The sequence below is a fragment of the Salinispora cortesiana genome (assembly GCF_000484695.1).
GTDB classification, from domain to species: Bacteria; Actinomycetota; Actinomycetes; order Mycobacteriales; family Micromonosporaceae; genus Micromonospora; species Micromonospora cortesiana.
The window spans coordinates 57672-105524 of the sequence record NZ_AXVR01000012.1; the positions used below are offsets into that span (position 1 = coordinate 57672).

Genomic DNA, 47853 nt, shown 5'->3' on the forward strand with positions numbered 1-47853 from the left:
CGCCGAAGCGCTGTTCCTCGTCCACGATGACCAGCCCCAGGGAGCGGAACCGGGCGGACGCCTGCAGCAGCCGGTGGGTACCGATGACGATGTCGGCGGTGCCGGCGGCGGCCAGCTCCAGGGTCTGCTCGGCCTCCTTCGGCGTCTGGAACCGAGACAGCTGGCGAATCGTCACCGGGAACTGGCTCATTCGCTCGGCAAAGGTGTTGTAGTGCTGCTGCACCAGCAGGGTGGTGGGCACCAGCACCGCCACCTGCCGGCCGTCCTGGATCGCCTTGAACGCCGCCCGGACCGCGATCTCGGTCTTGCCATAGCCGACATCGCCGCAGATCAGCCGATCCATCGGGACGGTCTGCTCCATGTCCCGCTTGACCTCTTCGATCGCGGCGAGCTGGTCCGGCGTCTCCTGCCAGGGGAACGCATCCTCCAGCTCCCGCTGCCATGGGGTGTCCGGGCCGAACGAGTGCCCCTTGGAGGCCTTGCGGGCGGCGTAGAGCTGGATGAGCTGCGCGGCGATCTCGCGGACGGCCTTGCGCGCCCGAGCCTTCGACTTCTGCCAGTCCGAGCCGCCCATCTTGTGCAGGGCCGGCTGTTCACCGCCGACATACCGGGAGAGCTGGTCGAGCTGGTCGGTGGGGACGAAGAGCCGGTCGCCCGGCTGGCCGCGCTTACTCGGGGCGTACTCGATAACCAGGTACTCCCGGCTGGCCCCGTTGACCGTGCGCTGCACCAACTCGACGTAGCGGCCGATGCCGTGCTGCTCGTGCACCACGTGATCGCCGGCCCGCAGCTCCAACGGATCGATGGTGTTGCGCCGGCGGCTCGGCAGCTTGCGCATGTCCCGCGTCGACGCGCCCCGGCCGCCGGTGACGTCGTCCCCGGTTAGCAGGACGAAGCGGGACGCCTCGGCGACGAAGCCACCGGTCAGCGACCCCCGGCTGACCAGGATCTGGCCGGCGGTCGGCGCCGAGGTCACCTCGTCAACCAGGCGGGCGCCGAGCCCGGCGTCGTGCAGCACCTCGACGGCCCGCTGGGCCGGGCCGTGCCCCTCGAAGACCAGTGCGACCGACCAGCCCTCGCCGGCCCAACGCTTCAGTTCGTCCACCACCCGCGCCGTCTCACCGTGGTAGAGCGGCGCGGGCTGGGCCGCCACCGTCACCGCGATCGAGTCGTCCGGGGTGACATCGACCTCGTCCGGCTCGTCCTCCCACGGCTGGCCGGCGGGGGCCGGCTCGGCCAGCCCGAACGGGGAGATCGTCCACCACGGCTGCCGCAGCTCGCGGGCCCGCGCGCGGACGTCGCCGAGCGTCCGGAAGGCGGCCGCGCCGAGGTCGATCGGGGCCGCGCCGCCGACCGCGGCCGCGGCCCAGCTCGCCTGAAGGAACTCCGCCGAGGTACGCACCAGGTCGTGCGCCCGGGTACGAATCCGCTCCGGGTCGCAGAGCAGCACGTGGGTCCCCGCGGACATGGTGTCCAGCAGCAGCTCCATCGAGTCGGCGCCGATCAGCACCGGAGCGAGCGACTCCATTCCCTCGACCGGAATACCTTCGGCCAGCCGGTCGAGGATCTCCGCCAGCTCCGGATGCTCCGCCGCCAGCACGGCGGCCCGCTTCCGGACGGCCGGGGTGAGCAGCAGCTCCCGGCAGGGCGGGGCCCAGAGTTGGTCAACCTGCTCGATGGTGCGCTGGTCGGCCACGGCAAAGGTACGGATCTCCTCCACCTCGTCGCCCCAGAACTCGACCCGGGACGGATGCTCGTCGGTGGGTGGGAAGACATCGAGGATGCCGCCGCGCACCGCGAACTCACCGCGCTTGGTGACCAGGTCCACCCGCGCGTACGCCATGTCGGTGAGCCGGCGCGCCACATCTTCGAGATCAGCTTCGTCGCCGGCGGACAGCCGCACCGGCTCCAGCTCCCCCAACCCCTTGAGCTGGGGTTGCAGCAGGGACCGGACCGGAGCGACGACGACCCGCAGCGGGCCACTGCGCCCCTGCGCGTCGGTCGCCTCGGGGTGGGCGAGACGACGGAGCACCGCCAGTCGGCGACCCACCGTGTCGGAGCGCGGCGAGAGCCGCTCGTGCGGCAGAGTCTCCCAGGACGGAAAGACCGCCACCTGGTCGGTGGGGATCAGGCTGCCCAGCGCGGCGGCGAGGTCGTCCGCCTCCCGGGTGGTCGCGGTGACCGCCAGCACCGGGCGCGCCGCGCCCCCCACCGGCTCGTCGGCCGCCACGGCGGCGACTGCGAACGGACGCAGCGCCGGCGGTGCGGTCAGGTCGAGCCCGTCGACCTGGGCCGCGCCGGATCGCGCCAGGTCCCGGGCCCGGGCCAGGGCCGGGTCGGCGAGGGCGGCGGCGAAGAGTCCGGTGAGCATATGATCACTTCCACGGCGACGGCACGACGAGCGCCCCCCGTCCGGCTGGACGAGGGGTTGACCCGTTGACCCTATCGCTCCAAGAGCGGGTCAACGGCCACGTGACGCGGATCCCCGGCGGGCCGAAGCGGCTCGCCAAGAGTGAACAAGGACACCCCGTGGGTTCCGCCCGGTTCCCGCGGTTACCATCCTGGGAGTCGGACAGCGCTGTCCTTCGTACTCACGTAAGGAGCGCATCGTGACCGACCAGCACGACCACGACGGCCCCGACGCCGCACTCCGCGCCGACATCCGCCGCCTCGGCACCCTGCTCGGCCAGACCCTCGCCCGGCAGGAAGGGCGGCCCCTGCTCGACCTGGTTGAGGAGATCCGCGCCCAGGTTCGCACCGACGCTCCGGCCGCCGCGCAGCGGCTCGCCGGGCTGGATGTCGCCACCGGCACCCGGCTGGCCCGCGCCTTCTCCACCTACTTCCACCTGGCCAACATCACCGAACAGGTCCACCGCGCCCGGGATCTGCGGCGCCGTCGGGCCGTTCAGGGCGGCTGGTTGGACCAGACCGCCAAGATGATCGCCGAGCGCGGCGTTCCCGCCGAGGAGATCGCGGCGGCGGCGCGGCGGCTGGCCATCCGCCCGGTCTTCACCGCCCACCCCACCGAGGCGGCCCGCCGCTCGATCCTGTCCAAGCTGCGCGCGATCGCCGACGAGTTGGACACCGAGACCATCAACGCGGTCCTCTACGGCGCCAGCGACGAGGGCCCGGCCAACCGCCGCCTCGCCGAGTTGCTCGACCTGATGTGGCAGACCGACGAGCTGCGGCTCGACCGGCCGGACCCGACCGACGAGGCGCGCAACGCCATCTACTACCTACGCGACCTCTACGCCGAGGCGGCGCCACAGGTGCTCGACGACCTCGCCGACACGCTCCGCACCCTCGGGGTGGAGACCTCACCCACCGCCCGGCCCCTCACCTTCGGCACCTGGATCGGGGGCGACCGGGACGGAAACCCGTTCGTCACCCCCACGGTGACCCGGGAGGTCCTCGCCATCGCGCACGAGCACGGCCTCGCCGCCACCGAGAAGGCCATGGACCAACTGATCAACGAGGTCTCCGTCTCCCGGCGGTTGCGCGGCGTCTCGCTCGACCTCTCCGCGAGCCTCGCCACCGACCTGGACGCGCTGCCCGAGGTGGCACCCCGGTTCCGTCGGGTGAACGCCGAGGAGCCGTACCGGCTCAAGGCCCGGTGTGTGAAGGCGAAGCTCGCCAACACCCGGCAGCGGCTACGCCAGGGCACGGCACACACGCCGGGACGGGACTACCGCGGGTCGGGTGAGCTGATCGCCGACCTGGAGCTGCTGCGCGCCTCGCTGGCCCGCAACTCCGGTCAGCTCACCGCCGTGGGCCGGCTCGCCTCGACCATCCGTACGGTCTCCGCCTTCGGCCTGCACCTCGCCACCATGGACGTCCGCGAGCACGCCGAGAAGCACCACGAGGTGTTGACCCAGCTCTTCGGTGCGGTGGGCGAGGTGTCCGACTACCCGGCGCTGAGCCGGCTGGAGCGCACCAAGCTCCTCGCCGACGAGCTGGCCGGGCGCCGGCCCCTGTCTACGCTCGACACTCCGCTGACCGAGTCGGCCCGCCGGACCTTCGATGTCTTCGGCACCATCCGGGAGGCCCAGGACCGGTTCGGAACCGAGGTGATCGAGTCGTACATCATCTCGATGACCCTCGGCGTGGACGATGTCCTCGCCGCCGTCGTGCTGGCCCGCGAGGCGGGGCTGGTGGACGTGCACAGCAGCCGGGCCCGGATCGGCTTCGTACCGCTGTTGGAGACCCCCGCCGAGTTGGACGCCGGCGGTGACCTGCTGGACGAGCTGCTCTCGCTGCCCGCCTACCGCGCCCTGGTCAGCGCCCGCGGCGACGTCCAGGAGGTGATGCTCGGCTACTCCGACTCCAACAAGGAGGCCGGCATCACCACCAGTCAGTGGTCCATCCACCGGGCGCAGCGCGCCCTGCGGGACGTGGCCGCCCGGCACGGTGTGCAGCTGCGGCTCTTCCACGGCCGGGGTGGCACCGTCGGCCGAGGTGGTGGGCCGACGCACGATGCGATCCTGGCCCAGCCGTACGGGACCCTCGACGGCGAGATCAAGGTGACCGAACAGGGCGAGGTGATCTCCGACAAGTACAGCCTGCCGGCGCTGGCCCGGGAGAATCTGGAGCTGACGGTGGCCGCGGTGCTCCAGTCGACGCTGCTGCACACCGCGCCCCGGCAGCCGGCCGAGATGCTGGAACGCTGGGACGCGACGATGGACGTGGTGAGCGCGGCGGCCTACCGGTCGTACCGGGACCTGGTCGAGGATCCGGACCTGCCGGCGTACTTCTGGGCGTCCACCCCGACCGAGCTGCTCGGCGCGCTGAACATCGGCTCCCGACCGGCGAAGCGGCCGAACACAGGTGCCGGGCTCGCCGGTCTGCGGGCCATCCCGTGGGTGTTCGGCTGGACCCAGACCCGACAGATCGTTCCCGGCTGGTTCGGCGTCGGCTCCGGGTTGGCGGCGGCCCGCGCCGCTGGCCACGACGTGCTCGCCGAGATGCACCGCAGTTGGCACTTCTTCCGGACGTTCCTGTCGAACGTGGAGATGATGCTGACCAAGACCGACCTGACCATCGCTCGGCGGTACGTGGAGACGCTGGTACCGAAGAAGCTGCACCCGATCTTCCACAAGATCGAGCAGGAGTACGAGCTGACCCGGCGGGAGGTGCTCGCCGTGACCGTCTCCCCGGAGCTGTTGGAGAACGCGCCGGTGCTCCAGCGCACGCTGGCGGTACGGGACACCTATCTGGAACCGCTGCACCACCTCCAGGTGGCGTTGCTGCGGCAGTACCGGGACTCCGGCGCACCAGGCCGGGCGGTGGTGACGGCACCGGGCAGCCGCCGGGCACCCAGCGACGGCACCGCCCTGGAACGTGCCCTGCTCACCACGGTCAACGGCATCGCCGCCGGCATGCGCAACACCGGCTGAACACCATGGACGGGCCGGTGCGCCGGCCCACGGCGGAGGCGGGCCGGCGGCACCTTCGATCCATCCGGCACGGGTCGGTCGTACCCGTTTGCGATGCTCGACGACATGGAGTTTCCGACGCTGGCCGTGGTGCTCGGCTGCCTCGCGGCCGGAGGCGCGGTGGGGTGGTACGCCGCCCGGGCCCGATCCGCCACCGAGCTGGCCCGGCTGGAGGCCACGCTGGCCGCCGCGCAGGCGGGCGAGGGCCGGCTGGAGCAGTCCCTGCGGACGCTGGGCTACGAGGCGACCGCGCAGTCCCAGGAGGCGGTGGCCCGGGCGGTGGCCCCCCTGCACGACACGCTCCACCGCTACGAGCAGCGGGTCGCCGAGCTGGAGCGGGACCGGGTTGACGCCTACGCCGAGCTGCGCGAGCAGGTGCGCGCGATGAGCACGGTCTCCGGTGAGCTGCGCACCGAGACCAAACAGCTCGTCGCGGCGCTGCGGGCACCGCAGGTCCGGGGGCGGTGGGGCGAGCACCAGCTGCGCCGCATCGTCGAGGCGGCCGGCATGCTGGAACACTGCGACTTCGCCGAGCAGGTAACAGCCACGACCGATCAGCAGACGGTCCGCCCCGATCTGGTGGTTCGCCTGCACGGGGGGCGGTCGGTGGTGGTGGACGCGAAGGCGCCCTTCGACGCATACCTGACCGCGATGGAGGCCCGCGACGAACGGGGGCGCGACGCACACCTGGACGCGCACGCGAAGCATCTGCGGGCCCACGTTGACGCGCTGGCCGCGAAGGCGTACTGGACCGCATTCGACCCGGCACCGGAGTTCGTGGTGCTCTTCGTGCCGGCCGACCCGTTCCTCGACGTCGCCCTACAGCGCGACCCGACCCTGCTGGAGCACGCCTTCACCCGCAATGTGGTGCTGGCAACCCCGGCCACCCTCGTCGCGCTGCTGCGTACGGTCGCCTACGCGTGGCGGCAGGCGGCGCTGGCCAGCAACGCGGTGGCGGTGCACTCGCTCGCCCGGGAGCTACACGGCCGGCTTGCCACACTCGGCGAGCACGTGGGCCGGCTGGGGTCCGCGCTCGGTGGGGCGGTAACGGCGTACAACCGGGCGGTCGGTTCGCTGGAGTCGCGGGTACTGGTCAGCGCCCGCAAGCTCGCCGAGCTGGGCGTCTCCGACGAGGAGCTGGCCACGCCGGCTCAGGTGGAGCTCGCCCCCCGCCAGCCGCAGGCCCCGGAGCTGTCCGAGCCGATTCCAGAGTGGATGCGGTTACCCCCGCAAGTGGACGGCGAACGCGCCGATTCGGTGTGACAGCGACAAACCGGCAAGTCACGAGATGGTCACAACGCTCCCGTCGATGGTGACAACGGGCATCGATAGCCGAAGGATTTCGCTCACGCGTGCCCTGGAACTGAGGGGCCCTGTTCTCCGGAGGAGAGAACGTGAGCAAACCCCGAAAGCTGAGCCGGCGCACCTCCGCCGGACTCTTCGCCTCGGTCATGGCCGCCAGCGCCGTGACCGTCGCGGGCGGCGGCGCCACAGCGAGCGCCGCGCCCGACACGCCATCCACCCCCGTCGAGGTACTGGGTTCGCACGACGCCAAGCTCCTGGCCGAGGCGGAAGCGAAGAAGGCCGACACCGTAACCCTGATCGTCGCGACCGAGAAGGACGAGGCGAAAGAGGTCGCTGGTGACCTGAGCGAGCTCGGTGCGGCCGTCACCGACCGATACGACACCATCGGATATGTCCTGGCCACTGTCCCGACCAACAAGGTCATTGAGGCCGCCACCCTGCCCGGGGTCGCCGCGGTCGACCTGGACGAGACGATTCAGCTCTCCGACCCGCGGCCGGTGACCAACGGCCAGCAGGCGGCAAAGCAGGGTCGCACGCTCAGCGGTCCCGGTGACGACACCCGCGCGGACAACCCCTACCTGCCGGCCGGCGAAACCGGCGCCGTCAAGTTCGTTGACCAGAATCCCGAGTGGGACGGCCGGGGGATCACCATCGGCATCATGGACTCCGGCGTGGACCTGGACCACCCGGCGCTCCAGCACACCACCACGGGCGGACGAAAGATCGTCGACTGGGTCACCGCGACGCACCCGTTCGAGGACGCCACCTGGCGCCCGATGATCACCGAGGTCACCGGCCCGTCGTTCGAGTCGGCCGGCGGGACCTGGACGGCACCGGCGGGCAGCTACCGCTTCAACATCTTCCGGGAGGCGATCACCGCCGGCAGCGACCTGCTCGGCGACGTCAACCGCGACGGCGACACCACCGACGAGTGGGGCGTGCTCTACGACCCCGCCACGAACGACATCCTGATCGACGCTGACCTCGACGGAGACTTCACCGACGAGACCGTCATGCGGCCGTACCAGGAGAAGTTCGACATCGGGCACTTCGGCACGGACGACCCGGCAACCGCCGTCCGCGAGCAGATGCCCTTCGTGGTCGAGTTCCGGGAGGACGTCGACACCACCCCGGTCGGCGGCCCCGGCCTGGTCGACTACGTCAACATCGGCATCGTCTCGGACGCGCACGGCAGTCACGTCGCCGGCATCACCGCCGCCAACGACATGTTCGGCAACGAGGTCTTCGACGGAGCCGCGCCCGGCGCCCAGCTCGTGTCGTCCCGCGCCTGCTCCTGGGGCGGTGGCTGCACCGCCTCGGCGCTCACCAGCGGCATGGCCGACCTGGTCATCAACCGGAATGTCGACGTGGTCAACATGTCGATCGGTGGTCTGCCAGCGCTCAACGACGGCGACAACGCGCGCACCGAGCTGTACAACAACCTCATCACCACCTACGGCGTCCAGCTGGTCATCTCCGCCGGTAACTCCGGCCCCGGCCTGAACACCGTCGGCGACCCCTCAGTCGCCCAGCACGTCATCAGCGTCGCGGCCAGCGTCAGCAAGGACACCTGGCTGGCCAACTACGGCTCGGTGGTGCGGACCAAGAACGCACTGTTCAACTTCTCCTCCCGGGGCCCCCGCGAAGACGGCGGCACCAAGCCGAACGTCGCCGCACCCGGCGCGGCGATCTCCACCATCCCGCTCTGGCAGGCGGGCAGCCCGGTCCCCGAGGCCGGCTACTCGCTGCCGCCCGGCTACGCCATGTTCAACGGCACCTCGATGGCCTCTCCCCAGGCCGCTGGTGCCGCCGCGCTGTTACTCTCGGCCGCCCGGGCGACCGACCGCGGGGTCACGCCGCAGATGCTGCGCCGCGCGCTGTACAGCTCGGCGAAGCCGATCAAGGACGTGCCCACGTACGGCCAGGGCTACGGCATGGTGAACGTGTCCAGCGCGTGGAAGCTGCTGCGTAAGGGCGTACAGACCCGCTCGTACACCTCGGTGGCACCGGTCTGCACCGTCCTCTCCGACCAGCTGGGGACGCCGCACCGCGGTACCGGCGTCTACAACCGGTGCGCCGCCGGCGAGGGGGGTCACCGGATCGGCCAGAAGAAGACCTACCGGGTCAAGATCACCCGTACCAGCGGGCCGACCGGCACCGTCAAGCACGACATCGCGCTGCACGGCAATGATGGCACCTTCCAGGCGCCGAAGTCCGTCGCGTTGCCGCTGAACCGGACCGTCACCGTCCCCGTCGTCGCTCGGCCGGACGCGGGCGCGCACGGCGCGATCATGACGGTGGATGACCCGGCGACCAACACGATCGACTTCGAGGTCTCCCTCGTGGTCGTGGCCAGCAACGACACCCGCAAGCCGGACTTCTCCTTCTCGGCCGAGGGCTCGGTCGACCGGAACGGCTTCGAGTCCTACTTCGTGACCGTTCCGCCGGGTACCGAGGCCCTCCAGGTCAACCTCGACGGCATCGCCACCGGCTCGCAGACCCGGTTCATCGCGTTCAACCCGTACGGCGTACCGACGGAGAGCACCTCCAGCCGGGTCTGCTTCACCAACTACTCCGACCCCGACACTTGCAAACCGCAGGAGCGGGACTACCAGAACCCGCTCCCCGGGGTCTGGCAGATCGAGGTGGAGTCGCGTCGCACCTCACCGTCGCTGAACAACCCGTACCAGCTGACGGCGCGGATCCAGGGCGTGGCGTTCGAGCCGGCCGTGGTCGAACTACCGGCGGTTGACGCCGGTGCGCCGACCCCGGTCGAGTGGAGCCTGACCAACACCTACGGCCCGGTCACCGTCACCGGCCAGGGTGGCCCGCTCGCCAGCGTCCACACCGACCGCCCGACCATCGCCGAGGGCGCCGCGCAGGAGTTCCTCGTGGAGGTGCCGGCCGACGCAGCCGAGTTCGCGGCCCGGATCGGTAACCCGGCGAACGCCGGGGCCGACCTGGACCTGTACGTCTACCGGGGCGCCGCTCTGCTCGGCTTCTCCGCGGACGGGGACTCGGAGGAGGCGGTGACGCTGTCGCAGCCGGCTGCGGGCACCTACCGGATCGTGGTCGAGGGGTACTCGGTGGACGGCCTCGGTGGCAGCACGGCGTACGACTACCGAGACTCCTTCTCCGCCCCGGTGCTCGGCACCCTGTCGGCACCGTCAACCTCACTCGCCCTGGGGCACGGTGACACCGATGCCTTCGCCGGCACGGTGACCGCCCTGGCTGGCCCGGCCGCTGGCCGGGAGTTGCAGGGTGAGCTGACCATGGTGACGGCGGAGGGCGCGGTCGTCGGCCGCGGTGCCGTCGCCATCGGCTCGGTGAACTGACCCGTACGAAACCAGCAGGAGCCCGTCCCCAGTGACCGGGGGCGGGCTCCGCCTGTTTCGACGGGCCGGTCAGCCTTGCCGGGACGCCGTCTCCACCAGGAACGGGATGCCCTGCTGGCAGCTGGTAACCAGGTCCGGCTGGATCTTCCCGGTCACCAGCACCGAGGCGCCGGGGGTCAACACCGCACGGGGCCCACCCACCAGCAGGTATCCATCCAGCAGCAGACATCCGGACTCCACCCCGGCCTGCACGGTGCCGGTCAGGGTGGCGGCACCGACCGGTGGCGGCTTGCTCGGTCCCGCCGGCACCTTGGGGGTACGCGTCGGCACGGAGGACGGCGTTGACCTCGGGGCGGCGGGGGCGGCGGACTCGGGGTCGGCGGCCGTTGGTTCCGGATCGGTGGGGGTCGTCACGGGCGTCGCTCCCATCTCGGTCGGGGGATCAGCACCCGCGCCCTGGCCGCTGCCGCAGGCACTGAGCGCCAGGCAGACGGCCAACGCCGGGGTGGCGAGCCAAGGGCTTCTCATACAGTTTCGGACGCTCCGGCCCGTCGATTCGTTCCCGCCCCGCCGTTCCCGCCCCGCCGCTGCCCCGAATCCCGCCCCGGTCGAAGCGGGATCCCACCGCTCAACCGCGGGCCGCCGCGGCCCGCATGTCCCGCTTCAGCTCCTGCGGCAGCGAGAAGGTCAGCCGCTCGTCCGCGGTCACCACCTCCTCGACATCGGTGAAGCCCCGCGCCGCGAGGTGGGCGAGAACCTCCTGGACGAGCTCCTCGGGGACGCTGGCCCCCGAGGTCAGGCCGACGGTGCGGGCGCCCTCGAGCCACGCGTCGTCGATCTCGCGAGCGAAGTCGACGAGATGGCCGGCCCGCGCACCCGCGTCCAGGGCCACCTCGACCAGCCGCACCGAGTTCGACGAGTTCGTGGAGCCAACCACGATCATGACGTCGCAGTCCGACGCGATCTGCTTGACCACGTGCTGACGGTTGCTGGTGGCGTAGCAGATGTCGTCGCTCGGCGGCGACTGGAGCATCGGCAGCCGCTTCTTCAGCCGGGCCACCGTCTCCAGCGTCTCGTCCACCGACAGCGTGGTCTGGGACAGCCACACCACCTTGTTCGGGTCCCGGACGGTGACCCGCTCGGCGTCCTGGGGACCATCGACGAGCTGGATATGCTCGGGTGCCTCGCCGGCGGTGCCGATGACCTCCTCATGCCCCTCGTGACCGATCAGCAGGATGTCGTAGTCCTCGGCGGCGAACCGCTTCGCCTCCTGGTGCACCTTGGTGACCAGTGGGCAGGTTGCGTCGATCGCCTTCAGCGAGCGGCTCCGCGCCTGCTCGTGGACCTCGGGAGCGACGCCGTGCGCGGAGAAGACCACGGTCGCGCCCTCCGGCACCTCCTCGTTCTCCTCCACGAAGATCGCGCCCTTGGCCTCCAGGGTCCGCACCACGTGCCGGTTGTGCACGATCTGCTTGCGGACGTAGATCGGCGCGCCGTAGAGCTTGAGCGCCTCCTCGACGGTCTGCACCGCCCGGTCGACGCCCGCGCAGTAGCCGCGCGGCTTCGCCAGGATCACACGCTTACCGGTCCGGGTCGCTTCAGCCTCACTCACCCGCCCATCGTACGTGCCGACCCACCACCCGCCAGCGGCTGCGACCCGCAGGGACGGTCCGTAGGGTGAGCGGGTGAGTTCGGATGGCAGGGTTACCCGCAGCACGCCCGAGGAGCCATGGCCGGTCCGGGTGGTCAGCCAGAAGATCGGTGCCTGGATCGCCCGGCTGGGCTGGGTGTGGGTGGACGGGCAGGTCGCGCAGGTCAGTCGCCGGCCCGGCGCGAGCACGGTGTTTCTCACCCTCCGGGACCCGTCGGCCGACCTCAGCCTGACCGTGACCACCAACCGCGACGTGCTCGACTCCGGCGCACCGCAGCTTCGCGAGGGCGCCCGGGTGGTGCTGCACGCCAAGCCCGACTTCTATGCCGCCCGGGGCACGTTGAGCCTGCGCGCCGACGAGATCCGCCAGGTGGGGCTGGGCGAGTTGCTGGCCCGGCTGGAGAAGCTGAAGAAGCTGCTGGCTGCCGAGGGGCTCTTCGACCCCCGGCGGAAGCGACGCCCGCCCTTCCTCCCGCGCCGGATCGGGCTGATCACCGGCCGGGCCAGCGCCGCCGAGCGGGACGTGCGCACCAACGCCCGCCGGCGCTGGCCGGCGGTGGCGTTCCGGACGGTCAACGTGGCCGTGCAGGGGCCGTCGGCCGTGCCGCAGATCGTGGACGCGCTGCGGGTGCTGGACGCCGATCCCACCATCGAGGTGATCGTGATCGCTCGGGGCGGCGGCAGCATCGAGGACCTGCTGCCCTTCTCCGACGAGGCGCTGTGCCGGGCGGTGTTCGGCGCCCGCACACCGGTGGTCAGCGCCATCGGCCACGAGACCGACGCGCCGCTGCTCGACTACGTCGCGGACATCCGCGCCTCCACCCCGACCGACGCGGCCAAGCGAGTCGTCCCGGACCTCGCCGAGGAGGTACGCCTGATCGGACAGGCCCGGTCCCGACTCGAACGCGCGGTGCGCAACCTGGTTGACCGCGAGGCGCACCGACTGGAGCTGCTGGGTTCGCGGCCGGTGCTGGCCCGACCAGAGGTGATGATCGAGCAACGGGCTACCGACGTCTCCGGTCTGCGCCATCGGGCCGACCGCTGTCTCGCACACCGGTTGACCGCCGCCGAGGACGACCTTCGGCACACCCGGGCTCGGCTCCGGGCCCTCTCCCCGGCCGCCACCCTTGACCGGGGGTACGCGATCGTCCGGCGCGCCGACGGCACCGTCGTCCGCGCGGTCTCCGAGGTCGCCGTCGGGGACCCGGTGCGGGTCCGGCTGGCCGACGGGGAGTTGACGGCGACCGTCGACGCCGAAGAGCCCCAACCGGAGGCCCAACGGCGGTAGCGGCTCCTCCGCCGGTCTGGCCGGCCCCGGGCACCGGTGTCGGACGGGCAGCGGCAGCGCACCGGGCACGGCGGGGGTAGCCCGGACGGGTGGATGTGGTGGGATGTGAGCGATGACCGAGGAGACGAAGGACGAGCGGCTCAGCTATGAGCAGGCCCGCGCCGAGTTGGCGTCGGTGGTCGAACGGCTGGAGGCCGGCGGCGCCACGCTGGAGGAGTCACTGGCCCTCTGGGAGCGCGGTGAGCAGCTGACCAGGGTCTGCCAGGCGTGGCTGGACGGCGCCCGGGCCCGCCTGGACGCCGCTCGGCAAGAACCCACCGACTGAGCTCGGCCCCGCCCGCTGTCGGTTGGTCCGGGCCGAGCTCAGCCCAGCGCCCCGGCCAACTCCCGCAGCTCGGTGTCTCGGGCATCGCCGACCACGATCACTGTGCGGTCCGGTTCGAGGAGCACGAACGCCTGCTCGTTGCCGCGGGCCGTGTACCGCTGCCAGGTGCGTCCCGCGAGGTCGGTCCGGCCCTGGGGCTGCCCCTGATCGGTCAGCTCAGTGGGGAGCAACTGCTCCGGCGGCACGCTACTCTGCACGATCTGGGCGCCCCGCCCTTCCGGGGTCAGGTAGCCCAGGCGCAGCGTCGACCCGTCCTCGACGGTCCGGAAGTCGGCCCGGACGGTGCGCCACCCTGCGTCCAGCCCCTGTGGCTGACTTACCGGAAAGGCCGCCGCCGCCTGCGCAGAATCCAACGCCAGCGCCGGGTCCACGACGGTTGCCTGGTCTCCCCCGAGGAAGCCCCGGTAGAAGGCGAGCAGCAGGGCGATCGGGACCAGCAGCACGAGGAGCGAGATGGCCATGTCCTTCGGCGAACGCTCCGAACGGGTGGTGTCCGCCGCAGCAGGCGGTGCCGACGACTCGCCTGCCTCCCGCGCAGCACTGGTCTCCCCGGCGCCGCTGGGCTCGGTCGGGCCGGTAGCGGACGCCGGGCCGGTGGCGGGCTCGACCAACGCTGGCTCCTCGGCGGTCGCGGGCGCAGTCGGGCCAGGGTGCGCCGGCTCGACCGGCGGGAGCTCCGGCGCGGTCTGGTCGGCAGGGACGCGGTCGGCGGGCTGTGCGGGATCCACCCCGCTATCTTCGCAGCCACCCGATCAGACGTGACCGACCCATCACCGCCCCACCACCACGCAGTGTGGCCGATCATGTGAGGATCAGCGACAAAGCCGGCAGCGACCACGTCTGCCGGGCCACCCCGCAACGTCGCGAGGAGGAGCCGTCATGACGAACACCACGACGCGGACCCCACAGAATCTCGATCGCAACCTCGCCCTCGACCTGGTCCGGGTGACCGAGGCCGCGGCGATGGCCGCCGGCCGGTGGGTCGGCCGGGGCGACAAGGAGGGCGGCGACGGCGCCGCCGTCAACGCGATGCGGAAGTTGATCAACTCGATTCCGATGCGCGGGATCGTGGTGATCGGCGAGGGTGAGAAGGACAACGCGCCGATGCTTTTCAACGGGGAAGAGGTCGGCGATCGGACCGGGCCGGAGGTGGACGTCGCGGTCGACCCGATCGATGGCACCACGCTGATGAGCAAGGGCATGCCGAACGCCCTGGCGGTGTTGGCGGTCGCCGAGCGTGGGGCGATGTTCGACCCGAGCGCCGTGTTCTACATGGAGAAGCTCGCCGTCGGCCCGGACTACGCCGACGTGGTGGACATCAACGCCGGCGTGGCCGAGAACGTACGCCGGATCGCGAAGGTCAAGGGCACCGACGCCGCCGAGGTTACGGTCTGCGTGCTGGACCGGCCCCGACACGACGGGCTGGTGGACCAGGTCCGCCGCAGCGGGGCCGGGATCCGCTTCATCTCGGACGGGGACATCGCCGGCGCGATCGCTGCCGCCCGCGGGGAGTCCGACGTTGACGTGCTGATGGGCATCGGCGGCACCCCCGAGGGGATCACCGCGGCCTGCGCCCTGAAGTGCATGGGCGGCGCCCTTCAGGCCAAGCTCTGGCCACGCGATGAACAGGAGCGGGAGAAAGCCATCGCCGCCGGCCACGATCTGGACCGGGTGCTCGGCACCGACGACCTCGTGACCGGTGACAACTGCTTCTTCGTCGCCACCGGTGTCACCTCCGGCGACCTGCTCCGCGGCGTCCGGTACAAGGCCGGTGGGGCCTATACCCAGTCGATCGTGATGCGCTCGAAGAGCGGCACGATTCGCGTGATCGACTCGTATCACCGGTTGGAGAAGCTGGCGCTGTACTCGGCGGTGGACTTCGACGGCCGCCCCCTCGCCGAGCAGGAGTGAGCGGTGCCGGGGGCGCTGCACCAGCCGCCCCCGGCCCGCCGGCTGGTCGGGGTGGCGCTCGCAACCGCTGCCGGAGTCGCCGTTGCCGGGCAATCCCGGATCAACGGGGAGTTAGGCGTACGCCTGGCCGACGGGGTGGCCGCGGCGGTCATCTCGTTCGGGCTGGGCCTGCTGGTGCTGCTGGTACTGGTGCCGGCAACCTCCGGCGGACGGCGCGGGTTGACCGCCCTCCGTGCCGCGCTGACCGCCGGCACGCTACGCCCGTGGCAGTGCCTCGGCGGGCTCTGCGGTGCGTTCCTCGTGGTGACACAGGGCCTCACGGTCGGCGCCCTCGGCGTCGCCGTCTTCACGGTGGCGGTGGTCGCCGGCCAGTCCGCCACCAGCCTCCTCGTGGACCGGGCCGGCATCGGTCCGAGCGGACGCCAGTTGGTCACCGGTCGGCGCCTGTTCGGGGCGGCGCTCACCGTGCTCGCGGTCGGGCTGGCCGTCGGCGGGCGGCTCGACGACCCGGCCGCGCTGACGCTGGCGGCGCTGCCGCTGCTCGCGGGGATCGCGGTGGCCTGGCAGCAGGCCGTCAACGGGCTGGTCGGGCGGGCGGCCGGCAGCCCACTGACCGCCACGCTGGTCAACTTCACGGTAGGCACCGTCGCCCTGTTGGCGGTCTTCGCGGTCGACATCGCGGTACGCGGGCTGCCCGCTGGTTCACCACCGGCCGAGCCGTGGCTCTACCTGGGCGGGCCGATCGGGGTCGCCTTCATCGCGATCGCCGCCGCTGTCGTCGAGTTCACCGGAGTTCTGCTCCTCGGCCTGGCCACGATCGCCGGCCAGGTGGTCGGTGCTGTCCTACTGGACGTGGTCCTGCCGACCGCGGCTTCCCGCCCGGACGCCGCCACCCTGCTCGGCGCGGCACTGACCCTGGCCGCTGTCCTCATCGCCGCCCGGCGTTAGGAGCCGAGCTTCGCCGAGCTGGCACCGGGGCCCCGGCGCAGCGCGCTGAGGGTCTCGGCGAGGGCCTCGTCGAGCGCGGTCGGCTCGATCCCGAGGGCCCGCTGGGTGGCCGAGGAGTCCAGCACGTACGGGCGATCGAACTGATATGTCGTCTCCCGCAGCTCCCGGAGTAGCGGATTGACCAGGCCACCGAGCCAGAGCGCCGGGTAGGGCAGGCGGGTCAGCCGCGGCGTGGGCGCGCCGGCCCGGGTCGCGGCGCGGGTGGCCAACTCCCGCAGGCTGAGCGCGGCCGGGCTCGGCACGTGCCAGGCCCGTCCCCAGGCATCCGGGTCGGTGGCGGCGGCGACCACGGTGCGGGCCACGTCGCCGACGTAGGTGATGGTGTGCGGGGCGTCGAAGTCAACCGGCAGGACCACTCGGCGGCCGGCCAGTACGTTCGGCAGGATCAGGGTGGTGATCGAGTTGGTCCCGAACCCGAGGTAGTCCGAGCCGCGAACCTCTGTCGTCCGGGCCCGGCCCGCCTTATGGGCGGCCAGCGCGTCGACCCACATCTGGCTGCGTACCCGCCCCTTGGCGCCGGTCGCGGCCAGCGGGGTGGCCTCGGTCATCGCCCCGTCAACCGGGCCGTACCCATAGAGATTGCCGATCGTGGCAAGCACCGCACCGGTCCGCTCGGCGGTGGTGAGCAGAGCGGTTGCCAGCGGCGGCCAGTCGACGGCCCACCGGTGATACGCGGGGTTGGCACAGTTGTAGAGGGCGACGGCGCCGCCAGTCAGGCGGGTCAGGTGGGCGGCGTCGGTGGCATCCGCGGCGATGAGTTCGATGGCCGGATGCTCGGGGCCGGCACCGCGGCGGCTGACCAGCCGGACCTGCTCCCCCCGCTGGGCGAGGAGGTGGGCGGTCGCGGTGCCGACCGGGCCGGCACCGACGATCACGTGAATCGACATCAGGGCTCACCTTTCGAATCAGGAGATCACTTCGAGAGCAGTGCTCGCACAGAAAGCGTGTCGGCAGTTGCCGAACCTGTCAAGAGCACTGCTCTCGAATTGGATCAGCGCCCTAGTCGTGGCAGAGTACGGAGATGGTCGCCAACTCACTCCGAGCCCGGGTGCGGGCCGAAATGATCGACGAGATCAAGGCCGTGGCGCGCCGCCATCTGACCACCGACGGCGCCAACCTGTCGTTGCGGGCGGTCGCCCGAGACCTGGGCATGGCCTCTTCGGCGATCTACCGTTACTTTCCCAGCCGGGACGACCTGCTCACCACGCTCATCCTTGAGGCGTACGTGGCCCTGGGCGACGCGGTCGAGGCAGCAGACGACGCCGTGGACCGCGACGACCTGCGCGAACGGTGGTTCGCCGGGTGTCGGGCGGCCCGCGCCTGGGCCCTCGCCAACCCCGCCGAGTACGCGCTGCTCTACGGCAGCCCGGTTCCCGGCTACGCGGCGCCCGACGACACTGTCGAGCCGGCTATGCGCCCACCATTGACACTGATCGGCATCGTTCGCGACGGGCTTGCCGCCGGACAGCTCACCCCACCCCCCGCCGCCGACCTCCCCCAACCCGTCCGAGACGACCTCGCCGACATCGCGGCGAGCCTCTCCCCGGGGATGCCGGCAGCGCTGCTCGCCCGGGGGATGGCGGGGTGGACCCAGCTCTTCGGGCTGATCAGCTTCGAGCTCTTCGGCCGAATCAAAGGGGGTCTGCCGCACCGCGACGACTACTTCGACCACCAGATCGCGTTGATGGCCGACCTCGTCGGCCTACCCCGGTAGGCCGGTCCTCAGAGGGTCAGGTCCCGTCGGAGGAGTGCCCGGGGAAGAGGTGCGCTGTCGGATCGAGCACCACGGCGGCGTTGTTCACCGCGGTCGCGGCCTCACCGAAGCCGGTGGCGATCAGGCGAACCTTGCCCGGGTACTCGGTGATATCCCCGGCGGCGAAGACCCGCGGCAGGTTGGTCGCCATGGTGCTGTCCACCACGAGGTGCCGGCGGTCCAGGCGCAGGCCCCACTCCGCCAGCGGGCCGAGGTCGGCGGTGAAGCCGAGCGCCGCGACGACGGTGTTGACCGGCAACAACTCCGCCGCGCCGCCCCGGACGGTGATCTCGGCACCGGTCACCGCGCCGCCCCCGTGCAGCCTCGTCACCTCCGCGTTCACCACAACCCGCACCGGCAGGGCGCGGACCCGGGCGACGGTGGCGGCGTGGGCTCGGAACTTCTCCCGACGATGCACGAGGGTCACCGAACGGGCCAGCGGCTGAAGGGTCGACGCCCAGTCGAAGGCAGAGTCCCCACCACCCACGATGAGCACATCCTGCCCGGTGAGCTCCACCGGCTGCGGCACGAAGTAGACGATCCCGGTGCCGACGAAGCGCTCCGCGGCCGGCAGTGGGCGGGGGGTGAAGCTGCCCAGCCCGCCGGTGATCACTACCGCGCCGCAGCGGAGCTGCTCTCCCCCGGCCAGGCCGAGCACCGGCCGACCATCGGCGTAGGACAGCTTCTCCGCCCGCGTGCCAAGCCGGTACCGCGGGTCAAACGGGGCGGCCTGCGCAACCAGGTTGGCCACCAGATCCCGGCCCTTGATGGCCGGGAAGCCGGCGACATCGTGAATCAACTTCTCTGGGTACATCGCCGTGATCTGGCCACCGGGCTCGGGCAACGCGTCCACCACTGCTACCGAGAGCCCGCGAAAACCGGCGTAGTAAGCGGCGAAGAGACCGGCGGGCCCGGCCCCGACTACCGCGACATCGACCTCGTGCATGGGCGCACCGTCGCTTTCCGCTCCCGGCAACAACCGACGCTGATCCCTGACGGTAGAGGGGCCGGAGCCGCCGGGCAAGGATGTCCGACAGCCGATCGTCGCCGCTGCGGTCAGCCGAAGATGCGGGTCGAGTCGGAGTAGTGCGAGCCGCCCAGGTCCGGTCGACGCCGCCGGAAGATGATCGCGGCAACCACCCCGCCCAGCAGCCCGAAGAGGTGCCCCTGCCAGGAGATCCGCTCGTCGGTGGGGAGTATGCCGACGAGTTGCCAGCCATAGAGGAGGCCGACCAGGAGAACGACCGCGAAGTTCCACCAGCTCCGCTCGACGATGCCCCGGGTGAGCAGGATGCCGAGGTAGCCGAAGATAACGCCGCTCGCGCCGACGACGATCGAGTTTGGGGAACCGGTGAACCAGACGCCGAGTCCGCTGACCAAAATGATGATCAGCGTGGACCAGAGGAAGCGACGCACGCTGGCCGCGAGCACGAAGGTACCCAGCAGGATCAGCGGGATGCTGTTGCTGTAGAGGTGATCGAAGCCGTGGTGCAGAAAGGGTGAGAAGAAGACACCATCCAGGCCGTCGAGGCGCTGCGGGATGATGCCGGCCGCCGGATCGAGCCCGAACGCCAGGCCCTGGTCAACGGCCTCGATAAGGAAGAGGAACGGCACCACCGCGCACATAGCGACGAAGGCCCGGCCGATCGCGGCGTAGAACGCCTCGGTGCCGAACCGGTGCGGGTCACTGCCCTCCGGTAGCAGGCTCACCCGTCAACAGCTATCAGGTAGCGGCGACAGCCGCCACCTGGGCTGGCGGTCAAGTTCGAACCGACGGCGACGGGGTGTGACCAAACACACCCCGTTACCCGACGATCAGCACCAGCCCACGTTGGAGATCAATACCAGCCGACGTTCTGCATGTAGGCCCAGGCCTTGCAGGGCGTTTTGTACCGACCCTCGATATAGCCAAGCCCCCACAGGATCTGGGTCTTCGGGTTCGTCTCCCAGTCGTCGCCCTTCGAGGCCATCTTGCTACCGGGTAGCGCCTGCGGAATTCCGTAGGCTCCGGTTGATGGGTTGCGGGCCTTGTGGTTCCAGCCGCTCTCCTTGGTGAAGAGCTTGTCCAGACAGGGGAACTGGTCGATTTCGAAGCCGGCGTTGAGCATCTCCGCGCAGCCGATCTGCCGGTTGCCGGTGAACTCCGCACACGAGTCCGGAACCGGGCCGTCGTACGGCTTCTCCGCCGCCTTGGCCTTGGCCCTGGCCTTGGCGAGCTCCGCCGCCGCCTCGCGGACCGTCTTCCGCGACGCCGCAGCGGCCTCTTCCCGGCGCTTCCGCTCCGCCGCCGCCTCGGCGACCGCGGCGTCGCGCAACTTCTCCCGGTATTCGGTAGCCTGCTCCTTCGCCGGATGCACCTGCGGTGCTTGCAGCGCAACCTGCTCGACTCCGGCGGTGTCCGGCAGGCGCTGGCCCTGATCCCGGTTGTCGCCCAGTTGGAAGCCACTGACGACGCCCGCGGAGAGCAGCGCCACCGCGGCCGTCCGGGCACCCAACCGGCTCCACAGCCGATTCACGAGGCGGTCCCTTCCTTTCGGGGCACGGACACGGTGCAGACCACACCCGGGTGGGGTGCGGTCACACCGCGAGCGCTCCGACCGCGCGAGTCCCCCGACAGCTCCGCCAACGGGGACCCGGGCGAACGATCACCGGCGATCCGCCGGATGCGCGAGCGCTCGGGGACACGATCGCGCACGGCAGTGCGGATGGGAAACCATCCACCCCGATTGTGACCTGCGCCACTCCCAGTGCTGGCCCTCGATCACTCACAGTCACGGCCAGAGTCTGTTCGCGCAGGCCAGATCTGAGCCACACGACGGGACAGCCGACGAGCGGGCTCCGACTCGGATCCGCTCGATGAAGGAGCGGAACATTTGTCCAAGACCCCACAGCATTGCGCTTGCAACGCTTGCGGCCTGTCCGCACGACAGCAGACGAACCAATCACCACCTCGAGTCCGGGAGGGCAACATGAGGGGCAAGGCTCCATTGGGCACTCGCATCCTGCGCGACACCCTTGACTGGGAGGCTATGACCGACGATCAGGTGATCGCCGCCCGGGAAAGAGCCAACCGCAAGGCATCGTCACGGGTCGGACGGATCGTCACCGGGCTGCCGGATCGTCGCGCCCGGATCGAGGAGACCACCATCAACCTTCCGGGCCGCCGACTGATGCTACGGACGTACCGCCCGAAGAGCACCGACCGGCGGCTACCACTGATCGTCTCGTTCCACGGAGGAGGTTTCATCTCGGGCACGGCCGCGCAGAACGACTGGCTCAACAGTCACCTCGCGGCCCGCTGTCCAGCCGTGGTCGTCTCAGTGGAGTACCGGCTCGCTCCGGAGCATCCACTGCCCCGGCCGGTTGACGACGGCTACGACACACTCCTCCGGCTTGTCGACGGAGCCGTCGGCCAGGGCATCGACCCCACGGCGATCGCGGTCATGGGCGAAAGCGCCGGCGGCATGATCGCCGCGCTCGTTGCGTTGCGTGCCCGCAAGGACGGCCCACTGCTAGGCGCCCAGGTGCTGAACTATCCGACTACGGACTGGACCGAGACCATGACCGACTATCCCTCAATGGTGGAAAATGCCGACAACCCCGCGCTGCCACTGTCGCGATTGCGCGCGGGACGCAAGCTGAGCTTGCCCTCGGCCCTCGACCCCCGCAGCGTGTCTCCGCTGAAGTTCGACAGCCTGGCTGGTCTACCACCGACGCTGGTCGTCATCGCCGCACTGGATCCGGTGGCCGACCACGGTCGCCGGTACGTCGAACGGCTCCGCGAGGACGGCACCGAGGCCAGCCTGTCCTGTTACCCGCGGGCCACCCACTCCTTCCTCAGCACACCGGGGCTGGTTCCCGCCGCCCGACCCGCACGCCGCGAGATCCTCGCCTTCCTGCGCGGCCAGCTGGATCAGGCTCTCCCCGGCTAACCGGACCACCCTGGTGTTCAGGGAACCACCTCGCTCCGAGCAACGCCCGATGTCGCTCGTACCATGGCGACATGCGACCTGCCGAGCCGCTTCCAGCCGGCGTACCTACCTGGGACATCGCGGTCCCATCACGGCCGAGCCGGCTGGCGGGGGTGACCATGGCAGGTTTCAGCGACCGCGCGAACGGCCTCATCGAGGTCGACGCGATCCCGCCCCCTGCTGTCGTGGTGGTCATCAGCCTCGGCGACCAACCAATCGTTGTCAACGACGGTACTGGTCGGCAACGGCGGGAACGAATCGTCACCGGACTCGCACCCCACGGCGTTCGGGGGCAGGGGCTAGCCGGAAGCTTCGAGTGCCTACAGGTGCGGTTGTCACCGGTGGTCGCGCACACGGTCCTGGGCACCGCATCGGAGTTGGGCAGAGCGGTAGTCGCCCTCGATGACCTCTGGGGGCACGATGCCGCGCGGATCCAAGAACAATTGCGCGCTGCCACGTCGTGGGATGAACGGTTCGCGATCGCGGAGGTGGTGTTGGGTCGACGTCTCGACAGCGGCCGTGTGGTTGACCCGGAAGTCGTCTACTGCTGGCGGCAGATGGTGGCCAGTCGGGGACGCGTGCGGGTCGAGTGGCTGGCGACTGAGGTCGGATGGAGCCGCCAGCGTCTGTGGTCCCGGTTCCGATCGCAGATCGGCCTCACCCCCAAGCGCGCCGCCCAGCTGGTCCGCTTTGACCATGCAGCCCACCGCCTCGCCGCAGGTCACAGCACCGCTGTGGTGGCGGCAGACAGCGGTTACGCCGACCAGTCCCACCTCCATCGGGACATCGTGGCCTTCGCCGGGGTGACGCCTGCCGCCGTTGCGATCGCGCCGTTCCTCGCTGTCGACGATGTCGCGTGGGCCGACCGGCCGACACGGTGAGTTTCGTATTCTGCGTCCGCAAGCCCGGTCACCCGCTTCGCCGAACCAGCGTGCCGGTCGGGTGTCGACCACCGGCAGGCGCCGCCGCCGAGCCGGTCGGGGGTCGGCCAACGGTCGGAGCCGCCGCCGAGCCGGTGTAGGTAGTGCCGGGCCGGGCCATCGGTGGCACGATGCGCTTGCGAACCGGATCCACCGGTGGCGGGCCGGCGAGCGCGGACGCGATCGCCGCCTGGGCGTCGCGCCGACGCCGGTTCCAGGCGCCGCGGTCACCATCGAAGTAGCCCTGCCGATAGCCGAACCGGTAACCGATCCGGTAGCTGAGCTGACCATGCAGGCGACCTGCGGCGTAGCTGGTGGCGGTCAGGACGCAGACGAGGAGCAGGGCGAGGAGTGGGCTCATCCGGCCACTCCGGACGGTGGGCAGTGTGGACTCATCGTTCCTCCGGCTCAACCGGGGTGGGATCCACGACGAGTAGCTGGTCGAGGTCAGCTGTACCGACCTGTTCGACCAGCTCGACGCTGATCCGGCACCCGTCCAGGACAACCTCGGCCACCGACGAGCGGCGGATCTCGCCGCCCGCGTCGTAGACGCGGACGCTGAGCTCCGGACAACCGAGGTGGGTACGCCAGGCGTGCCACTCCGCCCGGTCCCCGACGCTGAGGGAGAGGTAACGGGAACCCCGGGCGAGGTAGAGGCGCCAGGGCGCGCTCAAACCAGTGGCTACCCCGGCGGCGATCAGGCCGAAGGCCTGCGCTCGGGTGGCGAGTTCGGTCACCAGGTCCCCCTCGTGCCGGAGATATCACGCATGGAAGCAAGCAGTCATCGTCTCCTGCACGGACACACGGTAAAGTGTCCCACGAGCGTGACAGTATCAGCTTTTCGTCTGATTCCCCCCAACCGCTCGCCCACCTATTCGCCCCAGGTGAAGGCCGGGGGATGTAGCACCCACCCGGACAGTGAAAAGCTGAGCATGTCGTCACATTCGCGTGACAACCGCGTGCCAGGAGCCCATTCGAGGGCTCCGTGGCCGTACGGTCACCAGGTGACCGAGACGGCCAACGCACGGAAGATCGCCTTCGCCACCTTCGTCCGTCGCGCGCTCGACGAGGCCCGGGCCACCCGAGCGTGGAGCGGCACTGAGGTCTCCCGACGCACCGGCGTCTCCCGGCAGACGATCAACCGATGGGTCCGGGGCGACTGGGCCAGCGACCCCGAGGCGGAACGCGTCGTGGCGTTCTGTGAGGGACTCGGGCTGGATCCGGCAGCCGCCTTCACCACCCTGGGCTGGGACCGGCGGAGCACCCCCCACCGGGCCGGGACGATCCCGCCGCCGATGGATCCCGATGTCGAGGCGCTGCTACGTCGACTGGTTGATCCCGAGGTGTCGGACGCGGAGAAGTTCCACATTCGAGAAACAATTCGTTACCTCGCGTATCGTCCGACTCTCCCAACAACAGCACCAAACCGGGGCAAACAGGTTGGCTGATCCTCAGATGGCGAAAGAACAGCAGGTCAGACTCATTCGTTTCGCTCCCGGGCCCGGATCGGCACGCTAGCGTCCGTACTCGTACTGCTTGGGCTCGTCGTCGGCGGGGGGACGGGAAGGCCGAACCCAGCCCTGCGGGACAGAAGGAGGGGTCTGTCCATGACCCTGAAGTGGTTGGCAGTCGTGGTCGGCACCGTGTCCCTGACGCTGTGTGTGACCGGGAACGCGGTGACCCTGGCGGTCAACGGCGGGCAGCTTCCCCTGCTCGTCAACCTCGTCGCGCTCACCGCCACCGGCACCGCCGTCGTCCTGGCCGTGCTCGCCGAACTGAACGACCGACTCAACGACCGAATCAGCGCGCTCACCGAGTTCCTGGTGGCCCGGCTCAACGAGATCGAATCCAACACCGGTGACCGAAACTCCGGCTTCGTCGAGGGCTACCTGCTCAGTCACAGTCGGGAAGCCACCGTCGTCCCGATCGGGCGTCGGAGACGGGAAGCCGCCGAACGCTGAACGCCGCCGCCAAAGCCCGTCCTCCACCCGCCACCCGACCCGGTGGCCGGGTACCTCACGGCCACGATTGAGCCGCTCCGAGCGGGGTACGCTGTCGCGCGTGCCGCCGTTGAATCTGGGCAAGCAGCCGCCGAGAACCCCGTTCACCGCCGACCTCGCCTGGCAGACAACCGCTGCCCGGGCGGCCGGAACCGTCCTCTTCTTCGACTTCGATGGCACCCTCGCGCCGGTCCGGGACGACCCGACGGCGGTGCACCCCGCACCAAAAGTGCTCACCGCCATCGAGGCGCTCGCTCCCGTCGTCCGTCGGATCGCGATCGTCTCCGCACGCCCGGTCGATTTCCTCCGCGAGCGACTCGGCGATCTCGCCGGCGTTGACCTCTACGGCCTCTACGGCCTGGAGCACAGCCACTCCGACGGCGAAACCGTCACCGAACCGGCGGCGCTGCCCTGGGTACCGACCATGGCAGAGCTGACCGACAGGGCGCGCACCGAGCTGCCCGAGGGCACCCTGGTGGAGTACAAGCGGCTCTCGGTGGCGCTGCACTGGCGAACCGCCCCGCAGCTCGGCTCGGCGGTAACCCAGTGGGGTCGCGCCCAGGCCGAGCAGCTCGGCCTCCGAGTCCAGGCCGGACGGATGGTCCTGGAGCTGAAGCCTCCGGTCGACCGGGACAAGGGCATGGTCATCGACGAGGTGGTGCGAGACGCGGAGGCCGCCTGGTACTTCGGCGACGACGTGTCGGACATCAAGGCCTTCGCGGCGCTGCGCGCCCGTACCGCCGCCGACCCGCACTTCTTCGGCGTCTGCGTCGCCGTCGCCAACCCGGAGACCGGCGAAGAGGTCGCCGCCGCCGCGGACCTGACCATCGACTCACCCACCGACCTCGGCGACTTCCTGACCGCCGCCGCGCGCCGGCTGGCCTGACTCCCACACTCCGACGCACCCAGCGGTCGGAGCCCACCTCGCCCCGGGGCTGACCCGCCGCTGATCATGTGCGCGGTCGCCCGGGGGGCCGGTCGGCGAAGGCGGTCCCCGGGGGGATCAGATGCCGAAGCGACGCTGACGGGTGGCGTAGGAACGCAGCGCGCGAAGAAAGTCAACCCGGCGGAAATCCGGCCAGTTCAACTCGCAGAAGTAGAACTCCGAGTGGACGGACTGCCAGAGCAGGAAACCGGACATGCGCTGTTCGCCGCTGGTCCGGATGATCAGATCGGGGTCCGGCAGCCCCCGGGTGTAGAGGTGCTCGGTGATGTGCTCGACATCGAACGTCTCGGCCAGCTGCTCGATGCTGGTGCCGGCCTTCGCGTGCTCGTGCAGGAACGACCGCACCGCGTCGGCGATCTCGCGCCGGCCGCCGTAGCCCACGGCGATGTTGACCTGTGCGCCACCGACTCGGTCCCGGGTCCGCTCCGCCGCTGCCTTGAGCGCCGCCGCGTGCTGCGCCGGCAACACGTCGAGCGCCCCGACCATCCGCAGCCGCCAGGGGTTGCCCTCCTCGGCCAGCTCGCTCGTCAGGTCCTCGATGATCTGCAACAACGGATCAAGCTGAGCGGCCGGGCGAGTGAGATTGTCGGTGGAGAGCAGCCAGAGCGTCACATGCCCGACGCCGGCCGCGTCACACCACCGCAGCAGTTCCTTGATCCGCTCGGCGCCGACCCGGTGGCCGTCGTTGGGGTCAACGAACCCCATCTCCCGCGCCCACCTGCGGTTACCGTCGCACATCACGCCGACATGCTGAGGCACCGGCTTGCCCGCCAGCTTGGCCGTGAGCCGGCGTTCGTACACCGAATAGACAACGTCCCGCAGAGTCATCACCTGCCAGGGTAGCGACCGGGACGACGCCTCACGGCTCGGGATGCCGATCCCCGACGGCCAGGCCACGCCCGATCATGGCCAACGTGCGAAGGTCCAACCGGCCGTCGCCGAGCCCCAACTCCACCACCGCCCGATACACCTGCTCATCGCGGTTGGCCGCCCACACCGCTGCGTCGACCACCGACCGCCGCCGGGCGAGCCAGGCCGCAACCGAACTGTGCCGCAGATGACCACCGAGTCGACGACGAAGCGCCGCGGTGTAGCGCCGAGCGACCTGCTCCGGCGTGCGGCCCGCCGCAGTGCCGGCGAGCGCTCCGGAGAGCAGCGCGTAGAAGATCCCCTCCCCGGTGAACGGGTTGATCAACGAGAGCGCGTCACCCGCCAACACCGCCCGGCCGCGCCCCGGCACCGGTCGGTGGGTGGAGAGCGGCAGGTGATGGGCCCGCAGGGCGGTAACCGCCGCCGGATCGACCCCGGGCAGCAACGCTGGAATCCGCGCAACGAGGTGTTCCCGGGTCAGCGACTCACCACGGAGCACCTCCCCGTACCCGATGTTCGCCCGTCCATCGCCGATCGGGAAGGACCAGGCGTATGCCGGCCAGCGGGCGGCCGACGTGACGATGAGCTGTTCCGGTGGGCCGGGCGGCGCGGGCGCATAGCCCCGGATCGCCAGGGCCAGGTGGCGGTCCGGGTTCGGGGGGTACCCCAGTGCCCGGCGCACGACTGAGCCCGCGCCGTCGGCACCCACCACGGCTCGCCCGGCGATCCGTCCGTCCAGCACGACCCGGTCCGCCCGCACCTCGACCCGACGTACCACGTGCCGGCGCAGCTCGGCGCCGGCCGCGACCGCTGCCGCGACCAACCGAGCATCAAAGACGGTTCGGGGCACCGTGTACGCCGGGCGGGGTAGCGCCCGCGCCACCGCCGGGCCGCCCGGGGCGACCAGGCGGAGCGCGGGTAGCGGGGCGTACCCGACTACCGGGTCGGGTACGCCCAGCCCGGCCAGGACATCCAGCGCATGCGCGGCGATCCCGTCCCCGCAGGCCTTGTCCCGAGGGAAGTCGGCCCGATCCAGCAGGAGTACTCGGGCTCCTGTCCGGCGGGCGGCGATGGCGGCGGCCGAACCCGCCGGCCCCGCCCCCACCACCACGACATCGAACTCGTCGCCCCCATCGGCCGGCCCGGTCGCCACGTCGCGCCCCCTCTCCGGCGCCGAGCTACTGCGCTCGGCAGCCGTCGTAGGGATCATCCATCGCCCGTGGCGCCGGCCCAGCTACTTCCGCTACTTCTGCGGCTCCGCGTCGAGCCGAGCCCGCAGCGCGTCCAACTCGGCCCAGAGGACCCCGGGCAGCTTGTCCCCGAACTTCTCAAACCACTCGGTGACCAACGGCAGTTCGGCCTGCCACTCGTTCACGTCGACCTTCAGCGCGATCCGAATGTCTTCCGAGGTCATGTCCAGACCCTCGACATCCAGCGCGTCCTCGGCGGGAACCATGCCAATCGGGGTCTCCACGGCGTCGGCCCGGCCCTCGAGCCGCTCGACGATCCACTTCAGGACCCGGGAGTTCTCGCCGAATCCCGGCCAGAGGAAGCTGCCCTCGGCGTCCTTGCGGAACCAGTTGACGTAGTAGACGCTGGGCAGCTTCGACTCATCGCCGTCGGCACCCTTACCCATCTCGATCCAGTGCCGGAAGTAGTCACCGGCGTGGTAGCCGATGAAGGGCAGCATCGCCATCGGGTCCCGACGCACGACACCGACCGCCCCCGAGGCCGCGGCGGTGGTCTCCGAGGAGAGCGTCGCACCCAGGTAGACGCCGTGCACCCAGTCCCGCGCCTCGGTGACCAGCGGAACGGTGTCCCGACGCCGACCCCCGAAGAGGATCGCGTCGATCGGTACACCGTTAGGGTCGTAGTAGTCCTCGGCGAGGATCGGGCACTGGGTGATCGGGGTGCAGAACCGGCTATTGGCGTGCGAGGAGAGCTGTTCGCTCTCCGGCGTCCAGTCATTGCCCTTCCAGTCGATGAGGTGCGCCGGGGGCTCGCCCATGCCCTCCCACCAGATGTCACCGTCGTCGGTGAGGGCCACGTTGGTGAAGACGGAGTTACCGCGGTCCAACGTCCGCATCGCGTTGGCGTTGGTCTTCCAGTCGGTACCGGGGGCGACCCCGAAGAGGCCGTACTCCGGGTTGACCGCGTAGAGGCGTCCGTCCGGGCCGAACCGCATCCAGGCGATGTCGTCGCCGATGGTCTCGACCTTCCAGCCCGGGATGGTCGGCTCCAGCATGGCGAGGTTGGTCTTGCCGCAGGCCGACGGGAAGGCCCCGGCGATGTGGTAGACCTTCCCCTCCGGCGAGGTGATCTTGAGGATCAGCATGTGTTCGGCGAGCCAGCCCTCGTCCCGCCCCATCACACTGGCGATCCGCAGCGAGTAGCACTTCTTGCCGAGCAGTGAGTTGCCGCCGTAGCCGGAGCCGTAGGACCAGATCTCCCGGGTCTCCGGGAAGTGCGAGATGTACTTCGTCTCGCTGCACGGCCAAGACACGTCCTGCTGACCCGGCGCAAGCGGCGCGCCGATCGAATGCAGCGCGTGTACGAAGTCTGCGTCGTCGCCCATCGCCGCCAGGATCTTCGCGCCCATCCGGGTCATGATCCGCATCGAGACGACCACGTACGGACTGTCAGTGATCTCGATGCCGAACATCGGCTTCTCGGCCTCAACCGGGCCCATGCAGAAGGGGATGACGTACATCGTGCGCCCGCGCATGCAGCCGCGGTACAACTCCGTCATCGTCCGCTTCATCTCGGCCGGCGCCATCCAGTTGTTGGTCGGGCCGGCGTCTGCCTCGTCCACCGAGCAGATGTAGGTGCGCTCCTCGACCCGCGCCACATCCGTCGGGTCGGTCCGCGCGTAAAACGAGTTGGGCTTCTTCTCCGGATTGAGTCGGACCAGGGTGCCGGCCTCGACGAGCTCGTCGGTGAGACGACGCCACTCTTCTTCTGACCCGTCCGCCCAGACCACACGGTCCGGGGTGGTCAGTTCCGCGATCTCACGGACCCAGGCAAGCAGTTTGGGGTGGGATGTCGGGGCCTGATCGATACCCCGAACAGTCGCCGGAGCAACCATGACACATCTCCTTGTGGTCGACGCTGACCGGTCTATGGGATGCACGAGGCTTGACGGCGCGGTGCGTCGCCTACGTGAAACCTGGGATTGGCCTCAGCGTAAACCGGCTTGCGCCACCAGTCAGTGGGACTGGTTGTGAAGAACTGCACAAGGTACGGCCCGGCTGCGGCATCGCGAGCTAATACCCGCTTTCACGCGCAGTTTCACGCAAATCCAGTGACGAAACATCTGGCCCGCCGTCGTCCGGTACGCCGACTGTGACCCGGCCCGCACTTGGCGGACCGCTCGGGAGCCCCGCTCGGCGCGGTTACGCTTCGCTCATCACCACTGCCCGGATCAGCCATTCCGGCCGGCGCTACCCGTGCCACGGGCCCACACCCGGTACGCTCGCTCGGTGGCAGCGACGATGACCGGGGAGCCCGGCTCCCGGCGGACCCGGCCGGGTCTGATCCACTCCCTGCTGGACCGATTCGGTCACCTCGTCCACGAGTTGAGCAAGTTCGCCACTGTGGGCGGCGTCGCCTTCCTCGTTGACTTCGCCCTCTTCAACTTCCTGACCTCGGCGCAGGGGGTCGAGCAGGTCACCGCGAAGACCATCTCCACGGTGGTGGCGGCAACCTTCGCCTTCCTCGGCAACCGGTTCTGGACGTGGCGACACCGCCGGGGCGGCAACCCAGCCCGCGAGTACGCGCTCTTCTTCATCTTCAACACGGTGGGCCTCGGTATCACCGTGGCGGTCCTGGCGATCAGCCGCTACGGCCTGGGCCAGATCTGGCCGGAGGTCTTCCAGACCCCACTGGCGGACAACATCGCCAGCTATCTCGTCGGCACCGGGCTGGCGACCCTCTTCCGGTTCTGGTCCTATCGACGGTTCGTCTTCGTACCAGCGGGAACTCCCACCGCACCGGAAGCGAAACACGACCGATACCGGGCGTGACCTGGCGCCCATCTCGCCAGGCCGGGACGGTCCCGGCCCAGTCCACTCGCCTAAGGTGTTCCGCATGCGTCTTGTCCGTCTCCTGCCCGAGCGCTGGCAGAAGTTCGTCCACGAGGCGCTCAAATTCGGCGTCGTCGGGGGCGTCAACACCGTCATCAACTACGCGGTGTTCAACGCCCTCGCACTCACCGTCTTCCAGGGCGGCGCGCTGAAGGCGACGGTCGTCGCCACCATCACGGCGACAATCTCGTCGTACCTCATGAATCGCCACTGGACGTACCGTGATCGTCCGAAAACAGCAGTTCAGCGCGAGTATGCCCTTTTCTTCCTCTTTAACGGCGCGGGGCTCCTCATCGAACTGGGCGTGCTGGCCGCGGCCAAATACGGCCTCGGCGTGACCAGCCTGCTCGCCCTCAACCTCGCCAAGACGATGGGTATCGTGCTGGCGACGCTGTTCCGGTTCTGGTCCTACCGGACGTTCGTCTTCCAGCCGGCGCCGGCACCGGCCACGAACAACTGGCACAGCATCCCCCGCGACGAGTGGGACACGATGGCCGAGATGGACCCGGTCGCCGAGCTGGCGGAGTCGGTCTCGGAGCTGGAGGAAACCGCTCCGCCACCGGGCACCCACCACCCGCACCGCACACCGATCCAAGGCCTGACCATCCCGCTGGACGCCCGCCTCGACCTGGACCGGGAGCTGGCGGCCGAGCTCGCCGCGGAACTCCAGGCGAGCACCCGCCGGTCCCGTCGCCCCTGACCGCACCCATCGCCCCTGACCGCACCGGCTCCGGATCCGGCCCACCCCGCGACGAGCCCGCTCAGCCCGGTTCCCGTAACGGTCTGCCGTCCTGAACCTCGGTCAGCTCCTCCCGAAGCTCGGGGTCGCTGGACGGCTGCCGGTCGTACTGCGCCTCCACCAGCTCGTAGAGGGTGGTCTGGACCCGCCCCACCTGCGGCACGTCACCCAACACCGACCGCCCACGTTCCCCAGCGGAGTCGATGGTCAGGGTGCCGCAGCCGAACAGTCGCTCGCCCAAGCGCTGCTGCATCGCATGGTCGGTAACCCGGGTGAGCGGGATGTCCCGCCGATCCCGGGAGAGCACACCCTGCTGGATAAGCACCCGCTCGTTGGTGAACAGGTAGTGGGTCGCCCGCCAGACCAGCATCGGCCAGAGCGCGAACCAGAGCACCCCCACCAGCGCCAACCCGCCGAGCACCACCAACACCACCGCCCGGCCAGCGCCATCGGGAGCCAGTACCAGCGCTGCCACCACCACCGCGACGGCGAGAACCGTCACCGCGACCGGCCGGACCAGGGCCTTCCAGTGCGGATGTAGGTGCAGCACGACGTGCTCGTCCTCGGTGAGCACGTCCTCAGGAAACGCCACGGGTACCTCCAGCGCAGATCGGACGCGCAGACCGTAACCGCTCACACCACCCCACGACATCTGCCGCGCGGGCCGGGCGACGACGGCGCTGCCGAGCACGACCCCGCCGGTTCAGCCGTGACCGTTCAGCGCAGGTGCAGGATGTCGCCGGCGGAGAGGTGCCGGGTGGCTTCCGGGGTGGCCACCATCAGCTGGCCGTCGGAGTCAACGCCGGTCGCCGTGCCGGTCAGCTCGCCACCATCTGGCAGCAGCACCCGGAGCGGACGGTCCACGGTGGCACAGACGGCCAGGTACGCCGCTCGCAGGCCACTCGCCGCCGCACTGCCGTCAGCAGCCCGCCAACGCCCATACCAGTCGCCCAGCGACCGGAGCAGCGCCCGCAGCAACGGATCCCGATCGGTCGCCGCGGCACCGGCCAACTGCAGCGAGGTCGCCGGCAGACCGGTCGGGTTCGCCGGCAACTCGTCAGCGCGAAGAGTCACGTTCAGACCGATGCCGAGAACGATCGCGGGAGGAGCAGCCGCGCCCGCCGCCGGCACCCCCTCGGCCAGGATCCCGCCGCACTTCGCCGCCCCGACGAGCAGATCGTTCGGCCACTTCAGGGTGGCCTCCAGCTCGGCCAGCCGGGTCACCGCCTCCACCAGTGCCACTCCGGCGAGCAGCGGCAGCCACCCGTACGCCGATGGTGGCACCGGCGCCCAGCCCCGCTCGGGCACCGCCTCCCCCGGCCGTAGCAGGACGCTGGTTGCGATGCCCGCCCGAGCCGGCGACTGCCAGTCGCGGCCCCGCCGGCCCCGCCCCGCACGCTGCCGCTCCGCGACCAGTACCAGGCCCTCCGGCTCACCGGAGCGGGCGTACTCGGCCACGTCCGCGTTGGTCGAACCGGTCTCGCCGAGAAGCTCCAACCGGGCCCACGGACCATGCGGCGCGACCAACGCGCGGCGCAGCCGCACCGCCGACAGCGGCGGGCGATCCAGGTCGGTGTACGGGGAACCCAGCATCCCGCCAGCCTACGGCCCGCCCGATGACAGGTGGTGAGGCGTACTGCACAGCGGCGCCGAGCTGAACCATCGTTATATTCCCTTGGTGACTACCGAGACCGGGACCAACATCCACAGCACCGCGGGCAAGCTGGCGGACCTGGAGCGTCGGATCGACGAGGCGGTGCACGCCGGATCGGCGCGCGCCGTGGACAAACAGCACGCACGGGGCAAGAAGACCGCGCGGGAGCGGATCGAGCTCCTCCTCGACCCCGGCTCCTTCGTCGAACTGGACGAGCTGGCCCGACACCGGTCCACCAACTTCGGACTGGCGAAGACCCGCCCCTACGGCGACGGCGTCATCACCGGCTACGGGACCATCGACGGCCGCCAGGTCTGCGTCTTCGCGCAGGACTTCACGGTCTTCGGCGGCTCCCTCGGCGAGGTCTTCGGCGAGAAGATCGTCAAGGTGATGGACCTGGCCATGAAGATCGGGTGCCCGGTCATCGGAATCAATGACTCCGGCGGCGCCCGAATTCAGGAGGGCGTCGCCTCGCTCGGCCTCTACGGCGAGATCTTCTTCCGCAACGTACGGGCCAGTGGCGTCATCCCACAGATCTCGCTCATTCTCGGCCCGTGCGCGGGCGGCGCCGTCTACTCACCGGCGGTCACCGACTTCACCGTGATGGTCGACCAGACCTCACACATGTTCATCACCGGCCCGGACGTGATCAAGACCGTCACCGGTGAGGACGTCGCCATGGAGGAGCTGGGCGGCGCCCGTACCCACAACTCGCGTAGCGGCAACGCGCACTACCTCGCCACCGACGAGGAAGACGCGATCGAGTACGTCCGGGCGCTGCTGTCGTACCTGCCGTCGAACAACCTGGACGAGCCGGTCACGTACCCGGTCGACGTGGACCTCGAGATCAGTGACGAGGACCGGGAGCTGGACACCCTCATCCCGGACTCGGCGAACCAGCCATACGACATGCACCGGGTCATCGAGCACGTCCTCGACGAGGGCGAGTTCCTCGAGGTGCAGCCGCTGTACGCACAGAACCTGATCGTCGGCTACGGCCGGGTCGAGGGCCGGCCGGTCGGCGTGGTCGCGAACCAGCCCATGCACTTCGCCGGCACGCTGGACATCGCCGCGTCGGAGAAGGCCGCGCGCTTCGTCCGCACCTGCGACGCGTTCAACATTCCGGTACTCACCTTCGTGGACGTACCCGGCTTCCTCCCCGGCACCAGCCAGGAGTGGGAAGGCATCATCCGCCGGGGTGCGAAGCTCATCTACGCGTACGCCGAGGCCACCGTCGGCAAGGTCACCGTCATCACCCGCAAGGCATACGGCGGCGCGTACGACGTCATGGGCTCCAAGCACCTCGGCGCGGACCTGAACTTCGCCTGGCCGACCGCCCAGATCGCGGTGATGGGGGCGCAGGGGGCGGTCAACATCCTGCACCGGCAGGAGTTGGCCGGCGCCGCCGACCCGGCGGCGCGGCGCGCCGAACTGATCACCGAATACGAGGACACCCTCGCCAACCCGTACATTGCCGCCGAGCGCGGGTATATCGACTCGGTCATCCCGCCGCACGAAACCCGGGCACAGATCGTCCGCGCGCTGCGGGTGCTGCGTACCAAGCGCGAGACCCTTCCCCCGAAGAAGCACGGCAACATCCCGCTGTAGGTGTGCGGTCAGCCAGGCTCAGCAGGGCGGGCTGGCAGCGATGCACATCCGACGGGCTGCCACGTCGGCGAGGCGGACCAGTTCCGCCTCGCCGGCCATGCTGACGAAGAGCACCGTCACCAGGTCACCGACGCGCAGCACGACCCGCAGCTCCGGTGAGTTCACCACGGTCTGCAGCTCGCCCAGGGCAGGGTTGGGGAGCAACGAGCTCGAGTGCCGCAGCAGGAGCGACTCGTCACCGGCGAAGTCCACCCGCGGGGTGTCCCAGCGGTGCACCGCCCGCACGTTGACCGCGGTGCCTTCGTATTCGGCCGTCCAGACCTCCCCCTGCTGGGGGCAGGCAACGATCGTCTGCCGGACCTCGGCGAAGAAGCGTGCCGCGCCGTCGTCGCGGAACCGGTACAGATCCTGCACGACCAGGATGTCACCGAGCCGGTCGGGGCCGCCGGCCGACCACCGCAGCAGCGTCTGCGACCGGCTCATCCAGGCCTCCGCCTCCGGGCCCGGACCACATTGGTCGCGCCCGAGCCCCAACGGGACGGTCCCGCCCACAACGGCCTCGTTGAGGTGCAGTTCGGTGCGTACCACCAGGTCCGACTGTTGGACGAAGAGCTCGGGCGGGAGGTCGGAGCGGGTCGGCGCGACCTGCCCGGCGCGCGACGCCGGGGTGCTGCCCGCCACAGCCTGCACCGGCGGTGTATTGGGGGGGTGGTAGCCCGTGGGACGGTTGACCACCGCGACGGCGGCAACCGCCAGGGTCCCCACCAGGACAACCCCCGCCAGCAGGGCGGTACGCCGGCTGCGACGGCGGGCCCGAGCACGGATCTCCGCCGCCTCCGGCCAACGGATGTCGCGCAGGGCACGTTGCATGGGCTCGACGACTCTCATCTCATCACGCATCGACGGCCTCCTTCAGATCGACGACGGCGAGTAGCCCGGCGAGGGCGACCCGGCCGCGAGACAGCCGGGCCTTGACGGTGCCGACCGGGGCGTTGGTCTCCCGGGCGACGTCGACGACGGGCATTCCCACCAGGTAGTAGAGCGCGATCGCGATGCGCTGCTCCTCGGGCAGCCGGCGCAGCGCGGCGACCACCGCCACCGTGTCGGTGCTTGGTGCCGGGACGCTCTCGGTGGCGCCGTGCCGCAGGTACGCCCGAGCGCGGCTGCGCAGGCTGCGCCATCGGCTGACCGCGATCCGGCTCGCCACCACCCGCACCCACGCCTCCGGGTCGTCGTACCCGCTCACCGTTGACCAGCGCTGCCAGGCCCGGATATACGCCTCCTGCACCGCATCCTGGGCCTCGGTGAGATCACCGGTGAGCACGTACACGAAGCCGAGCAGCCGCTGCCGGCTCCCCCGATAGAACTCGTCGAACCCCTCGACATCCGGCAACTGGCTACCTCCCGCGACGGTCTCAGGGGACACGCACCAGCACCGGCCCCGGGTTGCCGGCAGCCCCGGCTTTTCCGCCCCGACCGGGGCCGCTTCAAACGGTCCGGCTCAGCCGGTCAGCCCGTACCCGGCCAGGACCGGGCCGGCCAGCAGAGCCGCGCCGAAGCCCAACACGGCCAGGTTGACCAGGGCGAACACCGTGACCCAGAAGAACGCGGGGAAGGGGGTGATGCCGGCGAGCTGGTCGGCGTCGGAGCCGGGCATCCGGCCGCAGGCGCGTAGCCGTTGCAGCTCGACCACCGGGCGGACACCGCCGAGCAGCAGGAACCAGACCCCGGTGTACGCGAACGCCGCCTGCACCTGCGGTGCGGCATACCAGGAGACGGCGAGGACGAGCCCCCCGGTGACCAACAACGACAGCGCTCCGAAGACGTTGCGGATCAGGACCAACATGGCCAGCAGCAGCGCCACGGCGATCCACAGCAGCAGGGTGATCCGGTTTCCACCAAGGATCCCGGCGCCGGCGAGCCCAACCAGCGGTGGGGCCAGATAGCCGGCGAGCAGGGTGATCACCATGCCGGGACCGGTGGGCCGGCCGGCGGAGAGGGTCAGCCCGGAGGTGTCCGAGTGCAGCCGGATACCGTGCAGGCGACGGCCGGTGAGCAGAGCGGCCAGGGCGTGCCCGCCCTCGTGGGCGATGGTCACCGCGTTGCGGGCGATCCGCCAGGGTCGGCCGGCGCTGACCACGACCAGCGCCCCCACCCCGGTGAGCAGCACCAGCAGTGGAGGCGGGTCGGGTTGCGCGCCGAGCAGTGTGTCCCAGACACCGGTCAGACCGTCGATCGACACCATGGGCGGGGAGCCTACCGCCCTCGTACCGGCCGGCTCCCGGCCCGATCTGGCCGCCCTCGGCCGCCCGGGGCAGGATCAGCTACGTACCGGCACAAACCCGGCGGCGATGACCTCAAAGATCGACTCGTTCGCCGCCCAGTCGCTCTCCGGGCAGTCCCAGCGGATCGCGTACCCCTTGTCGGGGGCGGTCACGAAGCCCCGATTGCGGACGTGGATCCGACGTCCGTAGTCGTCATTGAAGATCCACTCCCAGTCGGCGGCCTCATCCCAGTAGTCCACTGAAACAATCCTGACGTGCTGGTAGCCGCGGTAGTTGCCGCGTCGGGCAGCCTCCTGCCGACGCCAGTCGGCCTCGGCATCGTCCAGTGGCGTCGTCGTCTGGTCGATCAGCAGGGCCCGCCCCTGATCGTCGGAGAACCGGACCCGATAGTCCTCCGGTCCCCGACCCCATGGCCGGCGATAGTTCAACTTGAACCCCGGCGGCACCGGCACCACGAATCCCGTGGCGTCCTCATGTAGCTTCCAGCCAGCCGGCAGCGCCGCGCCCGCCGTACCACTCGGGGTCGGGCTGGCGCTGGTCGGCGGGGGGCTCACCGACGCCGTAACGCTCGGAGCAGAGCTGGCCGGAGCCGTGGTGGGTCCGGCACCGGTCGCGACGGCACCCGGATCCACTTCGTCGTCCTCCGTGGTGAGCTGGGGATAGACCACCACGAGACCAAGCAGGAGCAGAACCACCACGGCACCGATCACCAGGTTGCGACGGGTGGCGTAACGCTTCGTACCGGCGGCGGGCCCACCGGGCGGGGGCACCGACGATGCCGGGGCAGCCGACAGCCCACCGAGCTTCGCCGTCGGGTCGGCGGCGACCCGGTCCACCGGAGGGTCGACCGGCGCGGTCGGGCCGGTACCAGTCACCTTCGCGGTGGGGGCGGCATCGGCCGGCGGCTCGACCGCCGGTTGCGCCGGCGGGGATGCCGGTGGGGCCGACGCCGGGGATTCGGGCAGCTCCGACGCCGGCCGCGGCGCCGGCACAAACGCTGGGGTCCGCCCCCCGCGACGGTTCGGCCCAGGCCGGCGTACGCCGGACAGCAGCGGGATGAGCTGCGAACGCTTGCCGCCGGCTCGGCGCAGTAGCCGCTCCGCCACGTCGGCGGTGATCCGATCGGTCGGATCCTTACGCAACAGGCCGTTGAGTACCGGTCGCAGCGAGCCGGCGTTCTTCGGTGGTGGCGGCGGCTCGGTGGCCAGCGCCGCGAGGGTGGCAATCGCCGTGGGACGCGCGTACGGCGACTTGCCCTCAACCGCCGCGTACAGGGTCGCGCCCAACGACCAGAGGTCCCCCTCCGGCCCAGCGGTGCCATCCCGCGCCCGCTCGGGAGCGATGTACGCGGGCGAGCCGAGCACCATGCCGGTGCGGGTGACATTGGGGTCGCCCGGAACGGTAGCGAGACCGAAGTCGGTCAACACCACCCGCCCGTCGTCGCCGAGCAGGACGTTGCCGGGCTTGACGTCACGGTGCATCACACCCGCCTTGTGCGCCGCCCTCAGCGCACCAAGCACCCCGAGGCCAATCTGCACTGCCTGGGCCAGCGACACCGGCCCCTGCTCGGCGAGCGTGTCCTGGAGGGACTTCGACGGCACGTACTCCATCACGATCCACGGGTCGCCGTCAGTGCGCAGCACGTCGAAGATGCGAACGACGTTGACATGATTGAGTCGAGCGATCGCCCGCGCCTCGCGCAGCGAACGCTCCCGCATCTCGCGGCGCTCCTCGTCAGTGAGGCTGGGCGGCGGGACCAGTTCTTTGATCGCCACGGTCCGGTGCAGCACCTCGTCTTGCGCCTTCCACACCCGACCCATGCCGCCTTGGCCAAGCGGCGACAAAAGCCGGTATCGGCCAGCGACAAGTTCCGGAAGTGCGTTCGACATCGCTGAAACGGTACCCGGCGGCGACGGCGGTCACTCGGGCGGCACGCCACCGCACAATGAAGATCCAAACTCCCCGCGTAGGCTGACGCCATGTCTGCCGAGGAGCCACTATTCCGCGTCGTTCGTGGCACGCCGACCGCTGAGGAACTGGCCGCCTTGGTGGGCGCGATCGTCGTTCGGTCCAAGCCGGCGGCGGCCCCCGCCCCACTTCCGGTTTCTGCTTGGGCACGGGGCGCCCGCCCCGCCAACAACGGCCACACCGCCGGCCCGAACGCCTGGCGCACCTCCGGCCTGCCCCGCTGACGCGGCCCACGCCACGGCCGCACCCCGAAGCCCGGTGGTGCTGGCTACCGATTCCCGCGGTGGATCGCGTTCTACTGCAACGCGAGCGAATTGCCGCATAATGAGCCACGCACCTGGTCGACTCATCCGAAATGCACCATTCCGGGGCTGCAACTCCCACATCGCACCCGCTACCCTCACTCGTGGAAACGGCGCGGTGACAGACAGGGAGGGATGATGATCGAGGAGGGTGAGGGTCGTCCAGCGGCCCAGTTTCCCAGCCTCAACGGCATTGCGACCGACATCCGCCAGCTACAGGATCTCGCCGACCAACTCCAGGCCACCACTGCGGGCGACGACACCGCACAGCTTCCGCCTGCTGAAGCAGCGACGACCGCCACCGTCCCGAACCCAGCTGGCATCCTCCTCGAACTCACCCACTTCCTACGTACACATTGGGAAGTGCAGCAGGCCACCTCCGACGAGGCCCGGGAACACCTTGAACGGCTCCAGACCTATCGTCGCGGCCTCGCCGAGATGTGGTCCCCGGAGACCAACGTGACGGCGCGCGCCTACCTCCAGCGATTGGACGCCCTGATCGACCGGGTACGGCAGACCCACGACGCCACCGCCGCAAGCCCCGCCGCGCTAGATGTCACCGCCAAGGCCATCGACAGCCCCCGCGATCCTGTTCTGGAATTGTCGGAGAAGCACCGGGCGAAGCTCCAACCAGAGCAGTCGCACGAGTCCGCCGGGGTAGACCCGACGTCGTCGGTTCCCGAGCCCCAGTCACCCCCGTCACCAACGGCGCCGGGAGCCTCCCCCAAGCCAAGGCCGACGCCGACGCCGTCCAAGTCCCAGAGCGCCGACGGCCCCCCACGCCGTCCCCTCGGTGGAATACTGGGCGGTGGTGGTGCGGGCACCGCACCGACCGGCGGAGCCGGCTCACGCCCGGGGGGCGGCAAGGGCTTCCCAACCGGGCCCACCATCCCGCCCGGCGCCAATTGACGTCGCTGACCGCCGGCCCGGGTCTCGTCGCGGTGATCCCACTGGCCGTGGCAGCAGCCTCCCAAGTGCCGGGCGATGAGCGGGTAGCGTCGGCGTCGTGTCTGGATCTCTACCGCTCCGCCTCGTACTCGCCTCCGCGAGCCCTGCCCGCCGCAAGACCCTCCAGGCAGCGGGGATCGAGCCGGAGGTGTTGGTCAGCGGCGTTGACGAGTCCGTCGTGGTCAACGATCGCGCGGATGAACTCTGCCTTGAGCTCGCCCGGTTGAAGGCGCAGGCGGTCCTGACCCGGCTGCACCCTGCCGAGGACCAACGCACCCTGGTGATCGGGTGCGACTCGGTGCTGGAATTCGACGGCCAGATCTTCGGCAAGCCCGCCGATTCGGCCGACGCCGTCCGCCGGTGGGAGCGGATGCGGGGGCGCAGTGGAGTCCTGCACAGCGGGCACTGCCTCGTTGACGTGGCGGCCGGCCGGCGGGCGGAGGCCGTCGCCTCCACGACCGTGCACTTCGCCGCGGTGAGTGACGACGAGATCGCCACGTACGTCAAGACGGGGGAACCCCTGGCAGTGGCGGGTGCGTTCACGATCGATGGGTTGGGTGGACCGTTCGTGGAGCGAATCGAGGGCGACCCCGGCACGGTGGTGGGCCTCTCCCTGCCGCTGCTACGCCGCCTCCTGGCCGAGCTGGAACTGCAGATCACCGACCTGTGGAGCAGGGGTACGCCGAGCGCCCCGTAGTCAGGCGCCCCGGCTGCCCCGAAGCCGAACCCTGGAGCCTGACCGGCGAGTCTCGCCGGCGTGAGTACGAAGGAGCAACGTTGACCACCAAATCCATCCCGTTGACGTCGGAGCTGCACGCGTACCTGGTCGCCCACGGTGGCCCACCGGATGAGGTCATGCTCGACCTGATCGAGGAGACCCGGACGCACCTGCCTGAGGACGCGCAGATGCAGGTGGCGCCAGAGCAGGCCGCATTCCTGACCTTTCTCACCCGGCTGCTGGGGACGCAGCGGGCGGTCGAGGTCGGCACCTTCACCGGCCTCTCCGCGCTGGCGATCGCCCGCGGGCTGACCGAGGACGGGCAGCTGACCTGCTTTGACGTTTCGGAGGAGTTCACCGGGATCGCTCGGCGCTTCTGGACCCGGGCCGGCGTAGCCGACCGGGTGCAGCTACGGATCGGCCCCGCCGCGGAGACGCTGCGGGAACTACCGGCCGACCGCCACCTCGACTTCGCTTTCATCGACGCGGACAAGGTCGGCTATTCGGCCTACTGGGCGGAGTTGGTGCCCCGGATGCGGCCCGGTGGGGTGATCGCCGTTGACAACGTCCTCCGCGACGGCCGAGTGCTCGCCCCGCAGGACGCCAGCGACCGGGCCATCGCCGCATTCAACGACGAGGTGCTGGCCGACCCTCGGGTCGACCCGGTGATGCTGCCAATCGCCGACGGGCTGACCCTAGCCCGGGTGCGCTGACCGTCCGTTTCGTCTCCCCGCTGGTCGTGGTGCCCGAGCCGGGGCACCACGACCAGCAGGGGCGTTGGGCTGATGGCTGCCCGCCCGCCGCGACGCGCTGCGGGGCAGTCGGCGAACGGGCAGTGCGGCATCCCACACTTAGCGCTCGTTAGGGGGCATCGGCGCGGCCGTTACACTCCCGGTCAACGAACTCCCCGGGAGGAGCCCCCAAGGTGCGCAAGGTACTCATCGCCAACCGCGGCGAGATCGCTGTCCGCGTCATCCGCGCGTGCCGCGACGCCGGCCTGGCCAGCGTCGCCGTCTACGCGGACTCGGACCGCGACGCCCTGCACGCCACCCTGGCCGACGAGGCGTACGCGCTGGACGGCGACACCGCCGCCGACAGCTACCTACGCATGGACAAGCTGATCGATGTCGCGGCGCGATCGGGTGCTGACGCGGTGCACCCGGGCTACGGCTTTCTCTCCGAGAACGCCGACTTCGCCCAGGCGGTGATCGACGCCGGGCTGACCTGGATCGGGCCGAGCCCACAGGCGATCCGCGACCTGGGCGACAAGGTGACCGCCCGACACATCGCGCAACGCGCGGGCGCACCGCTGGTACCCGGCACCCCGGACCCGGTCGGCAGCGCCGACGAGGTGTTGACCTTCGCCGCCGACCACGGCCTGCCGGTCGCCATCAAGGCGGCCTTCGGCGGCGGCGGTCGCGGCCTCAAGGTCGCCCGGACGATGGAGGAGATCCCCCACCTGTTCGAGTCGGCCACCCGGGAAGCGGTCGCCGCCTTCGGCCGGGGTGAGTGCTTCGTCGAGCGGTACCTGGACCAGCCCCGGCATGTCGAGGCTCAGGTCCTCGCCGACCAGCACGGCAACGTCATCGTGGTGGGCACCCGGGACTGCTCCCTCCAGCGCCGGCACCAGAAGCTGGTCGAGGAGGCGCCGGCGCCGTTCCTCACCGACGCGCAGCGACAGCAGATCCACGACTCGGCCAAGGCCATCTGTCGGGAAGCCGGCTACCACGGTGCCGGCACCGTCGAGTATCTGGTCGGCGCCGACGGCACCATCTCCTTCCTGGAGGTCAACACCCGACTTCAGGTGGAGCATCCGGTGACCGAGGAGACGGCCGGGGTCGACCTGGTCCGGGAGCAGTTCCGCATCGCGGACGGGGAGAAGCTGCGGTTCACCGAGGACCCGACGCCCCGCGGGCACTCCATCGAGTTCCGGATCAACGGTGAGGACCCGGGCCGAAGCTTCCTGCCCGCCCCGGGCACGATCACCGCGCTGCGCCTGCCGACCGGTCCGGGAGTACGGGTCGACACGGGGGTCACCGCCGGCGATGTGATCGGCGGCAACTTCGACTCGCTCCTGGCCAAGGTGATCGTGACCGGCGAGACGCGTACCGAGGCCCTGGAGCGGGCCCGTCGCGTGCTGGACGAGATGGTGGTCGAGGGCATGGCCACCGCGCTGCCGTTCCACCGGCTGGTGGTCCGGGACAAGGCCTTCACCGCCGAGCCGTTCACGGTGCACACCCGGTGGATCGAGACCGAGTTCGACAACACCGTGCCGGCCTTCACCGCCACCGCGGACCCCGCCGAGGGCCCGGCGGAGCGCGACACCGTGGTGGTGGAGGTGGGCGGCAAGCGGCTGGAGGTCAGCCTCCCGGCCGGCTTCGGCGCCGGTACGGCCGCCGCCGCGCCCACGGCGAAGAAGCCGGCCCGTCGGCGCGGCGGGGCGAAGGCCGGGGCCGCGGTCGGCGGCGACACTCTCGCCTCCCCCATGCAGGGCACGATCGTGAAGATCGCGGTCGCGGAGGGAGACATCGTGGCCGAGGGTGACCTGATCGTGGTCTTGGAGGCGATGAAGATGGAACAGCCGCTGCACGCGCACCAGGCGGGCACGGTCAGCAGCCTCGCCGCCGAGATCGGCGCGGTCATCACCGCTGGCGGCGCGATCTGCACCATCGCCTGAGGGCGCCAGCTGCCACGGTTCGGAAGGCGGACACCGACGACCCGGCCGCACTCGCCCCGGCGCTACGGGCGCCGAGGCGGGCCAGCCGGCGGGATGTTGTCCGACCCGGGAGGCGCGAGCCCGGACAGCCAGTCATGATGACCAGGTGCGGTTCCTTCACGGCGCGGTCCCCGCGCACGACCTGACCTACAACGACGTCTTCATGGCCCCGGCCCGCTCCGAGGTGGCGTCCCGGCTCGACGTGGACCTGTCGACCGGTGACGGCACCGGCACCACCATCCCGTTGGTGGTGTCGAACATGACCGCGGTGGCGGGCCGCCGGATGGCCGAGACCGTGGCCCGGAGGGGCGGCATCGCGGTCATCCCGCAGGACATCCCGATCGAGGTGGTCGCGGACGTCGTCGCCTGGGTCAAGCAGCGGCACCTGGTGTACGACACCCCGATCACCCTGGGACCGACCGACACGGTCGGCGACGCCATCCACCTGCTGCCGAAGCGGTCGCACGGCGCGGTGGTCGTGGTGGACGAGTCCGAGCGGCCGGTCGGGGTGGTCACCGAGGCGGACACGGAGGGCGTGGACCGGTTCGCGCAGCTACGGCACGTGATGTCGGTGGAGCTACACACGGTGTCGGCGGACGCCGACCCGCGGAGCGGCTTCGACCGGCTCTCGGCCGGCCGGCGTCGGCTGGCACCGGTGGTGGACGAGCAGGGACGGCTGGTCGGCGTGCTGACCCGGTCGGGTGCGCTGCGCGCCACGCTGTACCGACCGGCACTCGACGACCGGGGCCGGCTGCGCATCGCCGCGGCGGTGGGCATCAACGGCGACGTCACCGGCAAGGCGCGAGCCCTGCTGGAGGCCGGGGTGGACACCCTGGTCGTGGATACCGCGCACGGCCACCAGGAACGGATGCTCTCCGCCCTGCGGGCGGTACGCGCGCTCGATCCGGCCGTTCCGGTCGCGGCCGGCAACGTGGTCACCGCCGACGGCGTACGCGATCTCGTTGCGGCGGGTGCGGACATCGTGAAGGTCGGCGTGGGGCCGGGGGCGATGTGCACCACCCGAATGATGACCGGGGTGGGCCGGCCCCAGTTCTCGGCGGTCCTGGACTGTGCCGCGGCGGCGCGGGCGTTGGGCCGGCACGTGTGGGCGGACGGCGGGGTCCGGTACCCCCGCGATGTGGCGCTGGCGCTGGCCGCCGGGGCCGCGAACGTCATGATCGGCTCCTGGTTCGCCGGCACCTACGAGTCCCCGGGCGATCTCTACGCCGACGCCGACGGCCGCCGCTACAAGGAGAGCTTCGGCATGGCCTCGGCCCGGGCGGTCAGCGCTCGGACGGCGGAGGACTCCGCGTACGACCGCGCCCGGAAGGCGATCTTCGAGGAGGGCATCTCGTCGGCGCGGATGTACCTGGACCCGGACCGGCCGGGCGTGGAGGACCTCGTCGACGAGATCATCTCCGGGGTACGCAGCGCCTTCACCTATGCGGGGGCGCACAACCTCACCGAGTTCCACGAGCGGGCGCTGGTCGGGGTGCAGAGCGCGGCCGGCTACACCGAGGGGATGCCGCTGCCGACGAGTTGGTGACCCGCAACGTCGCGGTCCACGCTGGGGACGCAACTGGGTGACATCGGGGAGGGTTGCGGCGGGGCTGGGGTGTCGAACCCGGAGGCGGCGGCCGGGTGGTTGATCATTTGGATTGTGTGGATCAAAACGATCGATGGCCGGCCGCCGCGTTGTGAGCGTATGACCGGGTTGGATCAAGAGCAAAGTCGACCGGCTGTACGGGCAACTGTCCTGTCTGGCGGAGTGGGACGCGCCGACGGTGCGGCCCCGGGTGCTGTCGCTGTACACCGCGTTGGTGATGGTGTTGTTCGGATTGCGGCAGAATATGGCGTCTGATGTGCTGGCCGAAATTTTCGGCTGCGGATCGACCACCGTGGAGCGCTACCAGGATGAGCTGGAAATATTGATCGACATGGTGCTGACGCCGCTGTACGAACAGGTGCGGGAGCGGACGCGGCGGGACGCGGTGTTGGTGGACGGGCTGGTGGCGCCGGTCGGCGAGCGAGACGACAGCGATGGACTGTTCTCGAACAAAAAAAAGTACTGCGGACAGAACGTTCAGGTGGTGGCGACCCTGTCCGGGCGGCTGGCGGATGTGGGTGACCCATGTCCTGGCGGGATGCACGACAGCCGAGCGTTCGGTGAGTCCGGGATCGCCGAGCGGTGGGCGGCCCACTACCAACCGGGCGGAATGGGCATGGCTGGTGACAAAGGGTATCAGGGGACGGGGATCCGCATCCCGCACAAGAAGCCACCCGGCCGGGAGTTGACCGACGTCCGCAAGCGATGCAACACCGCCCTGAACCGGCTACGGGCGGCGGTTGAGCGGGCCATCGCACACCTGAAACACTGGAAAGTCCTCAGAACGGGCTTCCGGCGGTCCCTGGAGGAATTCCCCGCGGTACTACGCACCGTGACCAAACTGGAGACATTCCGGGTCTACGGCCCGTCCTGAAAACCGTTCAAATGGGTTTTGGGAAGTCTTCCTGCATCGGAGTGCATTTCTTCGCTTCCGGTCCAGACCTTAAACTCCCGTAACTAATCAGGTCAGTTGACTGCGGGTATCCATGGTCGGCCGGATGCCAGTTGGATGAGGGCGTCGAGTTGGTTGATGCCGTGTTCGCTGGCGGTGGCGAGGTAGGAACGCAGGTGGCTGAAGTGTTGCGCGCCGGTGAGGGTGCGCATGGTGCCGGAGATCTTCTGCCGGACTTTGACCATGCGGACTTCGCGTTCGGCGGCGTTGTTGTCGAACGGACATCGCTGAGGGTCGTGGGCGAAGCGCAGGTAGTCGTCGATGCGGTCGTGCATCCTTCGGGCCAGGGCGTGTAGCTTCTTGCCGATCGGGGTTCGTTGGCCGGCGTGGTCTTTGACCCCGATCAGGGCGGCGTGCCGGAACGAGGCGACACCGGCGGCGAGAACGTCGGCGGGGAGGTGGTCCTGCCCGGCGGCGATGGTGGTCTCGGCGGCGGTTTTGAGGGCCAGCAAGGCCCGGATGCCCTGCTCGGCCCAGGTCGCTGCCGGGTCGAGTTCACCTGCGGCGACGAGTTCACGCAGCAGATGCGCGCAGCACAACGCGTGAGTCACGTTCGGATAGCAGTCATACGGCGCCCACGCGTCGTGCACGGCGATCCCGGTGAACACCGGCAGGACCCCGCCGGCGTCCATGGCCTCCCGACCTCGTTTCGGGTGCACATGCAGCAGGCTGTACTTACCGGTCGACGCGGAGTGGACCCAGTGCAGCCGGCCCGCGACCCGGAACCCGGTCTCGTCGAAATGCACCACCTTCGCCCTGGCCAGAGCGGTCCGCAGAGCGGCGAGGAAGTCACCGTCGAGCCGGCGGGCCGTCCGGGCGGTCATCGCGGCGACGCTGCCCTGCGAGATCGGCACCCCGAACAGGTCCGCGACCGCCTGCGCGACGCGTTTCTGCGCCCCGAACTGCGCCACCAGCAGATACACCACCACCGCGGTCAGGCGAGGCCCGTACTGCACCGGCGCGTCCACACCCGGCGGGGCACTACCGCAGGTCACCGCCGCGCATCCGCACCGGCGAGCCACCAGACGATGCTCGACCACACGGGCCTTCACCTGGGGAATCTCGAACACCTGACGACGCGTCACCGCCACGACCGTGCCGTCGGCGAGCCCGTCACCACACCCGCCACACACGACCGGCTCATGCCGCACGATCTCATCCGGGACGTCGACCTGCCGCAACGTGCGTCCCTCATGCCCACCCTGGCCACCCGCACGGCGCCCCGAACGACCCCGCAACGACCTCGGCGCGGGCTTGTCCAACCCCTGCGCCGAAGGCGGCATGTTCGAGTTCCGCGGAGTCTGACCCAACCGACGCCGCAACTCGGCGTTCTCCGCTTCCAGGACCCCGATCCGCACATCACGCGCCGCTACAGCCTTCTCCAACGCGACGAGCCGCTCCAACAGCTCCACGATGGACGACGTCTCCGGCACCCGAACATCCTGCCCGACCACCCCAACAAGATCAAACCAGCACCCAACCAACAACCTGATTAGTTAC

General features: G+C 70.3%; 43 protein-coding genes (1 of these 43 cut by a window edge). 23 read left to right on the top strand and 20 right to left on the bottom strand.

Annotated elements, in window-relative coordinates:
• Positions 1-2371 carry the 5' portion of a transcription-repair coupling factor gene (mfd, locus tag K228_RS0108180; RefSeq protein WP_025617999.1) on the bottom strand. It extends 1280 nt beyond the left edge of the window, so the window shows 2371 of its 3651 coding nt (coding positions 1-2371); the start codon lies at positions 2369-2371; its stop codon lies beyond the left edge, outside the window.
• A gap of 238 nt (positions 2372-2609) precedes the next feature.
• Here mfd and ppc point away from each other — a divergent pair, with 238 nt between their 5' ends.
• The 3 genes from ppc to K228_RS0108195 all read left to right on the top strand — a co-directional run bounded on the left by ppc (position 2610) and on the right by K228_RS0108195 (position 10072).
• A complete protein-coding gene (ppc, locus tag K228_RS0108185; RefSeq protein ID WP_025618000.1) occupies positions 2610-5393 on the top strand; it encodes a phosphoenolpyruvate carboxylase in 2784 nt (927 codons plus the stop codon).
• A 93-nt stretch (positions 5394-5486) separates the two neighbouring features.
• Positions 5487-6695: a DNA recombination protein RmuC gene (gene rmuC, locus K228_RS0108190; RefSeq protein ID WP_025618001.1), complete on the top strand. Its 1209-nt coding sequence runs from the start codon at positions 5487-5489 to the stop codon at positions 6693-6695.
• Between the two features lie 131 nt (positions 6696-6826).
• On the top strand, positions 6827-10072 hold the full coding sequence (locus tag K228_RS0108195; protein WP_025618002.1) for a S8 family serine peptidase: 3246 nt from the start codon (positions 6827-6829) through the stop codon (positions 10070-10072).
• Positions 10073-10141: 69 nt separating this feature from the next.
• On the opposite strand, the gene K228_RS0108200 is transcribed toward K228_RS0108195, so the two are convergent.
• A complete protein-coding gene (locus K228_RS0108200) occupies positions 10142-10600 on the bottom strand; it encodes a hypothetical protein (RefSeq protein ID WP_025618003.1) in 459 nt (152 codons plus the stop codon).
• Positions 10601-10700: 100 nt separating this feature from the next.
• Complete coding sequence (locus K228_RS0108205) at positions 10701-11684, bottom strand: 4-hydroxy-3-methylbut-2-enyl diphosphate reductase (RefSeq protein ID WP_025618004.1); 984 nt, start codon at positions 11682-11684, stop codon at positions 10701-10703.
• 73 nt (positions 11685-11757) lie between these two features.
• On the opposite strand from K228_RS0108205, the gene xseA reads away from it, so the two are divergent.
• Together xseA and K228_RS0108215 are read left to right on the top strand one after the other, a co-directional pair.
• Entirely contained in the window at positions 11758-13011 is a 1254-nt protein-coding gene (gene xseA / locus K228_RS0108210; protein ID WP_080671556.1) for an exodeoxyribonuclease VII large subunit, read from the top strand.
• A 112-nt stretch (positions 13012-13123) separates the two neighbouring features.
• Positions 13124-13336: an exodeoxyribonuclease VII small subunit gene (locus tag K228_RS0108215; protein WP_025618006.1), complete on the top strand. Its 213-nt coding sequence runs from the start codon at positions 13124-13126 to the stop codon at positions 13334-13336.
• Positions 13337-13374: 38 nt separating this feature from the next.
• On the opposite strand, the gene K228_RS0108220 is transcribed toward K228_RS0108215, so the two are convergent.
• Positions 13375-14124, bottom strand: coding sequence for a DUF4245 domain-containing protein (locus K228_RS0108220; protein ID WP_025618007.1), 750 nt, complete (start codon positions 14122-14124; stop codon positions 13375-13377).
• A 151-nt stretch (positions 14125-14275) separates the two neighbouring features.
• On the opposite strand from K228_RS0108220, the gene glpX reads away from it, so the two are divergent.
• The gene (gene glpX / locus K228_RS0108225; RefSeq protein ID WP_025618008.1) at positions 14276-15307 is read left to right on the top strand and encodes a class II fructose-bisphosphatase; all 1032 of its coding nucleotides are present in this window, start codon (positions 14276-14278) and stop codon (positions 15305-15307) included.
• 3 nt (positions 15308-15310) lie between these two features.
• Entirely contained in the window at positions 15311-16255 is a 945-nt protein-coding gene (locus tag K228_RS0108230; protein ID WP_025618009.1) for a DMT family transporter, read from the top strand.
• Here the strand turns inward: K228_RS0108230 and K228_RS0108235 are convergent.
• Positions 16252-17202, bottom strand: a complete 951-nt coding sequence (locus K228_RS0108235) for an NAD-dependent epimerase/dehydratase family protein (protein ID WP_025618010.1) — start codon at positions 17200-17202, stop codon at positions 16252-16254. The two genes, K228_RS0108230 and K228_RS0108235, sit on opposite strands and share 4 nt — an antisense overlap.
• 134 nt (positions 17203-17336) lie before the next feature.
• On the opposite strand from K228_RS0108235, the gene K228_RS0108240 reads away from it, so the two are divergent.
• Complete coding sequence (locus K228_RS0108240; RefSeq protein ID WP_025618011.1) at positions 17337-18029, top strand: TetR/AcrR family transcriptional regulator; 693 nt, start codon at positions 17337-17339, stop codon at positions 18027-18029.
• A 16-nt stretch (positions 18030-18045) separates the two neighbouring features.
• On the opposite strand, the gene K228_RS0108245 is transcribed toward K228_RS0108240, so the two are convergent.
• The 3 genes from K228_RS0108245 to K228_RS0108255 all read right to left on the bottom strand — a co-directional run bounded on the left by K228_RS0108245 (position 18046) and on the right by K228_RS0108255 (position 20584).
• On the bottom strand, positions 18046-19014 hold the full coding sequence (locus K228_RS0108245) for an NAD(P)/FAD-dependent oxidoreductase (protein ID WP_025618012.1): 969 nt from the start codon (positions 19012-19014) through the stop codon (positions 18046-18048).
• Positions 19015-19124: 110 nt separating this feature from the next.
• On the bottom strand, positions 19125-19778 hold the full coding sequence (locus K228_RS0108250; protein ID WP_025618013.1) for a rhomboid family intramembrane serine protease: 654 nt from the start codon (positions 19776-19778) through the stop codon (positions 19125-19127).
• A gap of 128 nt (positions 19779-19906) precedes the next feature.
• Complete coding sequence (locus K228_RS0108255; protein WP_025618014.1) at positions 19907-20584, bottom strand: aggregation-promoting factor C-terminal-like domain-containing protein; 678 nt, start codon at positions 20582-20584, stop codon at positions 19907-19909.
• A gap of 513 nt (positions 20585-21097) precedes the next feature.
• On the opposite strand from K228_RS0108255, the gene K228_RS0108260 reads away from it, so the two are divergent.
• Both K228_RS0108260 and K228_RS0108265 read left to right on the top strand, forming a co-directional pair.
• Positions 21098-22000, top strand: coding sequence for an alpha/beta hydrolase fold domain-containing protein (locus tag K228_RS0108260; protein WP_025618015.1), 903 nt, complete (start codon positions 21098-21100; stop codon positions 21998-22000).
• A gap of 71 nt (positions 22001-22071) precedes the next feature.
• On the top strand, positions 22072-22920 hold the full coding sequence (locus K228_RS0108265; protein WP_025618016.1) for an AraC family transcriptional regulator: 849 nt from the start codon (positions 22072-22074) through the stop codon (positions 22918-22920).
• A 28-nt stretch (positions 22921-22948) separates the two neighbouring features.
• Here the strand turns inward: K228_RS0108265 and K228_RS0108270 are convergent, their stop codons facing one another.
• Positions 22949-23320, bottom strand: coding sequence for a hypothetical protein (locus K228_RS0108270; protein ID WP_025618017.1), 372 nt, complete (start codon positions 23318-23320; stop codon positions 22949-22951).
• 31 nt (positions 23321-23351) lie between these two features.
• Positions 23352-23696: a hypothetical protein gene (locus K228_RS0108275; RefSeq protein WP_018729570.1), complete on the bottom strand. Its 345-nt coding sequence runs from the start codon at positions 23694-23696 to the stop codon at positions 23352-23354.
• A 267-nt stretch (positions 23697-23963) separates the two neighbouring features.
• Between K228_RS0108275 and K228_RS0108280 the strand changes: the two genes are divergently transcribed.
• The 3 genes from K228_RS0108280 to otsB all read left to right on the top strand — a co-directional run bounded on the left by K228_RS0108280 (position 23964) and on the right by otsB (position 25845).
• Positions 23964-24407, top strand: coding sequence for a helix-turn-helix domain-containing protein (locus tag K228_RS0108280; RefSeq protein ID WP_025618018.1), 444 nt, complete (start codon positions 23964-23966; stop codon positions 24405-24407).
• A 159-nt stretch (positions 24408-24566) separates the two neighbouring features.
• Positions 24567-24920, top strand: a complete 354-nt coding sequence (locus K228_RS0108285) for a hypothetical protein (RefSeq protein WP_025618019.1) — start codon at positions 24567-24569, stop codon at positions 24918-24920.
• 100 nt (positions 24921-25020) lie between these two features.
• Positions 25021-25845: a trehalose-phosphatase gene (gene otsB / locus K228_RS0108290; RefSeq protein ID WP_025618020.1), complete on the top strand. Its 825-nt coding sequence runs from the start codon at positions 25021-25023 to the stop codon at positions 25843-25845.
• A 117-nt stretch (positions 25846-25962) separates the two neighbouring features.
• Here the strand turns inward: otsB and K228_RS0108295 are convergent, their stop codons facing one another.
• Genes K228_RS0108295 through K228_RS0108305 form a run of 3 tightly spaced genes read right to left on the bottom strand, consistent with a single transcriptional unit; the run spans position 25963 to position 29860 of the window.
• Positions 25963-26733 carry an isoprenyl transferase gene (locus tag K228_RS0108295; protein ID WP_033776658.1) on the bottom strand — a complete coding sequence of 257 codons (771 nt, stop codon included), beginning with the start codon at positions 26731-26733 and terminating at the stop codon, positions 25963-25965.
• Positions 26734-26764: 31 nt separating this feature from the next.
• Entirely contained in the window at positions 26765-27985 is a 1221-nt protein-coding gene (locus tag K228_RS0108300) for an NAD(P)/FAD-dependent oxidoreductase (protein ID WP_025618022.1), read from the bottom strand.
• 33 nt (positions 27986-28018) lie between these two features.
• Positions 28019-29860 carry a phosphoenolpyruvate carboxykinase (GTP) gene (locus K228_RS0108305; protein WP_025618023.1) on the bottom strand — a complete coding sequence of 614 codons (1842 nt, stop codon included), beginning with the start codon at positions 29858-29860 and terminating at the stop codon, positions 28019-28021.
• A 361-nt stretch (positions 29861-30221) separates the two neighbouring features.
• Here K228_RS0108305 and K228_RS0108310 point away from each other — a divergent pair, with 361 nt between their 5' ends.
• Together K228_RS0108310 and K228_RS0108315 are read left to right on the top strand one after the other, a co-directional pair.
• Complete coding sequence (locus K228_RS0108310; protein WP_025618024.1) at positions 30222-30797, top strand: GtrA family protein; 576 nt, start codon at positions 30222-30224, stop codon at positions 30795-30797.
• 64 nt (positions 30798-30861) lie between these two features.
• Positions 30862-31557 carry a GtrA family protein gene (locus tag K228_RS0108315; protein WP_025618025.1) on the top strand — a complete coding sequence of 232 codons (696 nt, stop codon included), beginning with the start codon at positions 30862-30864 and terminating at the stop codon, positions 31555-31557.
• Positions 31558-31618: 61 nt separating this feature from the next.
• Here K228_RS0108315 and K228_RS0108320 read toward each other — a convergent pair whose 3' ends face one another.
• Positions 31619-32188, bottom strand: a complete 570-nt coding sequence (locus K228_RS0108320) for a PH domain-containing protein (protein ID WP_025618026.1) — start codon at positions 32186-32188, stop codon at positions 31619-31621.
• A gap of 125 nt (positions 32189-32313) precedes the next feature.
• Positions 32314-33189, bottom strand: coding sequence for a biotin--[acetyl-CoA-carboxylase] ligase (locus K228_RS0108325; protein WP_025618027.1), 876 nt, complete (start codon positions 33187-33189; stop codon positions 32314-32316).
• Between the two features lie 85 nt (positions 33190-33274).
• On the opposite strand from K228_RS0108325, the gene K228_RS0108330 reads away from it, so the two are divergent.
• Positions 33275-34858: an acyl-CoA carboxylase subunit beta gene (locus K228_RS0108330; protein ID WP_025618028.1), complete on the top strand. Its 1584-nt coding sequence runs from the start codon at positions 33275-33277 to the stop codon at positions 34856-34858.
• Between the two features lie 18 nt (positions 34859-34876).
• Here K228_RS0108330 and K228_RS0108335 read toward each other — a convergent pair whose 3' ends face one another.
• The 4 genes from K228_RS0108335 to K228_RS0108350 form a co-directional block, all read right to left on the bottom strand.
• Positions 34877-35758, bottom strand: coding sequence for a hypothetical protein (locus tag K228_RS0108335; RefSeq protein ID WP_025618029.1), 882 nt, complete (start codon positions 35756-35758; stop codon positions 34877-34879).
• Entirely contained in the window at positions 35751-36251 is a 501-nt protein-coding gene (locus K228_RS0108340) for a SigE family RNA polymerase sigma factor (protein ID WP_025618030.1), read from the bottom strand. The genes K228_RS0108335 and K228_RS0108340 overlap by 8 nt, the downstream gene beginning before the upstream one ends.
• A gap of 108 nt (positions 36252-36359) precedes the next feature.
• Entirely contained in the window at positions 36360-37103 is a 744-nt protein-coding gene (locus K228_RS0108345; protein WP_025618031.1) for a M50 family metallopeptidase, read from the bottom strand.
• Between the two features lie 75 nt (positions 37104-37178).
• On the bottom strand, positions 37179-39032 hold the full coding sequence (locus K228_RS0108350; protein ID WP_025618032.1) for a serine/threonine-protein kinase: 1854 nt from the start codon (positions 39030-39032) through the stop codon (positions 37179-37181).
• A 90-nt stretch (positions 39033-39122) separates the two neighbouring features.
• On the opposite strand from K228_RS0108350, the gene K228_RS0108355 reads away from it, so the two are divergent.
• The 7 genes from K228_RS0108355 to K228_RS29160 all read left to right on the top strand — a co-directional run bounded on the left by K228_RS0108355 (position 39123) and on the right by K228_RS29160 (position 46275).
• The gene (locus tag K228_RS0108355; protein ID WP_025618033.1) at positions 39123-39335 is read left to right on the top strand and encodes an acyl-CoA carboxylase subunit epsilon; all 213 of its coding nucleotides are present in this window, start codon (positions 39123-39125) and stop codon (positions 39333-39335) included.
• 216 nt (positions 39336-39551) lie between these two features.
• Positions 39552-40322, top strand: a complete 771-nt coding sequence (locus K228_RS26390) for a superantigen-like protein SSL4 (protein ID WP_155251562.1) — start codon at positions 39552-39554, stop codon at positions 40320-40322.
• Positions 40323-40419: 97 nt separating this feature from the next.
• Positions 40420-41058, top strand: a complete 639-nt coding sequence (locus K228_RS0108365; protein WP_050580960.1) for a Maf family protein — start codon at positions 40420-40422, stop codon at positions 41056-41058.
• Between the two features lie 80 nt (positions 41059-41138).
• Positions 41139-41792, top strand: a complete 654-nt coding sequence (locus tag K228_RS0108370) for an O-methyltransferase (RefSeq protein ID WP_025618035.1) — start codon at positions 41139-41141, stop codon at positions 41790-41792.
• Between the two features lie 212 nt (positions 41793-42004).
• The gene (locus K228_RS0108375) at positions 42005-43756 is read left to right on the top strand and encodes an acetyl/propionyl/methylcrotonyl-CoA carboxylase subunit alpha (RefSeq protein ID WP_025618036.1); all 1752 of its coding nucleotides are present in this window, start codon (positions 42005-42007) and stop codon (positions 43754-43756) included.
• Positions 43757-43901: 145 nt separating this feature from the next.
• The gene (locus K228_RS0108380) at positions 43902-45341 is read left to right on the top strand and encodes a GuaB1 family IMP dehydrogenase-related protein (RefSeq protein ID WP_025618037.1); all 1440 of its coding nucleotides are present in this window, start codon (positions 43902-43904) and stop codon (positions 45339-45341) included.
• Between the two features lie 250 nt (positions 45342-45591).
• A complete protein-coding gene (locus K228_RS29160) occupies positions 45592-46275 on the top strand; it encodes a transposase family protein (protein ID WP_025618038.1) in 684 nt (227 codons plus the stop codon).
• A 92-nt stretch (positions 46276-46367) separates the two neighbouring features.
• Here the strand turns inward: K228_RS29160 and tnpC are convergent, their stop codons facing one another.
• Positions 46368-47786, bottom strand: coding sequence for an IS66 family transposase (gene tnpC / locus K228_RS0108390; protein ID WP_245603433.1), 1419 nt, complete (start codon positions 47784-47786; stop codon positions 46368-46370).
• Positions 47787-47853: the final 67 nt, after the last annotated feature.

What these genes read in the sequence shown, in the direction of transcription:
- rmuC (WP_025618001.1), top strand. Translation starts at nt 5,487, where the DNA reads ATGCTCGACGACATGGAGTTTCCGACGCTGGCCGTGGTGCTCGGCTGC.
- K228_RS0108200 (WP_025618003.1), bottom strand. Translation starts at nt 10,600, where the DNA reads ATGAGAAGCCCTTGGCTCGCCACCCCGGCGTTGGCCGTCTGCCTGGCG.
- K228_RS0108215 (WP_025618006.1), top strand. Translation starts at nt 13,124, where the DNA reads ATGACCGAGGAGACGAAGGACGAGCGGCTCAGCTATGAGCAGGCCCGC.
- glpX (WP_025618008.1), top strand. Translation starts at nt 14,276, where the DNA reads ATGACGAACACCACGACGCGGACCCCACAGAATCTCGATCGCAACCTC.
- K228_RS0108235 (WP_025618010.1), bottom strand. Translation starts at nt 17,202, where the DNA reads ATGTCGATTCACGTGATCGTCGGTGCCGGCCCGGTCGGCACCGCGACC.
- K228_RS0108240 (WP_025618011.1), top strand. Translation starts at nt 17,337, where the DNA reads ATGGTCGCCAACTCACTCCGAGCCCGGGTGCGGGCCGAAATGATCGAC.
- K228_RS0108245 (WP_025618012.1), bottom strand. Translation starts at nt 19,014, where the DNA reads ATGCACGAGGTCGATGTCGCGGTAGTCGGGGCCGGGCCCGCCGGTCTC.
- K228_RS0108260 (WP_025618015.1), top strand. Translation starts at nt 21,098, where the DNA reads ATGACCGACGATCAGGTGATCGCCGCCCGGGAAAGAGCCAACCGCAAG.
- K228_RS0108265 (WP_025618016.1), top strand. Translation starts at nt 22,072, where the DNA reads ATGCGACCTGCCGAGCCGCTTCCAGCCGGCGTACCTACCTGGGACATC.
- K228_RS0108270 (WP_025618017.1), bottom strand. Translation starts at nt 23,320, where the DNA reads ATGAGCCCACTCCTCGCCCTGCTCCTCGTCTGCGTCCTGACCGCCACC.
- K228_RS0108285 (WP_025618019.1), top strand. Translation starts at nt 24,567, where the DNA reads ATGACCCTGAAGTGGTTGGCAGTCGTGGTCGGCACCGTGTCCCTGACG.
- K228_RS0108295 (WP_033776658.1), bottom strand. Translation starts at nt 26,733, where the DNA reads ATGACTCTGCGGGACGTTGTCTATTCGGTGTACGAACGCCGGCTCACG.
- K228_RS0108300 (WP_025618022.1), bottom strand. Translation starts at nt 27,985, where the DNA reads ATGATCCCTACGACGGCTGCCGAGCGCAGTAGCTCGGCGCCGGAGAGG.
- K228_RS0108305 (WP_025618023.1), bottom strand. Translation starts at nt 29,860, where the DNA reads ATGGTTGCTCCGGCGACTGTTCGGGGTATCGATCAGGCCCCGACATCC.
- K228_RS0108315 (WP_025618025.1), top strand. Translation starts at nt 30,862, where the DNA reads ATGCGTCTTGTCCGTCTCCTGCCCGAGCGCTGGCAGAAGTTCGTCCAC.
- K228_RS0108325 (WP_025618027.1), bottom strand. Translation starts at nt 33,189, where the DNA reads ATGCTGGGTTCCCCGTACACCGACCTGGATCGCCCGCCGCTGTCGGCG.
- K228_RS0108335 (WP_025618029.1), bottom strand. Translation starts at nt 35,758, where the DNA reads ATGCGTGATGAGATGAGAGTCGTCGAGCCCATGCAACGTGCCCTGCGC.
- K228_RS0108345 (WP_025618031.1), bottom strand. Translation starts at nt 37,103, where the DNA reads ATGGTGTCGATCGACGGTCTGACCGGTGTCTGGGACACACTGCTCGGC.
- K228_RS0108350 (WP_025618032.1), bottom strand. Translation starts at nt 39,032, where the DNA reads ATGTCGAACGCACTTCCGGAACTTGTCGCTGGCCGATACCGGCTTTTG.
- K228_RS0108355 (WP_025618033.1), top strand. Translation starts at nt 39,123, where the DNA reads ATGTCTGCCGAGGAGCCACTATTCCGCGTCGTTCGTGGCACGCCGACC.
- K228_RS26390 (WP_155251562.1), top strand. Translation starts at nt 39,552, where the DNA reads ATGATCGAGGAGGGTGAGGGTCGTCCAGCGGCCCAGTTTCCCAGCCTC.